Origin of the sequence: Kitasatospora sp. NPDC052868 (assembly GCF_044547105.1) — a bacterium.
GTDB lineage: Bacteria > Actinomycetota > Actinomycetes > Streptomycetales > Streptomycetaceae > Kitasatospora.
This window is the reverse complement of sequence record NZ_JBITZW010000010.1, coordinates 56272-112094: the sequence shown is the minus strand read 5'-3', so window position 1 is coordinate 112094 and position 55823 is coordinate 56272. Positions and strand designations below refer to the sequence as shown.

51 protein-coding genes and 1 pseudogene (2 of these 52 only partly in view) are annotated in these 55823 nt (G+C 71.8%); 16 read left to right on the top strand and 36 right to left on the bottom strand.

Annotation, left to right across the window (positions count from 1 at the left end; translation table 11 throughout):
* Together ACIGZJ_RS18945 and ACIGZJ_RS18940 are read left to right on the top strand one after the other, a co-directional pair.
* On the top strand, nucleotides 1-543 hold the 3' portion of the coding sequence (locus ACIGZJ_RS18945; protein WP_387942049.1) for a helix-turn-helix domain-containing protein. It extends 321 nt beyond the left edge of the window; the window shows 543 of its 864 coding nt (coding positions 322-864); its start codon lies off the left edge, out of view; it ends in the stop codon at nucleotides 541-543.
* Nucleotides 540-749, top strand: a complete 210-nt coding sequence (locus tag ACIGZJ_RS18940; protein WP_396458262.1) for a DUF397 domain-containing protein — start codon at nucleotides 540-542, stop codon at nucleotides 747-749. The genes ACIGZJ_RS18945 and ACIGZJ_RS18940 overlap by 4 nt, the downstream gene beginning before the upstream one ends.
* A 141-nt stretch (nucleotides 750-890) precedes the next feature.
* On the opposite strand, the gene ACIGZJ_RS18935 is transcribed toward ACIGZJ_RS18940, so the two are convergent.
* Nucleotides 891-2006, bottom strand: coding sequence for an ADP-ribosylglycohydrolase family protein (locus ACIGZJ_RS18935; protein WP_396458261.1), 1116 nt, complete (start codon nucleotides 2004-2006; stop codon nucleotides 891-893).
* A gap of 187 nt (nucleotides 2007-2193) precedes the next feature.
* Between ACIGZJ_RS18935 and ACIGZJ_RS18930 the strand changes: the two genes are divergently transcribed.
* Nucleotides 2194-3306, top strand: coding sequence for a tyrosine-protein phosphatase (locus ACIGZJ_RS18930; RefSeq protein ID WP_396458260.1), 1113 nt, complete (start codon nucleotides 2194-2196; stop codon nucleotides 3304-3306).
* Between the two features lie 68 nt (nucleotides 3307-3374).
* Here the strand turns inward: ACIGZJ_RS18930 and ACIGZJ_RS18925 are convergent, their stop codons facing one another.
* On the bottom strand, nucleotides 3375-5948 hold the full coding sequence (locus ACIGZJ_RS18925) for a bifunctional FO biosynthesis protein CofGH (protein ID WP_396458259.1): 2574 nt from the start codon (nucleotides 5946-5948) through the stop codon (nucleotides 3375-3377).
* Nucleotides 5949-6141: 193 nt separating this feature from the next.
* On the opposite strand from ACIGZJ_RS18925, the gene ACIGZJ_RS18920 reads away from it, so the two are divergent.
* Genes ACIGZJ_RS18920 through ACIGZJ_RS18910 form a run of 3 tightly spaced genes read left to right on the top strand, consistent with a single transcriptional unit; the run spans nucleotide 6142 to nucleotide 9435 of the window.
* Nucleotides 6142-7371 (top strand): outer membrane lipoprotein carrier protein LolA, encoded by a 1230-nt coding sequence (locus ACIGZJ_RS18920; protein WP_396458258.1) that lies wholly within the window; start codon nucleotides 6142-6144, stop codon nucleotides 7369-7371.
* On the top strand, nucleotides 7371-8507 hold the full coding sequence (locus ACIGZJ_RS18915; RefSeq protein WP_396458257.1) for an ABC transporter ATP-binding protein: 1137 nt from the start codon (nucleotides 7371-7373) through the stop codon (nucleotides 8505-8507). Before ACIGZJ_RS18920 ends, ACIGZJ_RS18915 begins: the two co-directional genes overlap by 1 nt.
* Nucleotides 8494-9435 carry an ABC transporter permease gene (locus ACIGZJ_RS18910; RefSeq protein WP_396458256.1) on the top strand — a complete coding sequence of 314 codons (942 nt, stop codon included), beginning with the start codon at nucleotides 8494-8496 and terminating at the stop codon, nucleotides 9433-9435. Before ACIGZJ_RS18915 ends, ACIGZJ_RS18910 begins: the two co-directional genes overlap by 14 nt.
* Before the next feature lie 85 nt (nucleotides 9436-9520).
* On the opposite strand, the gene rarD is transcribed toward ACIGZJ_RS18910, so the two are convergent.
* Both rarD and ACIGZJ_RS18900 read right to left on the bottom strand, forming a co-directional pair.
* Nucleotides 9521-10510: an EamA family transporter RarD gene (rarD, locus tag ACIGZJ_RS18905; protein ID WP_396458255.1), complete on the bottom strand. Its 990-nt coding sequence runs from the start codon at nucleotides 10508-10510 to the stop codon at nucleotides 9521-9523.
* A 147-nt stretch (nucleotides 10511-10657) separates the two neighbouring features.
* Nucleotides 10658-11509: an SDR family oxidoreductase gene (locus ACIGZJ_RS18900; RefSeq protein ID WP_396458421.1), complete on the bottom strand. Its 852-nt coding sequence runs from the start codon at nucleotides 11507-11509 to the stop codon at nucleotides 10658-10660.
* 101 nt (nucleotides 11510-11610) lie between these two features.
* Between ACIGZJ_RS18900 and ACIGZJ_RS18895 the strand changes: the two genes are divergently transcribed.
* Nucleotides 11611-12024: a winged helix-turn-helix transcriptional regulator gene (locus tag ACIGZJ_RS18895; RefSeq protein ID WP_396458254.1), complete on the top strand. Its 414-nt coding sequence runs from the start codon at nucleotides 11611-11613 to the stop codon at nucleotides 12022-12024.
* Between the two features lie 46 nt (nucleotides 12025-12070).
* Here the strand turns inward: ACIGZJ_RS18895 and ACIGZJ_RS18890 are convergent, their stop codons facing one another.
* Nucleotides 12071-12841, bottom strand: a complete 771-nt coding sequence (locus tag ACIGZJ_RS18890; protein ID WP_396458253.1) for a TetR/AcrR family transcriptional regulator C-terminal domain-containing protein — start codon at nucleotides 12839-12841, stop codon at nucleotides 12071-12073.
* Nucleotides 12842-12960: 119 nt separating this feature from the next.
* On the opposite strand from ACIGZJ_RS18890, the gene ACIGZJ_RS18885 reads away from it, so the two are divergent.
* Nucleotides 12961-13164: a DUF6011 domain-containing protein gene (locus ACIGZJ_RS18885; protein WP_392928426.1), complete on the top strand. Its 204-nt coding sequence runs from the start codon at nucleotides 12961-12963 to the stop codon at nucleotides 13162-13164.
* A gap of 27 nt (nucleotides 13165-13191) precedes the next feature.
* Here the strand turns inward: ACIGZJ_RS18885 and ACIGZJ_RS18880 are convergent, their stop codons facing one another.
* Entirely contained in the window at nucleotides 13192-15162 is a 1971-nt protein-coding gene (locus tag ACIGZJ_RS18880) for a hypothetical protein (RefSeq protein WP_396458252.1), read from the bottom strand.
* Nucleotides 15163-15483: 321 nt separating this feature from the next.
* Here ACIGZJ_RS18880 and ACIGZJ_RS18875 point away from each other — a divergent pair, with 321 nt between their 5' ends.
* The 3 genes from ACIGZJ_RS18875 to ACIGZJ_RS18865 all read left to right on the top strand — a co-directional run bounded on the left by ACIGZJ_RS18875 (nucleotide 15484) and on the right by ACIGZJ_RS18865 (nucleotide 17558).
* Entirely contained in the window at nucleotides 15484-16404 is a 921-nt protein-coding gene (locus ACIGZJ_RS18875) for a DUF4157 domain-containing protein (RefSeq protein WP_396458251.1), read from the top strand.
* On the top strand, nucleotides 16299-17009 hold the full coding sequence (locus ACIGZJ_RS18870; protein WP_396458432.1) for a hypothetical protein: 711 nt from the start codon (nucleotides 16299-16301) through the stop codon (nucleotides 17007-17009). Before ACIGZJ_RS18875 ends, ACIGZJ_RS18870 begins: the two co-directional genes overlap by 106 nt.
* Before the next feature lie 168 nt (nucleotides 17010-17177).
* Nucleotides 17178-17558 carry a VOC family protein gene (locus ACIGZJ_RS18865; RefSeq protein ID WP_396458250.1) on the top strand — a complete coding sequence of 127 codons (381 nt, stop codon included), beginning with the start codon at nucleotides 17178-17180 and terminating at the stop codon, nucleotides 17556-17558.
* A gap of 70 nt (nucleotides 17559-17628) precedes the next feature.
* On the opposite strand, the gene ACIGZJ_RS18860 is transcribed toward ACIGZJ_RS18865, so the two are convergent.
* The 20 genes and pseudogenes from ACIGZJ_RS18860 to ACIGZJ_RS18765 all read right to left on the bottom strand — a co-directional run bounded on the left by ACIGZJ_RS18860 (nucleotide 17629) and on the right by ACIGZJ_RS18765 (nucleotide 41700).
* Nucleotides 17629-18684 carry a 2-oxoacid:ferredoxin oxidoreductase subunit beta gene (locus ACIGZJ_RS18860; protein WP_396458249.1) on the bottom strand — a complete coding sequence of 352 codons (1056 nt, stop codon included), beginning with the start codon at nucleotides 18682-18684 and terminating at the stop codon, nucleotides 17629-17631.
* Complete coding sequence (locus tag ACIGZJ_RS18855) at nucleotides 18677-20659, bottom strand: 2-oxoacid:acceptor oxidoreductase subunit alpha (protein WP_396458248.1); 1983 nt, start codon at nucleotides 20657-20659, stop codon at nucleotides 18677-18679. The genes ACIGZJ_RS18860 and ACIGZJ_RS18855 overlap by 8 nt, the downstream gene beginning before the upstream one ends.
* Nucleotides 20660-20961: 302 nt before the next feature.
* Nucleotides 20962-21624 carry a response regulator gene (locus ACIGZJ_RS18850; RefSeq protein WP_396458247.1) on the bottom strand — a complete coding sequence of 221 codons (663 nt, stop codon included), beginning with the start codon at nucleotides 21622-21624 and terminating at the stop codon, nucleotides 20962-20964.
* Nucleotides 21625-21757: 133 nt separating this feature from the next.
* On the bottom strand, nucleotides 21758-22768 hold the full coding sequence (locus ACIGZJ_RS18845) for a polyprenyl synthetase family protein (RefSeq protein ID WP_396458246.1): 1011 nt from the start codon (nucleotides 22766-22768) through the stop codon (nucleotides 21758-21760).
* Nucleotides 22769-23042: 274 nt separating this feature from the next.
* Nucleotides 23043-24680, bottom strand: a complete 1638-nt coding sequence (gene nuoN / locus ACIGZJ_RS18840) for an NADH-quinone oxidoreductase subunit NuoN (protein WP_396458245.1) — start codon at nucleotides 24678-24680, stop codon at nucleotides 23043-23045.
* Entirely contained in the window at nucleotides 24677-26296 is a 1620-nt protein-coding gene (locus ACIGZJ_RS18835) for an NADH-quinone oxidoreductase subunit M (protein WP_392928410.1), read from the bottom strand. The genes nuoN and ACIGZJ_RS18835 overlap by 4 nt, the downstream gene beginning before the upstream one ends.
* Nucleotides 26297-26333: 37 nt before the next feature.
* Entirely contained in the window at nucleotides 26334-28247 is a 1914-nt protein-coding gene (gene nuoL / locus ACIGZJ_RS18830; protein ID WP_396458244.1) for an NADH-quinone oxidoreductase subunit L, read from the bottom strand.
* Nucleotides 28248-28261: 14 nt separating this feature from the next.
* Nucleotides 28262-28561 carry an NADH-quinone oxidoreductase subunit NuoK gene (nuoK, locus tag ACIGZJ_RS18825; RefSeq protein WP_209412994.1) on the bottom strand — a complete coding sequence of 100 codons (300 nt, stop codon included), beginning with the start codon at nucleotides 28559-28561 and terminating at the stop codon, nucleotides 28262-28264.
* Complete coding sequence (locus tag ACIGZJ_RS18820; protein ID WP_396458420.1) at nucleotides 28558-29448, bottom strand: NADH-quinone oxidoreductase subunit J; 891 nt, start codon at nucleotides 29446-29448, stop codon at nucleotides 28558-28560. Before ACIGZJ_RS18820 ends, nuoK begins: the two co-directional genes overlap by 4 nt.
* Nucleotides 29449-29453: 5 nt before the next feature.
* Entirely contained in the window at nucleotides 29454-30056 is a 603-nt protein-coding gene (nuoI, locus tag ACIGZJ_RS18815) for an NADH-quinone oxidoreductase subunit NuoI (protein ID WP_392928407.1), read from the bottom strand.
* 6 nt (nucleotides 30057-30062) lie between these two features.
* Nucleotides 30063-31391, bottom strand: a complete 1329-nt coding sequence (gene nuoH / locus ACIGZJ_RS18810; protein WP_392928404.1) for an NADH-quinone oxidoreductase subunit NuoH — start codon at nucleotides 31389-31391, stop codon at nucleotides 30063-30065.
* 158 nt (nucleotides 31392-31549) lie between these two features.
* Nucleotides 31550-34006: pseudogene (locus tag ACIGZJ_RS18805) on the bottom strand (NADH-quinone oxidoreductase subunit G); the annotation flags it as partial.
* Nucleotides 34003-35364: an NADH-quinone oxidoreductase subunit NuoF gene (nuoF, locus tag ACIGZJ_RS18800; RefSeq protein ID WP_396458243.1), complete on the bottom strand. Its 1362-nt coding sequence runs from the start codon at nucleotides 35362-35364 to the stop codon at nucleotides 34003-34005. The gene nuoF and the pseudogene ACIGZJ_RS18805, both read right to left, overlap by 4 nt.
* The gene (nuoE, locus tag ACIGZJ_RS18795) at nucleotides 35364-36104 is read right to left on the bottom strand and encodes an NADH-quinone oxidoreductase subunit NuoE (protein ID WP_387942099.1); all 741 of its coding nucleotides are present in this window, start codon (nucleotides 36102-36104) and stop codon (nucleotides 35364-35366) included. Before nuoE ends, nuoF begins: the two co-directional genes overlap by 1 nt.
* Nucleotides 36101-37447: an NADH-quinone oxidoreductase subunit D gene (locus ACIGZJ_RS18790; RefSeq protein ID WP_392928397.1), complete on the bottom strand. Its 1347-nt coding sequence runs from the start codon at nucleotides 37445-37447 to the stop codon at nucleotides 36101-36103. The genes nuoE and ACIGZJ_RS18790 overlap by 4 nt, the downstream gene beginning before the upstream one ends.
* Entirely contained in the window at nucleotides 37447-38220 is a 774-nt protein-coding gene (locus ACIGZJ_RS18785; RefSeq protein WP_396458242.1) for an NADH-quinone oxidoreductase subunit C, read from the bottom strand. The genes ACIGZJ_RS18790 and ACIGZJ_RS18785 overlap by 1 nt, the downstream gene beginning before the upstream one ends.
* The gene (locus tag ACIGZJ_RS18780; protein WP_392928392.1) at nucleotides 38217-38771 is read right to left on the bottom strand and encodes a NuoB/complex I 20 kDa subunit family protein; all 555 of its coding nucleotides are present in this window, start codon (nucleotides 38769-38771) and stop codon (nucleotides 38217-38219) included. Before ACIGZJ_RS18780 ends, ACIGZJ_RS18785 begins: the two co-directional genes overlap by 4 nt.
* 87 nt (nucleotides 38772-38858) lie before the next feature.
* Complete coding sequence (locus ACIGZJ_RS18775; RefSeq protein WP_014137597.1) at nucleotides 38859-39218, bottom strand: NADH-quinone oxidoreductase subunit A; 360 nt, start codon at nucleotides 39216-39218, stop codon at nucleotides 38859-38861.
* Nucleotides 39219-39889: 671 nt separating this feature from the next.
* The gene (locus tag ACIGZJ_RS18770; RefSeq protein WP_396458241.1) at nucleotides 39890-40642 is read right to left on the bottom strand and encodes a response regulator; all 753 of its coding nucleotides are present in this window, start codon (nucleotides 40640-40642) and stop codon (nucleotides 39890-39892) included.
* Nucleotides 40639-41700, bottom strand: a complete 1062-nt coding sequence (locus ACIGZJ_RS18765; protein WP_396458240.1) for a sensor histidine kinase — start codon at nucleotides 41698-41700, stop codon at nucleotides 40639-40641. Before ACIGZJ_RS18765 ends, ACIGZJ_RS18770 begins: the two co-directional genes overlap by 4 nt.
* 194 nt (nucleotides 41701-41894) lie before the next feature.
* Between ACIGZJ_RS18765 and ACIGZJ_RS18760 the strand changes: the two genes are divergently transcribed.
* A complete protein-coding gene (locus ACIGZJ_RS18760; protein ID WP_396458239.1) occupies nucleotides 41895-42464 on the top strand; it encodes a hypothetical protein in 570 nt (189 codons plus the stop codon).
* Between the two features lie 9 nt (nucleotides 42465-42473).
* On the opposite strand, the gene ACIGZJ_RS18755 is transcribed toward ACIGZJ_RS18760, so the two are convergent.
* Nucleotides 42474-43478 carry a DMT family transporter gene (locus tag ACIGZJ_RS18755; RefSeq protein ID WP_396458238.1) on the bottom strand — a complete coding sequence of 335 codons (1005 nt, stop codon included), beginning with the start codon at nucleotides 43476-43478 and terminating at the stop codon, nucleotides 42474-42476.
* A 237-nt stretch (nucleotides 43479-43715) separates the two neighbouring features.
* A complete protein-coding gene (locus tag ACIGZJ_RS18750) occupies nucleotides 43716-44414 on the bottom strand; it encodes a CatB-related O-acetyltransferase (protein WP_396458237.1) in 699 nt (232 codons plus the stop codon).
* A gap of 174 nt (nucleotides 44415-44588) precedes the next feature.
* Here ACIGZJ_RS18750 and ACIGZJ_RS18745 point away from each other — a divergent pair, with 174 nt between their 5' ends.
* The 4 genes from ACIGZJ_RS18745 to ACIGZJ_RS18730 all read left to right on the top strand — a co-directional run bounded on the left by ACIGZJ_RS18745 (nucleotide 44589) and on the right by ACIGZJ_RS18730 (nucleotide 47485).
* On the top strand, nucleotides 44589-45236 hold the full coding sequence (locus ACIGZJ_RS18745; protein ID WP_396458236.1) for a TetR/AcrR family transcriptional regulator: 648 nt from the start codon (nucleotides 44589-44591) through the stop codon (nucleotides 45234-45236).
* 223 nt (nucleotides 45237-45459) lie between these two features.
* Nucleotides 45460-46125 (top strand): peptidylprolyl isomerase, encoded by a 666-nt coding sequence (locus ACIGZJ_RS18740; protein ID WP_392928378.1) that lies wholly within the window; start codon nucleotides 45460-45462, stop codon nucleotides 46123-46125.
* A gap of 274 nt (nucleotides 46126-46399) precedes the next feature.
* Nucleotides 46400-46765 (top strand): MazG-like family protein, encoded by a 366-nt coding sequence (locus ACIGZJ_RS18735; protein ID WP_396458235.1) that lies wholly within the window; start codon nucleotides 46400-46402, stop codon nucleotides 46763-46765.
* A 201-nt stretch (nucleotides 46766-46966) separates the two neighbouring features.
* The gene (locus ACIGZJ_RS18730) at nucleotides 46967-47485 is read left to right on the top strand and encodes a hypothetical protein (RefSeq protein WP_396458234.1); all 519 of its coding nucleotides are present in this window, start codon (nucleotides 46967-46969) and stop codon (nucleotides 47483-47485) included.
* A gap of 345 nt (nucleotides 47486-47830) precedes the next feature.
* Here the strand turns inward: ACIGZJ_RS18730 and ACIGZJ_RS18725 are convergent, their stop codons facing one another.
* The 8 genes from ACIGZJ_RS18725 to mqnC all read right to left on the bottom strand — a co-directional run.
* A complete protein-coding gene (locus ACIGZJ_RS18725) occupies nucleotides 47831-48541 on the bottom strand; it encodes a serine hydrolase (protein WP_396458233.1) in 711 nt (236 codons plus the stop codon).
* A gap of 340 nt (nucleotides 48542-48881) precedes the next feature.
* On the bottom strand, nucleotides 48882-49802 hold the full coding sequence (locus ACIGZJ_RS18720) for a hypothetical protein (protein WP_396458232.1): 921 nt from the start codon (nucleotides 49800-49802) through the stop codon (nucleotides 48882-48884).
* Nucleotides 49799-50320 carry a SigE family RNA polymerase sigma factor gene (locus tag ACIGZJ_RS18715; RefSeq protein WP_396458419.1) on the bottom strand — a complete coding sequence of 174 codons (522 nt, stop codon included), beginning with the start codon at nucleotides 50318-50320 and terminating at the stop codon, nucleotides 49799-49801. Before ACIGZJ_RS18715 ends, ACIGZJ_RS18720 begins: the two co-directional genes overlap by 4 nt.
* A 574-nt stretch (nucleotides 50321-50894) precedes the next feature.
* The gene (locus ACIGZJ_RS18710) at nucleotides 50895-52178 is read right to left on the bottom strand and encodes a geranylgeranyl reductase family protein (RefSeq protein WP_396458418.1); all 1284 of its coding nucleotides are present in this window, start codon (nucleotides 52176-52178) and stop codon (nucleotides 50895-50897) included.
* A 94-nt stretch (nucleotides 52179-52272) separates the two neighbouring features.
* Entirely contained in the window at nucleotides 52273-52965 is a 693-nt protein-coding gene (locus ACIGZJ_RS18705; RefSeq protein WP_392928367.1) for a demethylmenaquinone methyltransferase, read from the bottom strand.
* Nucleotides 52966-53164: 199 nt separating this feature from the next.
* Nucleotides 53165-53752: a hypothetical protein gene (locus tag ACIGZJ_RS18700; protein WP_396458231.1), complete on the bottom strand. Its 588-nt coding sequence runs from the start codon at nucleotides 53750-53752 to the stop codon at nucleotides 53165-53167.
* Between the two features lie 238 nt (nucleotides 53753-53990).
* A complete protein-coding gene (locus ACIGZJ_RS18695; protein WP_396458230.1) occupies nucleotides 53991-54692 on the bottom strand; it encodes an imidazolonepropionase-like domain-containing protein in 702 nt (233 codons plus the stop codon).
* 31 nt (nucleotides 54693-54723) lie between these two features.
* A protein-coding gene (gene mqnC / locus ACIGZJ_RS18690) for a cyclic dehypoxanthinyl futalosine synthase (protein ID WP_396458229.1) crosses the window boundary here: on the bottom strand, nucleotides 54724-55823 show its 3' portion. 124 nt of this gene lie beyond the right edge of the window; only the last 1100 of its 1224 coding nucleotides appear in the window; its start codon lies off the right edge, out of view; the stop codon is at nucleotides 54724-54726.

Sequence of the window (55823 nt, the reverse complement as noted above, 5' to 3'; positions counted from 1 at the left end):
GAGGCCTCCTCGATCCGGGCGTACGAGTCCTCCTTCGTCCCGGGTCTGCTCCAGACCGAGCAGTACGCGCACGCCGTGGTGGTGGGCACCCAGCCGGACACCGACGCGCTCTCCGTCCAGCGCCGGGTCCAGGTGCGGATGAAGCGCCAGGACCGCGTCCACGGCGAGAACCAGCTGGGCAGCCTCTGGACCGTCATAGACGAGGCGGTGCTGCGCCGCGAGGTAGGCAGCCGGGAGGTGATGGCCGATCAGCTCAAGCACATGCTGGAGCTGAGCCAGCGGCCGAACATCACCATCCAGGTGATCCCGTTCTCGCACGGCGCCCACCCCGGAATGACCGGGACATTCTCCCTGCTGGAGTTCCCCGAGTCAGCCGATTCCACGGTTGTCTACTTCGAAGGGGTGACGAGCGATCTCTACCTGGAGAAGGAGGCCGACGTGCGCCGCTATACCAGTCTCTACGACCACCTGCGGGCAGCGGCCCTGGGGGTCGCGGAGAGCCGGTCACTGATAGCGACGATTGAAGAGGGATACCACGAATGAGCACCACCTTCGAGAACGGGACGGTCTGGCGCAAGAGCAGTCACAGCGGCGGCAACGGCGCCTGTGTGGAGATCACCGCGCCGGATTCGGGCGCAGTGGCGGTGCGGGACTCCAAGGACCCGCAGGGCCCACGGCTGCACTTCTCCTCCGAAGCCTGGAACGCGTTCGCCGCCGCCGCCGGATCCGGTGCGTTCGGCGGGTTCTGATCCCGGCCGGTTCCACCCGGGCCGCCCGATCTCGGCCCAGTTGCCCGTAGCGGGGTCCACCGCCCTCCCGGCGGCAGGCCCCGCTACGGGCAACTGCGTGTCCGGGTCCGGGAGTCCCTGCTCCTGCTCGGCGGCCGGGCGTCAGCGCAGCACCGGGTACCGCGTGGACCAGGCAAGGCCCTCCGGGGTTTCCAGGCTGTGCAGTTCGGGCCCGTGCATCAGCTCCAGGACGAAGTCGTCGGCCAGCTCCAGGATCGCCCCGCGCCCCTCCAGGCCGGCCACCAGGCCGGGCGGCAGCGCGGTGTCCCCGTGCAGTACCCCGAGCAGGTTGCCGCAGATCGCGCCGGTGGAGTCGCTGTCCCCGGAGTGGTTCACCGCCAGCAGCAGCCCCGAGCGCACGTCGTGGGCGACCAGCGCGCAGTAGACCCCGATCGCCAGCGCCTCCTCGGCGACCCAGCCCTCCCCCAGCGCCTCGACCCGCTCGGCCGACGGCTCCCCGGCCCGGACCGCGTCCAGCGCCCCGCGCAGCGCGGCGGTGGTCTCCTCGTGCGCCGGCCGTTCGGAGAGCAGCGCCAGCGCCAGGTGGACGCCCTCCTCCAGGGTGCCGCCGCGGGCCGCGGTCTGGACGATCACCGCGAGCGCCCCGGCCGAGAGGTACCCGCTGGGGTGGCCGTGGGTCAGCACCGAGCACTCCACCGCCAGCTGGAACACCAGGCCCGGCTCCCAGGTGGTGAGCAGCCCGAACGGCGCCGCCCGCATCACCGTGCCGCAGCCCTTGGAATGCGGGTTCTTGGGCGCCTCCAGAGTGCCCAGCCGGTCCGCCTCCGGACCGGAGAGGCCGGACAGACAGGCCTGGCCCGGGGCGCGCTGCGCGTACAGCCACTCCTCGCGGCCGAGCCAGCCGAGGTCGGCCCGCCGCTCGTCCGGACCCCAGTCGCGCTGGGTGGCGGCCCAGCGCAGATAGGCGAGGTGGATGTCGGTGGGCGGGTGCCAACTGCCGGTGTCCCGGCGGATGTGGGCGCGGATCAGGCCGTCCAGCGTGAACAGCACCATCTGGGTGTCGTCGGTGACCGCACCGAGCCGGCCGTACGCGGGGACGTAGCCGGTGACGCCGTGCGGCCCGTGCAGCGCCCGGATCTTCTCCAGCGACTCGAACTCGACGCCGGCGCCGAGTGCATCGCCGATCGCACCGCCGAGCAGACAGCCCCGCACCCGGCTGCGGAAGTCCTGCTGCTGGGCGCGTGACCACAGTGGCATCACGACGGGGCGCCTTTCGTCCGGGGATCAGGCCGCGCGACGCTCGGCCGGTCGCGCGCCATCGCACTGTATTCGAATGCCCGAACAAGTCGAGGGGTTCCCTCGCTCACCAGCACTTCAACAAATTGTTGCTGCGGCGCCACCCGGCGGACACGAACCGCCACCCGGGGCTCCCTAGCGTCCGGCCATGACCATCTCCCACACCCGTCTGACCACCGCGCTGGCCCTCACCGGCGCACTCGTCCTCGGCACCCCGGCGCTCGCCCTCGCCGCCCCGGCCGCCCCCGCGGCCACCGCCGCGGCGAAGCAGTCCGCGCACGCCATCCCGTTCACCGCCGCCACCGCCACCCAGCAGGCCGACGGCAGCTTCACCCTCGCCTGGACCGCGCCCGGCGCCCTGGGGGTCACCGTCTACGCCGGCACCGACCCGGAGGACATCCGCCACCGCAAGCCGGTCGCCCGGGGCACCGGCAGTGCCACCGTGACCGTCACCGGCCTGGCCGCCGCCGACCGCTGGTACTTCGAGCTCGTCCCGGACCGCGGCGAGTCGCTCGTCGTCGCCGACCGCTCTCTGCACCTGGCGTCCGCCCCCAACTTCCGCGACGCCGGCGGCTACCGCACCACCGACGGCCACTGGGTGCGGATGGGCGTGGTCTACCGCTCCGGCGACCTCTCCAAGCTCACCGACGAGGACCTCGCCAAGCTGCGCCGCCTCGGCATCCGGACCGTCTTCGACCTGCGGACGCCCGGCGAGCAGAAGACCGCTCCGGACCGCGTCCCGGCCGGCGCCGCCGTCGTCGACGCCAACGTGCTGGGCGTCTCCGACACCGGCGCCTTCAACGTCACCACCCCGCAGGCCGCCGTCCAGGCGATGGTCGACGCCGAGCGCACCATGGTCTCCGCCGGCAGCGCCAAGAGCGCCTACCACGCACTGCTGAACTCCGTGGTGGAGCGCGACGACGAGAACATCCTGTTCCACTGCACCGCCGGCAAGGACCGCACCGGCTGGGCCTCCGCCGCGCTGCTCACCGCGCTGGGCGTGCCTCGCGAGAGCGTCGAGGCCGACTACCTGGCCAGCAACACCTACCGGGCCGCCGAGATCGCCGCCACCCTGGCCAAGCTGCCCCCGGCCTACCAGGCCGTCTACAAGCCGCTGTTGGACGTCCGCCCGGAGTACCTGAACGCCGGCTTCGACGAGGTCCAGCGGAGCTTCGGCTCCTTCGACGCCTACCTGAAGTCCGGCCTCGGCCTGGACAGGCGCGACCTGCGCGACCTGCGCAGCCAGCTGCTGGTCGGCTAGGCCCTGCCGATGGGCGGTCCGCTCCCCGACGGGGCGCGGACCGCCCGACGACCGGGCGGGCGGCCGGGTCAGTCCGCCAGCGGCAGCAGCTCCGGCAGGTGCCCGTCCGAGGCGAGCACCGCGGCCAGGCGCTCGGCGGACACCTCGCCGTAGGTGGTGGTGCGCTGGCGGTGCGGGCGGCCGGCCGCCTCGGCGATCGCCTGGAGGTCGCGCACCGACTTGTAGCTCCCGTACGCCGACCCGGCCATCCGCGAGATGGTCTCCTCCATCAGCGTGCCGCCCAGGTCGTTGGCGCCGGAGCGGAGCATCTCGCCCGCGCCCTCGGCGCCCAGCTTCACCCAGCTGGTCTGGATGTTGGGGATGTGCGGGTGCAGCAGGAGTCGCGCCATCGCGACCACCGCCCGGTTGTCCCGGGCGGTCGGGCCGGGCCGGGCGATCCCCGCCAGGTAGACCGGCGCGTTGGTGTGGATGAACGGCAGCGTCACGAACTCGGTGAACCCGCCGGTGCGCTGCTGGATCTCCGCGAGCAGCCGCAGGTGCGCCAGCCAGTGCGCCGGGGTGTCCACGTGCCCGTACATCATCGTGGAGGAGGAGCGGATGCCCAGCTCGTGCGCGGTGGTGACGACCTCCACCCAGGTCGCGGCGGGCAGCTTGCCCTTGGTCAGCACCCAGCGGACGTCGTCGTCCAGGATCTCGGCCGCCGTCCCCGGGATGGTGTCCAGGCCCGCCTCCCGGGCCTGCTGGAGCCAGTCGCGGATGGACAACCCGGTACGGGTCGCGCCGTTGACCACCTCCATCGGCGAGAAGGCGTGCACATGGATGCCGGGCACCCGCTCCTTCACCGCGCGGGCGATGTCGAAGTAGGCGTGGCCGGGCAGGTCCGGGTGGATGCCGCCCTGCATGCAGACCTCGGTGGCGCCGACCTCCCAGGCCTGCGCGGCCCGGTCGGCGACCTGCTCCAGCGAGAGGGTGTAGGCGTCCGCGTCGGTGCGGCGCTGGGCGAAGGCGCAGAACCGGCAGCCGGTGTAGCAGACGTTGGTGAAGTTGATGTTCCGGGTGACGCAGTAGGTGACGTCCTCGCCGACCGCGTCGCGCCGGACGTCGTCGGCGATCCGGCAGAGGGCGTCCAGCGCCGGGCCGTCCGCGTGGAAGAGCGCGAGCGCCTGGTCGTCCGTCAGCCTGGTCGGGTCCTCGGCGGCCACCGCGAGGGCCCCGCGCAGATCGCCCGCCAACCGCTCAGGGGCGCCCTTGGCGAGGACCTGCTCGCGCAGCACCTCCCAGTCCCCGTAGACGTCCTCGAAGTCGGCCCGGCGGTCCCCGGTGCGGCCCTCGGTGTCGATGGTGGCGTGCAGGTCGGTCCGCCCGTACGAGGCGGGCAGGTCCTCCGGCTCCTGCCACGGGCGGCCGGTGACCACGGCGTCCGGGCGGGCCAGGCCGGTCTGCGGATCGCTGAGCGCCCGGACGTGCGGCAGCACCCGAGGGTCCAGCCAGGGCTCGCCGTGCCGGACGTACTCCGGATAGACCGCGAGGCGCTCGCGCAGCTCGAAGCCGGCCGCCGCCGACCGCTCGGCCAGCCGCTCGATCTGCGGCCAGGGGCGCTCCGGGTTCACATGGTCGGGCGTCAGCGGCGAGACGCCGCCCCAGTCGTCGACACCGGCGCCGATCAGCCGCTCGTACTCGCCGTCGACCAGGTTCGGCGGGGCCTGCAGACAGGCCGTCGGGCCCATGATGTGCCGGGCCACCGCGACCGTCGCGACCAGCTCGTCCAACTCGGCGTCCGGCATGCCGCGCATCGCCGTGTCCGGCTTGGCGCGGAAGTTCTGCAGGATCAGCTCCTGGATGCCGTGGTAGGCCCGGGAGACCTTGCGCAGGGCGAACAGCGACTCGGCGCGCTCCTGGTACGTCTCGCCGATACCGATCAGCAGCCCGCTGGTGAAGGGGACGGAGCTGCGCCCGGCGTCCTCCAGCACCCGCAGCCGGACGGCCGGCTCCTTGTCGGGCGAACCGTGGTGCGGGCCGCCGGGCTCGCTCCACAGCCGGGTGGCGGTGGTCTCCAGCATCATGCCCATCGAGGCGGAGACCGGCTTGAGCCGCTGGAAGTCCGTCCAGCTCAGCACCCCGGGGTTGAGGTGCGGCAGCAGCCCGGTCTCCTCCAGGATGCGGATGGACATCGCCCGGACGTAGGCGATGGTGTCGTCGTAGCCGTGCGCGTCCAGCCACTCGCGGGCCTCGGGCCAGCGGTCCTCGGGCTTGTCGCCGAGCGTGATCAGGGCCTCCTTGCAGCCCAGTTCGGCGCCCCGGCGGGCCACCTCCAGCACCTCGTCCGGCGACATGAACATCCCGTGGCCGGCCCGGCGCAGCTTGCCGGGGACGGTGACGAAGGTGCAGTAGTGGCACTTGTCGCGGCAGAGCCGGGTGAGCGGGATGAACACGCTCTTGGAGTAGGTGATGACGCCGGGCCGGCCGGCCTGCGCCAGACCCGCGTCACGCACCCGGGCGGCGCTCGAACAGAGATCCCCCAGGTCCGTCCCTCTGGCCTGGAGCAGGACCGCCGCCTCGGTCACGTCCAGCGCGACACCGTCCCGGGCACGGCGCAGGGCGCGCCGCATCGCGTTCGCGGTCGGGGTGTTCATAGCGTCCATGGCGCGACCCTACGCCAGTTCTCGTACGTCCGGAGGAGGGAACCCTGAGGAGGTATCAGGGTCGGATGCGACGGGAGACCGACCCCGATCTGGCCCTGCAGGGCGATGACTCCGGCGGCCCGCGGCCGTGTAATAGAGGGGTACAGGCAGTCGGTCAGGGGTATTCGGTCACGGTTACGGAGGGGTTGGACGTATGACGGACGACACGGCGACTCAGGAGCACCAGGGCGGCGTGCCCTACCGGTCCGGGCGGCGCACCGCGGTGCGGGTGGCAGTGCCGCTGGTGGTGGCGGGCACGATCGCCGCCGGCATCGGACTGGTACCGGCGCTGGCGGACGACTCGCCGCCGAACCTGCCCTCGCTGACGGCGGAGCAGGTGGTGGCGAAGGCCCTCGGCTCGCAGGCGCAGACGCTCTCCGGCACGGTCACGGTCTCCGCGGACCTCGGCGTCCCGGGCCAGCTCTTCTCCGCCGCGGGCGGCGGGATCGGCTCCGGCGGCTCGGGCGGCTCCTCCTCGGCCGCGCCGGAGGCCAAGCTGGCCGGCCTGCTCGGCGGTGACCACACCCTGCGGGTGGCGGTGGACGGCCCGGACCGGCAGCGGATCGGCCTGATCGAGAACCTGTCCGAGTACGAGCTGGTGCACAACGGCGACCAGGTCTGGGCGTGGGACAGCGCCACCAACGAGGCCGTGCACCTGACGGCTCCGCAGGGCGCACGGTCCGGCGGCCACCAGGGCGGCGCCCCGCTGACCGGGGTCCCGGCCACGCCGGCCGAGGCGGCCCGGCAGTTCCTCGCGGCGGGCGCGGGCACCACCGCCGTCACCGTCGACGGCACGGCGAACGTGGCCGGGCAGAAGGCGTACCAGCTGAGTGTGAAGCCGACCCAGTCCGGCTCGACCATCGGCGAGGTGCGGATCGCGGTGGCCGCCGACAACGGCGTGCCGCTCGCCGTGGTGGTCAAGGGGACGGACGGCTCCACCGTGCTGGACGTCCACTTCAAGGACGTCTCGTTCGCCAGGCCGGCCGCCAAGTCCTTCGAGTTCTCGGCCCCCAAGGGCGCCAGGGTGACGGAGCAGAAGGCGGACGGGCGGGGCGAGGGCCACCAGGCCCCCGGCGCGACCGCGGAGAAGGGCGACCTGAACGTCGTCGGCGAGGGCTGGACGACGGTGCTGAGCACCCGGCTGCCGAGCGGTGACGCCACCGCTCCGGCCGACTCCGGCAAGCCGGGCCGGCACGGCGACAAGGGCCGGGGCAACGGCGGCGGCCAGAGCGTGCAGGGCCTGGTGAAGTCCCTCGGCAAGCCCGTCAAGGGCGGCACGCTGATCACCACCAAGGTGCTGAACGTGCTGGTCACGGATGACGGCCGGGTGTTCGCCGGTGCGGTGACGCTGCCGGTGCTGCAGAGTGCGGCCGGGGTGAAGTAATGACCCAGGCTCCCGTAACGGGGGACGTTACGGAGCCGGCCGGGGGGCGGGGCGCCGAGGTGCGCCCGGCCCCCGCGGCCGTTCCCGCCGTCGATCTCCCCGGTGCTTCCTCCGGCGCTCCGTCCGGTGCCCCTGCCGTCGCTCCTGCCGTCGGCTTCTCCGAATCCGACAGTGTGATCAGCGCCAGGGGTCTGACCAAGCGCTTCCGGGGCGGCCAGCTGGCCGTGGACGGGCTGAACCTGACGGTGCCCCGGGGCAGCGTCTTCGGCTTCCTCGGCCCGAACGGCTCCGGCAAGACCACCACCATCCGGATGCTGATGGGTCTGATCGCCCCCACCTCCGGCGTGGCCACGGTGCTCGGCGAGTCGATGCCGCAGTCCGTCGCCACCGTGCTGCCCCGGGTCGGCGCGCTGATCGAGGGCCCGGCCCTGTACGGCTTCCTCTCCGGCCGGGACAACCTGGCGCGCTTCGACGCGGCGGATCCGACGGCCGACCCGCGCACCCGGCGCCAACGGGTCACCGAGGCGCTGGACCGGGTCGGACTGACCGCCGCCGCGGGCAAGAAGGCGCGGGCGTACTCGCTGGGGATGAAGCAGCGGCTCGGGCTGGCCTCGGCGCTGCTCCAGCCGCGCGAACTGCTGGTACTGGACGAGCCGACCAACGGCCTCGACCCGCAGGGCATGCGGGAGATCCGGGCGCTGATCCGGGAGGTCGCGGCGGAGGGGACGACGGTGTTCCTCTCCTCCCACCTGCTGGACGAGATCGAGCAGGTCTGCACCCACGCGGCGGTGATGTCGCGCGGGCGCCTGATCGTCCAGGGCACCGTCGCCGAACTGGCCGCCCGGGCGCAGGGCCGGCTGGTGGTCCGGACGCCCGACGTGGCGCAGGCCGCCGAACTGCTGACGGCCTTCGGGGTGGCCGAGGTGGCCGCCGGCGAGGGCCGGGTGGACGGCGTGCTGGGCGTGCCCGCCGAGGGTGCGGCGGGCGCAGAGGCGGCGACCGACGAGATGCTGCCCAAGCTGTGCGCGGCGCTGGTCGAGGCCGGGGTGCGGGTGCGCGGCTTCGGGGTCGAGCGCGGGACGTTGGAGGACGCCTTCGTGGCGCTGACCGGGGAGGGCTTCGATGTCGCGGGCTGAGGTTGCCGGGGCTGAGGTTGCCGGGACGGGGGTTTCCGGGGTCGGGGGCGCAGGGGTGGCCGCCGGGCCGGTGATCGGGCCGGTGATCGGGCGGCGGCCGCAGACCGCGGCCGGGTTCCTGGCGCTGTTCCGCAGCGAGCTGGTGCTGACCTTCCGCCGGGTGCGCACCATCGTGCTGCTGGCGATCCTCGCGGTGCTGCCGATCCTGATCGGCGTCGTCGTCAAGATCGAGACGGACGGGCCGCGCGGCGGCGAGGGCCCCGCCTTCATCGCACAGGTGACGCAGAACGGCCTGTTCCTGGTCTTCACCGCGCTGGCGGTGGCGCTACCGGTCTTCCTGCCCATGACGGTCGGTGTGGTCGCCGGGGACTCCGTCGCGGGCGAGGCGGCCGGCGGGACGCTGCGCTACCTGCTGGTCGCGCCGGCCGGACGGACCAGGCTGCTGGCCGCCAAGTTCACCGCGGGCCTGGTGTTCTGCCTGGCGGCCACGGCGACGGTCGCGCTGGCGGCGCTCGCCACGGGCGCGGCGCTGTTCCCGCTCGGCGAGGTCACGCTGATCTCCGGTGACACCATCGGCCTCGGCTCCGCGCTGCTGCGGGCGGTGCTGGTCGCCGCGGTGGTGGCGGCCTCGCTGGCCGGACTGGTGGCGATCGGGCTGTTCATCTCGACGCTGACCGGCAGCGGCATCGCGGCGATGGCCGCCACCGTCGGCCTGGTGATCACCGTGCAGATCCTGGACAGCTTCCCGCAGCTGCACGCGATCCAGCCGTTCCTCTTCACCCATCACTGGCTGACCTTCGGGGACTTGCTGCGCGCGCCGATGTACTGGGACGGCGTACTGAAGAACCTCGGCCTGCAGGCCGCCTATGTCGCGGTGTTCGGCTCGGCCGCATGGTCGCGGTTCACCAGCCGGGACATCACGGCGTAGGGCGGTGCCCGGCAGCGGGCCCCCGTCGACGGCTGTCGGCGGGGGCCCGCGGGGTTTCTGGTCTGCGGGGGCGTGTGGGCCTCCGTCAGCGGGTGGCCACCGGGGCGGTGGCGGGTACGGCGTCGTGGACCGCCGCCGCCCGCGCCAGGAGGGCCGCCCGCTCGGCACGGTCCGCCCGCACCCGGCGCAGCGCGTCCCAGGTGAGCACCGCGAGCGCCGCCCACACCAGCGCGAAGCCGGCCCAGCGGGCGGGCGGCATGGACTCGTGGAAGACCGCGATGCCGATCAGGAACTGGAACACCGGCGCCAGGTACTGCAGCAGCCCGAGCATGGTCAGCGGTACCCGGATCGCGGCGGCGCCGAAGAAGAGCAGCGGTATCGCGGTGATCACCCCGCTGACCAGCAGCAGCCCCGAGTGCCCCCAGCCGTACTCGCCGGGCACGGTGTGCCCGAAGGTGCCGCGGCCGACGACCTCCAGGTAGACCAGGTACCCGAGCGCGAACGGGAACATGAAGGCGCTCTCCACCGCCAGGCTCTCCAGCCCGCTGAGTCCGACCTTCTTCTTCAGCAGCCCGTAGGTGGCGAAGGAGAGCGCCAGGGTGAGCGCGATCCAGGGCAGCCGCCCGTACCCGATGGTCAGCACCGCCACGGCGAGGACGCCGATACCGACGGCCGTCCACTGCACGGCCCGCAGCCGCTCCTTGAGCACCAGCACGCCGAAGGCGATGGTCACCAGCGGGTTGATGAAGTAGCCGAGGCTGGTCTCCACGACGTGCCCGGCGTTGACGCCCCAGATGTAGACGCCCCAGTTGACCGAGATCACGGCGGCCGCCGCAGCCGACATGGCGAGTCGGCGGGGCTGGCGCAGCAGCGGGCGTATCCAGCCCCAGTGCCGCTGGGCGAGGAGGAGGAGCACCACGGCGACCAGGGACCAGACCATCCGGTTGGCCAGGATGTCGTCCGCGGCCCCGGGCTCCAGCAGCGGCCAGAAGAGCGGGAAGAGCCCCCATATCCCGTAGGCGGCGACGCCGAACCAGAGGCCTCGACCGGCGTCCTGCTGGGTTGTCTCTGCCATCGACGGCCTGCCCTCCGCGCGCACGTGTGTCGAGCCGACGGTAGCGGGCCCAAGGGCAGGCTGTCATCTACGTATCCGCCTTTTGGTCATGACATGACGCGCGCCGGCTCCGACCCTGGGACGGTGCCGGCGCGCGCCGGTTGGGCCCTAGGCGCCCAGGGCCGCGCGGACGCTCTCCGCAAGCGGCGTGGTCGGGCGGCCGATCAGCCGGGCCAGGTCGCCGGGGGTGCCGGCCAGCTCGCCGCGGGCGATACCGGCGTCCACGTCGACCAGGATCTCGGCGAAGCCCTCCGGCAGGCCCGCGCCCACCAGCACCTCGCGGTGCTCGGCCGGGGTCACGTCACGGTGCTCCACCGACTTGCCCGAGACCTCGGCCAGCTCGGCGGCCAGCTCGGCGAGGCTCCAGGCGGCGTCACCGCTCAGCTCGTAGACCCGGTTCTCGTGGCCCTCGCCGAGCAGCACCGCGACGGCGGCGTCCGCGTAGTCCCGACGCGGGGCGCTGGCCACCCGGCCCTGCCCCGCGCTGCCGATCACGGCGCCGCGCGCCGCGGTGCCGGCCGCGTCACCGAGGTAGTTCTCGGTGTACCAGCCGTTGCGCAGCAGGGCGAAGGGCACACCGGACTCCCGGATGGCCGCCTCGGTCTCCTTGTGCTCGTCCGCCAGCCGGAAGGTGGCCGCGCCCGGCGCACTGGTGTAGGCGAGCAGCGCGACGCCGGCTGCGCGCGCCGCGTCCACCACGGCGCGGTGCTGCGGGATCCGGCGGCCGACCTCGCTGCCCGAGATCAGCAGCACCCGGTCCCCGGCCGCGAAGGCGTCGGCCAGGCTCTCCGGGCGGTCGTAGTCGACCACCCGGACGCTCACCCCGCGGTCGGTGAGGTCGGCGGCCTTCCCGGCGGAACGCACGGCCACCGCCACCTCGCTCGCGGGGACCTTGGCCAGCAGGCCCTCGACGACCAGGCGGCCGAGCTGTCCGGTGGCACCGGTGACGACGTACATGATGTTGCTCCCTGGGTTGGCTTCGCTGCTTCGTTGACCTCGCAACTAACCCTAGGGACTGCACTAACCTTTCGAAAGTACGCACTTCAAAGTACGGTACTGGTATGAAGGTAATGACCTCGGCAGCCGGCCAGGCGGCCACCCCTCTCACCGAGCTGCCCCCGCCCGACGTCTACGACCGGATGTGCCCGTCGCGTGGCGTCCTGGAGCACGTCACCACGCGCTGGGGCGTCCTGGTCCTGGCGGCGCTGGAGGAGCGCGGCTACCGCTTCAGCGAACTGCGCCGCCGGGTGTCGGGCGTGAGCGAGAAGATGCTCGCCCAGACCCTGCAGACGCTCGAACGCGACGGCTTCGTCCTGCGCGAGGCCCACCCGGTGATCCCGCCCCGCGTCGACTACAGCCTCACGCCGCTCGGCCGGGAGGCCGCCCAGCTGGTCGCCGCCCTGGCGCACTGGTCCGAGTCCCGCGTGCCCGCCGTTCTGACGGCCCGCGCGGAGTACGACACCCGACCGCGCTGAGCGGGGCCGGAACAGGGGCCGGAAGGGCCGGAATAGACCGACCGGTCTACAGATTCCCCTCGACCAGCGCCGCCAGCCCGTCCAGCACCCGGGCGAGCCCGAAGACGTAGGCGTGGTCAGGGCTGTACGCGCCACCGTGGGCCTCCCCGGCGGCGGCGCCCACGCGGGCGGCGGTCGGGTAGCGGTCGGCGTCGAAGACCCGGGCGAGCAGCTCCGCGTTGGCGGCCCACCACTGCTCGTCGCTCATCGCGCTGTCCTGCTCGGCGGCCCGCTCGTCGGCGGCCATCCGGGCACAGGTCTGGACGAAGCCGAGCAGGTGGGTGAGAGCCGCGTCGAGGTCCACGTCGGACAGGCCCGCGCCCTCCAGGGCCCGCAGCTCGTACTCGTACTTCGCCATCAGCCCCGGACCGAGCGGCGGACGACTGGTGGACACGCTCGCCACCCAGGGGTGGGCGCGGTAGAGGGCGCGGTTGTCGTCGGCGACGGCGGTGGCCCGGGCGCGCCAGCCGTCGTCCGCGGGCGCGGTCCGGGGCATCCGGGCGTAGACGGTGTCCAGCATCAGGTCGAGCAGCTCGGCCTTGCCCGGCACGTACGTGTAGAGCGCCATCGCCGAGAGCCCGAGCTCCTGGGCCACCCGGCGCATGGTGACGGCGTCCACGCCCTCGGCGTCGGCCAGCGCGATCGCGGAGGCGGCGATCTCCTCCGTCGAACGCGCCTGGCGCGGCCCGCGCCGGCCCGGCTTCTCGGCCGCCGTCAGCCCCCAGAGCAGGGCGAGGGTGCGCGCGGGGTCTCCTGCGCTACTGCGGTCGGTGGCCATGCGCGAATCCTTTCACGGCGAGGGCCTGGCCCCGGGCCCCCGGGCCTGCCCGGTCAGGCCCCGTCCGGCCGGGAGCCGTGACGGTGGGCGCGGGCGTCCGACTAGCTAGGGTTCGGGCCATGACCAGCCCCGGACCGACTCCCCTGCCCGGCACTCCGCCCGAACAGGAGCTGCTGCGCCCCCACGTCACCTGTCGGCGCTGCCACCGCCCGCTCCACGATCCCGAGTCCCGTCTGCTCCGGCTCGGCCCCGGCTGCCGCGACACCTCCGAGCGCGTCCCCCGCCACCACGTCGAGCAGGATCCGCTGCCGGGCATGGGCTAGGGTCCCGGTCCGCCTCCGGGCGGCTGGTCAGCGCCTGCCGAAGAGCCGCCTGAGGAGACCCGGGCGGGTGGCGGCGGGCTCGGGGGCCGGTGCGGCCACCGGGTCCGGTGCGCGGCCGAGGTCGGCGGCCCGCTCGCGACCGCCATCCGCCCCGGCCTGCCCGGCCCGCTCGGCCTGCTCGGCCCGCTCGGCCTGCTCGGCAGCGAGGTCCCGTTCGTCGCGCTCGATCAGGGACGCCGCCAGTCCGAGGGCGTCCTCGTCCAGCCACGGGCAGGCGAGCACCAGCGTGCAGACCGACCGCAGGATGGTCACGTCCCGGTGCCGGGCCGCCCCGGCGGTGTAGTTCAGCCGCTCCAGCAGCCGGGCGCCGACATCGGCCCGGGTCTCCGGCTGGGTCCAGGCGATCGCGACCAGTGCGAAGCCGGCCGCCTCGACCACCCAGTCCTCGGAGCCGAGCAGCAGGTCGAGCAGCACCCGGCGGCGGTCCGAGCCGTCCCAGGGCTGGTCGGTGCGGTGATGGGCGATACCGAGACAGGCGAAGGCCTGGACGGCGCGGACCCACAGTTCGGGCTGGTGGGCCAGCAGCGCCCGCCCGAGTTCGTCCTCGCGCGGCGCGGGCGGGTGGGCCAGCACCCCGAGCAGGTCGTCCAGCGGCACCTGGGCGAGCCGGACCGCGTGGTCGTAGGCGGCCGGCAGACCGGGCCAGGCGACCTCGGCGGTGTCCCGGACCAGCTCGGCGGATGCCGCCGACGGCGGGGCGACCGCCGGGCGCGGCACGGCTCCGTCGTAGTCCCAGATCCGGATGCCGACCTCGCGCAGCGGCACCCGGGGGTCGGGTTCGGGGATCGCCCCGTACTCGATGGTGGCCAGGGGCAGCGCGAGGAGGAGTGCCGTCCGCGAACTGGGCGGTTCCAGATCGGAGGCGGTGAGGGCGATCCGGCTGTCCCGGGTCGTATCCGACGACGCCAGGAACTGGTGGAGGACGTTGACCGACGCCTCGGTCGCCCCGGGCACGATGCCCAGCCAGGGCTGGTGACGGCTGAGCCGGGACAGCAGTTCGGCCGCGTACTCGTGCTCGGGGTGGGCCCGGTGATGGTCCACCAGGGCCAGCAGCTGAGCCGTTCCCCCGTCGACGGCGTGCCGCAGGCCGTGCAGGGCCGGGGCGGCCTTGGGGTGCTCGGGCTCGGCGGCGAGGATGCGCTCCAGCCAGGGCACGCCCTCGGCGGGCCGCCCGGTCGCCCCGTACAACTCGGCGACGTCGACGGCCAGATAGCTGTTGGAGGGGTCGCGGGCCAGCTCGGCCTCCCAGATCACCAGGGCCCGGCCGGGCTCCCCGTGGGCGCGCAGGGCGTTGCCGAGCATGACGGCGGGGAGGTAGTCGGGCGAGAGCCGGTGGGCGCGCTCGGCGAGCTCGACGGCGCGGGAGGTGTCGCCGAGGCGCCTGGTCAGCCCGGAAGCCAGGGCGAGCAGCAGCGGGTGCTCGGGGTGACGGTCCGCCACGGCCCGCACGAAGGCCTCGAACGGCTCGACGGCCGGGCGCAGTTCCTCGTCCAGCGGGTCCGCGAGGGAGCCCGAGGCCCGGGCCGCGGCCTGGGCCACCGCGTCGGCGGTGACCAACCCCGGCAGGTCCTCCCTGGTCAGCCAGGCGGCGTGCGCCCAGGGTTGGGCGGGCTCGAACTGGATCGCCGAGGCCAGCAGCCCCACCGCGGTGTCCCAGTCGCCCGCGACGGCCTCGACATGGGCCCGGCAGACGAGGGTGCCCAGGTAGACCTGCTCGCCGAGCGGGAAGAACTCCCGCGCCGCCACCGGACCACCCGCGCGGGCGCAGAACTCGGCCAGCGCCTCGTGCAGTTCGGGCAGCTGCGGGTCGACGGCCATGGCATCCGCCAGGTGGTCGGCGGCGTGCGGGAGGTCCCCGGAGTCGATGGCCAGCCGGGCCATCGCCACCTCGCCCTCCGCCGCCAGCCGCTGATCGTCGTGGCTCTCCGCGTGCTCCATAAGCCGTGGCCCCCTCTGCCCTGTTCCGACGCGTGCGCGCGGACGAGGCTATCCGGCTGCGGCCGACGCCGGATGATCACCCCACCCTGCCACGCTACGCCAACAGACCGTCACTTCACGTGACATCGGCCGGTTCGTCGACCCCTCGGGCGGGTACCACCGGAGGGCTGATCGCAGCCGGAAAACGCCGGTATCCAGGCCAGGAGAAGCCGATGGACCACGCGAACCTCCTCCGGCGACGGGCCGACAGCAGGCCCGCGGTCGAGCCGCCGGAATCCCTCCCCGGAGCAGGGCCCACCCACGTCGGCGGCGGCGACGGCCGTGCTCGATCAGGCGGGACGGCCGCTCGCCCCGTCGGACCACGCGTTCTTCGAACCGCGCCTGGGCATCGACCTCTCCGGGGTGCGGCTGCACACCGGACCGACGGCCGACGCGGCGGTGAACGCCGTCCAGGCCAAGGCCTTCACCGTGGGCGAGCACATCGTCCTGGGCAGTCGGCACTGGTCCCCGGGCGCCGCCGCGGACCGCAGGCTGCTGGCACACGAACTCGTCCACGTCGCGCAGCACCGGCGCACCCGGCGCCGGGCCGACCCTCCGGCGCCAGCCCGCGACGACGGAGGACCTGGGGCGTCGGATCCTGGAGAACGAGCGGAAGCCGGCCGACCAGAGCCTCCCCCTGGAGGAGCTGCGCCGGCTCAACGCGGAGCGCGACGAGCTTCTGGAGCGGTACCGCGCGGTGGCCCGGGGAGGCTCCCCCGCCGCACACCCGGCCGCACCCGCAGCCGTGCCGACAGGGGCTGCGGCAACCGCTGCGCGGCCGGCCGCGCAGCCCGCGGGCGAGCAGGTCGTCCCGGTGGGGGTGACGTACGAGGTCCTCCAGCCCCTGGCGTACGCGCAGCCGTCCGGGGCAGGCCAGGACTCCGACCTGCCACCGTGGGTTGCGCCCTACCTCGCGGGTGCGTCGACCGCGGCCGGCCAGGGGCCCTGCGGTATGTGGACCCGCTGCCCGGGAACGTCGCTCCGGGCACCTCGAACGTCTTCACCAGTTCGTCGGACCGGGGCGCGGAGAGCTGCGGCCGCGGCTCGGCCAGGCCGGTGACTTCGCGGAGGGGGCCGAGGCCTTCGAACAGTTCAAGGTGCGGGCGGTCGACTACGGCCAGCTGTCGCGGCTGTCCGCGAAGCTGCGGGCCGGCGGCGTCAGCGCGCTCACCCAGGAGGAGGCCGCACTCCTGCAAACGGTGACCCGGATCCACGCGAGGGTGCACGGGGCCACCCCGTCCAGCCCGCTGCTGTCGCTCACCGAGCTGGAGCCCGCAGCCGGCGTGAAGGTGCTGCCTCCGGTGGCGACCCAGCGCCTCTACGTGGTCCGGGTGCGGATCGACCCGAACGACGTCATCCGCGTCAACGAGATCCTCAGGCGGACCGGTCAGATCGGGCTCGCGGCCGAGCAGGAGGTGGTGGTCGCGCTGGATCTGGCCGCGGGCTCCGGCGCCCGCGGTCCCGAGATCCTGTCGATCACCGCCAACCAGGCCAAGGGCGCACCACTGGCCGGTGCGGCCGGCACGGCCCTGCGTTTCGTGGGGCGCGCCCTGGTGGTGGTCGGCGCCGGGCTGGCGGTCCGGGAGGTGGTGACGGCGGAGGGGGCGAACCGCCGGGAGACCCAGGGCCGCGCCGCGGGGAGCTTCGTGGGGGCCACCGCCCTGGGAGCGTTCGGCGCGGGACTGTGCGTCGGCCTGGGGATCGCGACCGGCGGCATCGCCCTGGCGCTGTGCGGCCTGGGCTTCGGCCTGGCGGGCGCGCTGGGCGGCGGCGCCCTCGGCGGCCGGATCGGCCGCGCCTTCGACTAGGCCCTGTCCGACAACAAGGCCGGTCCGGCCCCGGGTCCGGACCGGGGCTGGTCCACAGGGCTGGTCCACAGGGCTGGTCCGCAGGGCTGGGGACAACTCTTGCGCGATTCTCCGTACTATGTATAGTGTACTGCGTACGGGATAATTGCCGACGAGAGGCACCTCTTTATGCAGATCACCGCGTCCGCCGTTGCGCTCACCGTCGAGGACGTCGACGCGTCCTCCGCGTTCCTTCGGAAGCACTTCGGATTCACCGAGCAGATGGCCGCCGACGGATTCGCCTCACTCGGTCGCGAGGATGCCGGGATGAACGTCATCTACCTGCGGCGCGGCCTTGAGGTCCTGCCCGAGGGGTTCCGGGACCAGCACGCCTCCGGGCTGATGCTGGCCTTCACCGTGCAGGACCTGGCCGGCGAGGAGGCCCGGCTGCAGGGCGAAGGGGTCGAGATCACCATGCCGCTGCGCGAGGAGCCGTGGGGTGAGCGGCTGTTCCAGGTCACCGACCCGAACGGGGTGGTGATCGAGCTGGTCGAGTGGGTCCAGCAGTAGGGGCACGCGACGGCGCCCCCGGTCGGAGAACCATCCGACCGGGGGCGCCGTGCTGGAGCCCGCCCGAGGCTCAGTCGACCGTCCAGGTGTCGCCGCCGGCGAGCAGCGTCGCGAGGTCCCCCGGCCCGCGCTGGGCGGCGGCGGTGGCCAGCTGGTTCGCCATCAGCTCGTCGTACACCGGGCGCCGCACACTGCGCAGCACGCCGATCGGCGTGTGGTGGAGGGTGTCCGCGTCGGCGATCCGGGACAGCGCGAAGGCCGTCGTCGGACTGTCGGCGTGGGCGTCGTGGACCAGGACGGCGCTCTCGTTCTCCGCCGTGACCGCGGCGACCGACAGCCCGCCGTCGGCGCCGCGGAAGACGCCCTGCGAGCGATCGGCGCCGAAGCGGATCGGCTGTCCGTGTTCGAGCCGGATCAGCGCCTCGTCTCGCGTCCCCGCCTCCTTGAGCACCTCGAACGCGCCGTCGTTGAAGATGTTGCAGTTCTGGTAGATCTCCACCAGCGCCGTGCCCTCGTGCTCGGCGGCCGCCCGCAGCACCGCCTGCAGGTGCTGGCGGTCCGAGTCGATCGAGCGGGCGACGAACGAGGCCTCCGCCCCGATCGCCAGCGAGAGCGGGTTGAACGGGGCGTCCAGCGAACCCATCGGCGTGGACTTGGTGATCTTTCCGACTTCACTGGTGGGGGAATACTGCCCCTTGGTAAGTCCGTAGATGCGATTGTTGAACAAGAGGATCTTCAGATTCACATTGCGCCGCAGCGCATGAATCAGATGATTCCCACCGATCGACAGCGCATCGCCGTCACCCGTCACCACCCAGACGCTGAGATCCTGCCGCGCCGAGGCCAGCCCGGTGGCGATCGCCGGCGCCCGGCCGTGGATCGAGTGCACCCCATAGGTGTTCATGTAGTACGGGAAACGCGAGGAACACCCGATACCGGAGACGAAGACGGTGTTCTCCCGTCTGATCCCCAGTTCCGGCATGAACGCCTGCACCGCGGCCAGGATCGCGTAGTCCCCGCAGCCGGGGCACCAGCGGACCTCCTGGTCGGTCTTGAAGTCCTTGCCGCTCTGCGGCGCCTCGGCCTTCGGCACCAGCTTCAGCGAGGGGAACCGGTCGTCAGTCATCGTTCTCGTCGCCTTCCAGGTTGCCGATTGCCGCCCACAGCACGTCCGCCAACTGCGCCGCCTTGAAGGGCAGTCCGCGTACCTGGTTGTAGGACTGCGCGTCCACCAGGTACTTGGCGCGCAGCAGCAGGGCCAGCTGCCCGAGGTTCATCTCGGGGACGATCACCTTGTCGTAACTCCTCAGCACCGCACCCAGGTTGGCCGGGAAGGGGTTGAGGTTGCGCAGGTGCGTCTGGGCCACCCGGCCGCCGTCCGCCCGGACCCGGCGGACCGCCGCGGTGATCGGGCCGTACGTCGAGCCCCAGCCGAGCACCAGCACCCTGGCCTCGCCGCTGGGGTCGTCGACCTCCAGGGCGGGCACCGCGATGCCGTCCACCTTGGCCTGCCGGGTGCGGACCATGAAGTCGTGGTTGGCCGGGTCGTAGCTGATGTTGCCCGTGCCGTCCTGCTTCTCGATGCCGCCGATCCGGTGCTCCAGACCGGGCGTGCCGGGCACCGCCCACGGGCGGGCCAGCGTCTTGGGGTCGCGCTGGTACGGCCAGAAGGAGCCGTCCTCGCGGTTCGGACCAGTGGCGAAGTCCGGCTTGATCTCCGGGAGTTCCTCGACGGCGGGGATGCGCCACGGCTCGGAGCCGTTGGCCAGGTAGCCGTCCGAGAGCAGGAACACCGGGGTGCGGTAGGTGACCGCGATCCGGGCCGCCTCCAGCGCCGCGTCGAAGCACTCGGCCGGGGTCGCGGGGGCCACGATCGGCACCGGCGCCTCGCCGTTGCGCCCGAACATCGCCTGCAGCAGGTCCGCCTGCTCGGTCTTGGTCGGCAGGCCGGTGGACGGGCCGCCGCGCTGGATGTCCACCACCAGCAGCGGCAGTTCGAGCGAGACGGCCAGGCCGATGGTCTCGCTCTTCAGCGCCACGCCCGGGCCCGAGGTGGTCGTCACCCCGAGCGCCCCGCCGAAGGCCGCACCGAGCGCCGCACCGATACCGGCGATCTCGTCCTCGGCCTGGAAGGTGCGCACGCCGAAGTTCTTGTGCCGGCTCAGCTCGTGCAGGATGTCCGAGGCCGGGGTGATCGGGTACGAGCCGAGGTAGAGCGGCAGCCCGGAGCGGTCGGAGGCGGCGATCAGGCCGTAGGACAGCGCGAGGTTGCCGGAGATGTTGCGGTAGCGGCCCGGGGGCAGCTTGGCCGGCGGCACCTCGTAGGAGACCGCGAAGGTCTCGGTGGTCTCGCCGAAGTTCCAACCCGCCCGGAAGGCGGTGATGTTCGCCTCGGCGATCTGCGGCTTGCGGGCGAACTTGCTGCGCAGGAAGGACTCGGTGCCGTGGGTGGGCCGGTGGTACATCCAGGAGAGCAGGCCCAGCGCGAACATGTTCTTGGCCCGCTCGGCGTCCTTGCGGGCCAGGCCGCTCTCCTTGAGCGCCTCCAGGGTCAGCGTGGTGAGCGGCACCTTGTGCAGGTGGTAGGTCTCGAGCGAGCCGTCGGCGAGCGGGTCGGCCGGGTAGCCGACCTTGGCCAGCGCGCGCTTGGTGAACTCGTCGGTGTTGACGATGATCTCGGCGCCGCGCGGCAGGTCGGGCAGGTTGGCCTTGAGGGCGGCCGGGTTCATCGCCACCAGGACGTTGGGCGCGTCCCCCGGGGTCAGGATGTCGTGGTCGGCGAAGTGCAGTTGGAAGGACGAGACGCCCGGCAGGGTGCCGGCAGGGGCACGGATCTCGGCCGGGAAGTTGGGCAGGGTGGAGAGGTCGTTGCCGAAGGACGCCGTCTCCGAGGTGAAGCGGTCACCGGTGAGCTGCATGCCGTCCCCGGAGTCACCGGCGAAGCGGATGATCACCCGGTCCAGTCTGCGGATCGGCTTGGCGCGCCTTGGCTGCGAAGTGGGCGGCACGGTGGGACCGGAGCGGCCCTCACCGGGCCCGGAGCGGCCTTCGTCGCCGTCCGAGCCGTCCACTGCCTCTGACTGATCGACCTGACTGGTCACTGCCGCGGACCTCCTCGTGGGAACCAGCCGCGGGCGTGAGCCGTGTGCCCCGTCCGCCTGGTGCACCTCTCGCATCCTATGCGGGTAAGGATTGCCTGGGACGGAACTGCCCCATGCGGCGGGAAATCACCTCCGTATGTCGGTAGAAGGCGAAAAACCCCCGGGTTCATTCCGCCCGGGGGTGCTCGCAGTGGCCGGTCGATCGGGAACGGCCGACCGGCCACGAATGATCGACCGACCGCGAATGACCGGGCCGCCCGTGGCGGCCGATCGGCGCGCGTCGATCGCGCCGGCTGCTCCGGCTAGGAATTCAAATAGGTGAGCACCGCCAGCACCCGGCGGTGGTCCTCGGGGCTCTGGGCCAGGCCGAGCTTGAGGAAGATGTTGCTGACGTGCTTCTCCACCGCGCCGTCCGAGACGACCAGCTGCTTGGCCACCGCCGCGTTGGTGCGGCCCTCGGCCATCAGGCCCAGCACCTCGCGCTCGCGCGGGGTCAGCCCGGCCAGGACGTCGCCCTTGCGGCTGCGGCTGAGCAGCTGCTGGACCACCTCCGGGTCCAGTGCCGTCCCGCCCTGGGCGACCCGGACCACCGCGTCGACGAACTCGCGCACCTCGGCGACCCGGTCCTTCAGCAGGTAGCCGACACCGCGGGTGGATCCGGCCAGCAGCTCGGAGGCGTACCGCTCCTCGACGTACTGCGAGAGCACCAGCACGCCCAGCTCCGGGTAGAGGCCGCGGAGCGTGACGCAGGCGCGCACGCCCTCGTCGGTGTGGGTCGGGGGCATCCGGACGTCGGCCACCACCACGTCGGGGAGCGCGTCGGCGGCGGAGAGCTCGTGGACGGCCTTCAGCAGCGCCTCGCCGTCCCCGACGCCTGCGACGACCTCCAGGCCCCGGTCGGTCAGCAGCCTGGTCAGGCCCTCCCGCAGCAGTACGGAGTCCTCGGCGATGACGACGCGAAGCATGGTGACCTTCCGGTGGGCAGAGCTGACGGGCTCAGTCTTCCCTACTCGCGCACCGGTCGGGCGGCAAAGCCGGACACCGGGGCCCGGCCACCCGAGCACCGGTCACGGAAGATCACCGGGCCGTCACCGGCGATCACATGGTGCGGATCGCCACCGCGTCGCACAGCCCCTGCAGTGCGGCCTTGGCCGGGCCCTCGGGCAGCGGGTCGAGCAACGCGCGGGCCTCCTCGGCGTGCCGGAGGGTCTCCCGGCGGGCGTGCTCCAGCGCCGGGTGCCGGCGCAGCAGGCGCAGCGCCTCGGCGTGCAGCCCGTCATCGGTGAGGTCGAGGGTGAGCAGCTCGCGCAGCCGGTGGTCGGCGGGGTCGGACTCGTCCGCCGGCATCTGCTGGAGCAGCAGGATCGGCAGGGTCGGGACGCCCTCGCGCAGGTCGGTGCCGGGGGTCTTGCCGGACTCGTGGCCGTCGCTGGCGATGTCGAGGACGTCGTCGGCCAGCTGGAAGGCCATGCCGATCCGCTCGCCGTACGCGGCGAGGATGTCGGTCACCCAGGACTCGGCGCCGGCCATCAGCGCACCGATCCGGCAGGAGACCGCGATCAGCGAGCCGGTCTTGCCGGACAGCACGTCGAGGTAGTGGTGCAGCGCGTCGTCGTCCGGGCCGGGGCCGGCGGTCTCCAGGATCTGGCCGGTGACCAGCCGTTCGAACGCGTCGGCCTGGAGCCGGACGGCCTCCGGGCCGAGGTCGGCGAGCACCTGGGAGGCGCGGGAGAAGAGGAAGTCGCCGGTGAGGATGGCGACCGAGTTGTCCCAGCGCGAGTTGGCGCTCGGGGCGCCGCGGCGCACGGGGGCCTCGTCCATGACGTCGTCGTGGTAGAGCGTGGCGAGGTGGGTCAGCTCGACGACGACGGCCGCGGGCACCACACCGGGGGCGTAGGGGTCGCCGAACTGGGCGGCGAGCATCACCAGCAGGGGGCGGAAGCGCTTGCCGCCGGCCTCGATGAGGTGGCTGGCGGTCACGGTGATGAACGGGACGTCGCTCTTCACGGCCTCGTTGAGGGCGGCCTCGACCGCGTCCATCCCGGCCTGGACATCGCGGGTCAGATCGCGGTCCTGCACGCTGAGCCCAAAGGGTCCCACGACGGTCACGAAGACCACTCCTCTGTCCCTGGTCGATCTAGCGGCCTGGTCCCTGAGTGCCGCCGCTGGCCATACAGGCAGGGTATCCGGTCACGAGTGGATCACTGCACGGGCGTGCGGATCCTGTCATGGTCGGGCCGGATCGGCTGGTCAGGGCTGGCCCTGGAGACGGCTCGTCCGGGCCACGCGAATAAGGGCGCGGCCCGGACGGGACGGCGGTGACGGGCACTCGGGGGTCCGCCGGTCCCCGGGGGTTGGCGGGGGTCCTCCGGTCCCCGACGGTTCAGCGGACGAAGAGCGAGGCCTTCGACGCCAGGTCGAGGAAGTACTGCGGGAGCAGCCCCAGGCCGAGGGTGACCAGGACTCCGATGCCGATCGCCGTCGCCGTGAAGGCGCTGGGGATCGCGACCGTCGGGCCGCCCGGCTGCGGGTCGGAGAAGAACATCAGCACGATGACCCGGATGTAGAAGAAGGCGGCCACCGCGGAGCTGAGCACACCCACGATCACCAGCGGGGTGGCGCCACCGGCCGCCGCGGCCTGGAAGACCGCGAACTTCCCGGTGAAGCCGGAGGTGAGCGGGATGCCCGCGAAGGCCAGCAGGAACAGCGCGAAGACCGCCGCGACCAGCGGGGAGCGCCGGCCGAGGCCGGCCCAGCTGGAGAGGTGGGTGGCCTCGCCCTTGGAGTCCCGCACCAGGGTGACCACGGCGAAGGCACCGAGCGTCACGAACGAGTACGCCAGCAGGTAGAACAGCACCGAGCTCAGGCCCTGCTTGCTGGTGGCGATCACCCCGGTCAGGATGAAGCCGGCGTGCGCGATGGAGGAGTAGGCGAGCAGCCGCTTCACGTCCTGCTGGGTGACGGCGAGGACGGCGCCGACCACCATGGTGAGGATCGCCACCCCCCACATCACCGGTCGCCAGTCCAGCCGCAGGCCGGGGAAGGCCACGTAGAACAGCCGCAGGAACGCGCCGAAGGCCGCCACCTTGGTGGCCGCCGCCATGAAGCCGGTCACCGGAGTGGGGGCGCCCTGGTACACGTCCGGGGTCCAGGAGTGGAACGGCACCGCGCCGACCTTGAAGAGCAGGCCGACGGAGAGCAGTGCCAGGCCGACGAGCAGCAGCGCGTCGTTCTGGGTGGTGCTCAGCAGGGCCGGCGTGGCCAGGGCCTTGCCGGAGATGACGTCCGAGATCTCACCGAGCCGGACGCTGCCCGCGTAGCCGTACAGCAGGGCGGTGCCGAACAGGAAGAACGCCGAGGCGAAGGCACCGAGCAGGAAGTACTTGACCGCCGCCTCCTGGGAGAGCAGCCGGCGGCGGCGGGCCAGCGCGCAGAGCAGGTAGAGCGGGAGGGAGAAGACCTCCAGCGCGACGAACATGGTCAGCAGGTCGTTGGCCGCGGGGAAGAGGAGCATCCCGCCGACCGCGAACATGGTGAGCGGGAAGACCTCGCTGGTCGCGAAGCCGGCCCGGACCGCGGCGCGCTCCTGCTCGCCGCCGGGGGTGGCGGAGGCCTGGGCGGCGAAGGCGTCGGCCGGCTCACCGCCCGCCTTGGGCTCCAACCTGCGCTCCGCGTAGGTGAGCACGGCCACCACGGAGGCCAGCAGGATGACGCCCTGGAGGAACAGCGCGGGCCCGTCGAGCGCGACCGAGCCCATGGCCAGCAGGTCGACCTTGGTGGAGCCGTAGCCCTCGGAGGCCAGCACCACCACGGCGATGAACGCCCCGATCAAACCGGTCAGGGCCAGCGTCACCTGGGCCCAGTGCCGGTGCCGGCGAGGCAGGAAGGCCTCCAGCAGGATGCCGGCCACGGCGGCGCCGAACACCACCAGCATCGGGGAGAGCTGCCCGTACTCGACGTGCGGCGCCGGAATGCTGGAGGTGTTGCCCCCTGCGGCGGCGAGCCATCCGGTGGTGCTCACTTGTGGTCACCTCCTGAGGTGGCGGCGACCGGGTGGGCCGGTGCCGGGTCGGTCTCGTGGATCTGCGAGAGCGTCGCGTCCACCGAGGGGTTGACGATGTCGGTGAGCGGCTTCGGGTAGACGCCGAGCAGGACGGTCAGCGCCACCAGCGGGGCGACGACGGCGAGCTCGCGCACCTTGAGGTCCGGCATGTCGCGGACCCCCTCCTTGACCGGGCCGGTCATGGTGCGCTGGTAGAGCACCAGGGCGTACAGCGCGGCCAGCACGATGCCGAAGGTGGCGACGATGCCGAGCGCCGGGTAGCGGGTGAACGTGCCCACCAGCACCAGGAACTCGCTGACGAAGGGTGCCAGTCCGGGCAGCGACAGGGTGGCCAGACCGCCGATCAGGAACGTCCCGGCGAGGACCGGTGCCACCTTCTGCACGCCGCCGTAGTCGGCGATCAGGCGCGAGCCGCGGCGGGAGATCAGGAAGCCGGCCACCAGCATCCACGCGGCGGTGGAGATGCCGTGGTTGACCATGTAGAGGGTGGCTCCGCTCTGACCCTGGCTGGTCAGCGCGAAGATGCCCATGATGATGAACCCGAAGTGCGAGATCGAGGCGTAGGCGACCAGCCGCTTGATGTCCTTCTGGCCGATGGCCAGCAGGGCGCCGTAGAGGATGCCGATCACCGAGAGCACCATGATCGCCGGACCGAAGGTCTTGGAGGCCTCCGGGAAGAGGCCCAGGCAGAACCGGAGCATCGCGAAGGTGCCGACCTTGTCCACCACGGCGGTGATCAGGACGGCCGTTCCGGCGGTGGACTCGCCCATCGCGTTCGGCAGCCAGGTGTGCAGCGGCCAGAGCGGGGCCTTCACCGCGAAGGCGAAGAAGAAGCCGAGGAACAGCGCCTTCTCGGCGGTGCCGCTGAGCACCAGCCGGCCGTCGGCGATCGCGCCGGTCAGGGTGGGCAGGTCGAAGGTGCCGAAGCCCTGGTCCTGCGCGATCACGTACAGGCCGATCACGGCGGCCAGCATGACCAGCCCGCCGAGCAGGTTGTACAGCAGGAACTTGACCGCCGCGTAGGACCGCTGACGGGAGGACTCCGGGCCGCCGGCCCGGTCCCCGAAGCCGCCGATCAGGAAGTACATCGGGATCAGCATGGCTTCGAAGAAGACGTAGAAGAGGAAGACGTCGGTGGCGTAGAAGGAGACGATCACCATCGCCTCCACCGCCAGGATCAGGGCGAAGAAGCCCTGGGTGCGGCGCCTGTTCTCGAACGTCCCGTCCGGCGCGGCGGGCCCCGGGTCGGCGTCGTGCCAGGAGGCGAGCATGACGACCGGCACCAGCACGGCGGTGAGCAGGGCGAGGACGGCGCCGATGCCGTCCACCCCGAGCGAGAAGGTGATGCCGAAGGAGCGGATCCAGCTGTAGGACTCGGTCAGCTGGTAGCGCGCGCCGTCCGGGTCGAAGCGGGCGGTCACCACGGCGGCCAGCGCCAGGGTGACGGCCGAGACGCCCAGGGCGACCACCTTGGTGGTGCGGCGCCGGGCCTCGGTGGACCCGGCGGGCAGCGCGGCGGTGAGCACCGCGCCGGCCGCCGGGACGGCGCAGGTCGCGGTCAGCAGGGCGCTCATGCGACACCTCCCTGACGGTCTGTGTTTTTCCTGTCCATCAGACGGACCTCATCAGGAGAGTCGTGGCGACCAGCACCAGCGTGCCGCCGAACATGGAGAGCGCGTACGAGCGGACGTAGCCGTTCTGGATCCGGCGCACCCGGCTGGAGATGCCTCCGATGGCCGCGGCCAGTCCGTTGACCAGGCCGTCCAGGCCCCGGCTGTCGAAGTAGACCAGCGCCGCAGTGAGCGCCGAGCCGGGGCGGACCAGGACGGCGTGGTTGAAGTCGTCCTGGAGGAGGTCCCGGCGGGCCGCGCGGGTGAGCGGGGAGCCGACCGGCGCCACCACGGGGACGGCGGAACGGCCGTACATCAGGTACGCGAGCGCGACGCCGGCCAGCATGCAGACCGTGGCGAGCACGGTGACCACCAGCGGGGAGAGCGGCGAGTGGCCCTCGGAGTGACCGGTGACCGGCTCCAGCCAGTCGACGAAGGAGCTGTTCAGGACGAACAGTCCGCCGGCGAACACCGAGCCGAAGGCCAGCACGATCATCGGGATGGTCATGCTCTTCGGCGACTCGTGCGGGTGCGGGTCGTGGCCCTCGGCGTCCGGCTGCCAGCGCTTCTCGCCGAAGAAGGTCAGGATCATCACCCGGGTCATGTAGAACGCGGTGACGGCGGCGCCGACCAGGGTGCAGAGACCGAGGATCCAACCCTCGGTGCCGCCCTTGGCGAAGGCCGCCTCGATGATCTTGTCCTTGGAGAAGAAGCCGGACAGCCCGGGGAAGCCGATGATGGCCAGGTAGCCGAGCCCGAAGGTGACGAAGGTGATCGGCATGTACTTGCGCAGGCCGCCGAAGTGACGCATGTTCACCTCGTCGTTCATGCCGTGCATGACCGATCCGGCGCCGAGGAACAGGCCGGCCTTGAAGAAGCCGTGCGTCACCAGGTGCATGATCGCGAAGGCGTAGCCGATCGGGCCGAGGCCCGCCGCCAGGATCATGTAGCCGATCTGCGACATGGTCGAGCCGGCCAGCGCCTTCTTGATGTCGTCCTTGGCGCAACCGACGATCGCACCGAACAGCAGCGTCACCGCACCGACCACCACCACGGCGGTCTGCGCGTCCGGCGCCAGGTTGAAGATCGCACCGGAGCGGGTGATCAGGTAGACGCCGGCGGTCACCATGGTGGCCGCGTGGATCAGGGCCGAGACCGGGGTCGGGCCCTCCATGGCATCCCCGAGCCAGGACTGCAGCGGCACCTGGGCGGACTTGCCGCAGGCCGCCAGCAGCAGCATCAGGGCGATCGCGGTCAGCTTGCCCTCGCTCGCCTGGCCCGCGGCCCCGGCCGTCCCCTCCGAGCCGAGGATCGGCTCGAAGGCGAAGGAGCCGAACTCCACGAACATCAGCATGATCGCGATGGAGAGGCCCATGTCGCCGACCCGGTTGACGATGAACGCCTTCTTGGCGGCCGTCGCGGCACTCGGCTTGTGCTGCCAGAACCCGATCAGCAGGTACGAGGCGAGGCCCACGCCCTCCCAGCCAACGTACAGCAGGAGGTAGTTGTCGGCCAGCACCAGCAGCAGCATGGCCGCCAGGAACAGGTTCAGGTACGCGAAGAAGCGGCGCCGGCGCTCGTCGTGCGCCATGTAGCCCATCGAGTAGATGTGGATCAGGGTGCCGACGCCGGAGATCAGCAGGACGAAGGTGACGGACAGCTGGTCGAGCTGGAACGCCACGTCGGCCTGGAAACCGTTCACCGGGATCCAGCTGAACAGGTGCTCGGTGACGGCCCGCTGGTCGGCGTCACGGCCCAGCATGTCGAAGAAGAGTGTCAGGCCGAAGCCGAAGGACAGCGCGGCGAGCGCGGTGGCCAGCCAGTGGCCGTACCGGTCGAAGACGCGGCCGCCGAGCAGCAGCAGGGCGGCGCCGGCCAGCGGGGCCGCCACGAGCAGCGGAATGAGAGAGTTCACCGAAGGCCCTCCGCCTACAGCTTCATCAGGTTGCTGTCATCGACCGAAGCCGAGTGCCTGGTCCGGAAGATGGACACGATGATGGCGAGGCCGACCACGACCTCGGCCGCCGCGACCACCATGGTGAAGAACGCGATGATCTGGCCGTCCAGGTTGCCGTGCAGCCGGGAGAAGGTGACCAGGGCCAGGTTCGAGGCGTTGAGCATCAGCTCGACGCACATGAACAGCACGATCGCATTGCGCCGGATCAGCACGCCGGAGGCGCCGATGGTGAACAACAGAGCGGAGAGATAAAGGTAGTTGACCGGATTCACTCCGCCCCCTCCTCATGGTTGGCAGGCCCGGCGGTGCCGTTCGGCACCGGCTCCAGCGACTTGCGCGGCCCGGTGACCGGCGGCCGCTCGGACGGCGGCCGACCCAGCCAGTCGGCGGTGGTGGACTCCAGCTCGGCCATCCGCTGGAGCATCTCCTGGCTGACGTCGCGGATCTGGCCGCGCTCGCGCAGGGTCTCCATCACCGAGTCCTCGGCGATCGTGCCGTCCGGCAGCAGGCCGGGGATGTCCACCGCGTTGTGCCGGGCGTACACGCCGGGGGCGGGCAGCGGCGGCAGCTGGATGTTGTCCATGACGCGCTGGGCGGCCAGCTCGCGCTGGGTCTTCGGGGCCTTCACGTGCTCGCGGTGGGTGAGCACCATGGCGCCGATCGCCGCGGTGATCAGCAGCGCGCCGGTGACCTCGAAGGCCCAGACGTACTTCGTGAAGATCAGCCGGGCCAGGCCCTGGACGTTGCCCTCGGCATTGGCTTCGGCCAGCCCCGAGAAGGTGTCCAGCCTGGCGTTGGCGATCCCCGCGATCAGCAGCACGCCGAACCCGAGCCCGCACAGCAGGGCGGCGAACCGCTGCCCCTTCAGCTGTTCCTTCAGCGAGTCGGCGCTGGTGACGCCGACCAGCATCACCACGAACAGGAACAGCATCATGATCGCGCCGGTGTAGACGACGATCTGCACCACGCCCAGGAACACCGCGCCCTCGGCCATGTAGCAGACCGCCAGGGCGAGCATGGTGGCGGCCAGGCAGAGCGCGCTGTGCACGGCCTTGCGCATCAGCAGCATGCCGAGCGCGCCGCCCACGGCGATCACCGCGAGCACCCAGAACTGGACGGCCTCCCCGGTCGAGGTGGTTCCGGTGGCCGCAAGGGTCATGGCGGTCACTTCTGCACCTCCGGCTCCCGGTCGGAACGCTCCTGCTGCACGGTGTCCGGCGCGGCCGCGGTGATCTCGCCCCGGTAGTACGCGCCCTCGTCGGCGCCCGGGTAGTAGGCGTGCGGGGAGTCGACCATGCCCTCGGAGAGGCCGACCAGCAGCTGCTCCTTGGTGAAGATCAGGTCCCGGCGCGAGGAGTCCGCCAGCTCGTACTCGTTGGTCATGGTCAGCGCGCGGGTCGGGCAGGCCTCGATGCAGAGCCCGCACAGAATGCAGCGGGCGTAGTTGATCTGGTAGACCGCGCCGTACCGCTCTCCGGGCGAGTAGCGCTCCTCGTCCCGGTTGTCGGCACCCTCCACGTAGATCGCGTCGGCCGGGCAGGCCCAGGCGCACAGCTCGCAGCCGACGCACTTCTCCAGGCCGTCCGGGTGGCGGTTCAGCTGGTGGCGGCCGTGGAAGCGCGGGGCGGTGGGCTTCTTCTGCTCCGGGTACTGCTCGGTCAGCCGCTTCTTGAACATGGCCTTGAAGGTCACGCCGAAGCCGGCGGCCGGGCCGAGAATCGATGGCCTTTCAGTTGAATCAGGCGCAGTCGGCTCGTCGGACGACATCTCGGTTCAGCTCCCTTCGGAATGGTCGGCCCCGTTGAGGGCGTCCTGGAGTTGCTTCGGGGCGCGGCTGCGCCGGCGCGGAACGGGCGGGAGCTGCTGGCCGGGCAGCGGCGGCACCGGGTAGCCGCCCGCCATCGGGTCGAACTCCCCGCCGGGTGCGGCCTCCTCCGGCTCGGGCTTGCGCCGCAGGAAGTCCCGCAGCAGGGCGAGCAGCAGGATCGCGGCGACCGGTGCACCGACGTACAGCACCACCTCGCCGAAGTCGTAGCCCTCGTTGCGCAGGGCGCGGACACTGGCCACCATCACCAGCCAGACCAGCGAGACCGGGATCAGGACCTTCCAGCCGAGCTTCATGAACTGGTCGTAGCGCAGCCGGGGCAGGGTGCCGCGGAGCCAGATGAAGAAGAACAGCAGGAGCTGGATCTTCAGGATGATCCAGAGCATCGGCCACCAGCCGTGGTTGGCCCCCTCCCAGAAGGTGGAGACCGGCCAGGGGGCCCGCCAGCCGCCCAGGAAGAGCGTGGAGGCGACGGCCGAGACGGTGACCATGTTGACGTACTCGGCCAGCATGAACATCGCGAACTTCAGCGAGGAGTACTCGGTGTTGAAGCCGCCGACCAGCTCGCCCTCGGCCTCCGGGAGGTCGAACGGCGCCCGGTTGGTCTCGCCGACCATCGCGATGATGTAGACGATGAAGGACACCGGCAGCAGCACCGCGAACCAGGTGGGCTGCTGCGAGGAGACGATCTCCGAGGTGGACATCGAGCCCGAGTAGATGAACACCGCCGCGAAGGACAGGCCCATCGCGATCTCGTAGCTGATCATCTGCGCGGACGAGCGCAGCCCGCCGAGCAGCGGGTACGTCGAGCCGGAGGACCAGCCGGCCAGCACGATGCCGTAGATGCCGACCGAGGCGGTGGCCAGGATGTACAGCAGCGCCACCGGGAAGTCGGTGAGCTGCAGCGGCGTCCGGGTGCCGAAGATGGACACCTCGTCACCGGCCGGGCCGAACGGGATCACCGCGAAGGCCATGAACGCGGGGATGGCGCAGACGATCGGGGCCAGGATGTAGACCGCCTTGTCGGCGCCCTTGACCACCAGGTCTTCCTTGAGCGCCAGCTTCACGCCGTCGGCGAGCGACTGCAGCAGGCCCCACGGGCCGTGCCGGTTGGGCCCGATGCGCAGTTGCATCCAGGCCACCACCTTGCGCTCCCAGACGATCGCGATCAGCACCGTGCCGACCAGGAAGGCGAAGCAGAAGACCGCCTTGAGCAGCACCAGCCACCAGGGGTCGCGGCCGAAGAAGCCCAGGGTCTCGTACGCGGCGAGGTTCACTGCTCCCCCTCGGTGCTCGTGGCGGCCGTCTTCGCCGCGGCGTCGACGGTGGTGGTGCCGGTGGGCGCGGCGGCGGTGGCCGGGTCCGTGCTCCGGGCGGCCGGGTCGGTGGTGGCCTGGTCGGCGGTGTCCTGGTCTGCGGCGATGCTGTCGGCGGCGATGGTGACCAGGTGGCCGACCGTGGTGCCGAGCGCCCGGTACGCGCCGCCCGGGGTGGAGTTCAGCGGGATCCAGACCGTGCGGTCGGGGATGTCCTCGGCGATCTCCAGCGGCAGGGTGAGCGAGCCGGCCGGGCCGGTCAGTCGCAGCGCCGCGGTGGCACCGGACTCCTCGGGGCCGCTCTCGCCGGCGCCGATCTCCTTCGCGGTGACCGGGGAGATCCGGGCGACCGCCGGGTGCCGGGTACCGGCCAGGTGCGGATCGCCCTGCTGGAGCGAGCCCTCGTCCAGCAGGAGGCGCCAACCCGCCAGGACCGCCTGGCCGGTGGCCGGCCGGGGCAGCAGCCCGGGGTGGGCGGCGGGGTCGGCGGAGCGGTCCCCGGTCCACGGTGTGAAGCCGTCCAGCTCCAGCCGGGCGGACCGGACGTCGGACAGGCCGAGCCGGTGGCCCAGCGCGTCCGCCAGCATGTTCAGCACCCACAGGTCCGGGTGGAGGTGGCGTCCCATCTGCTGGTCGGGCTTGAGCGCGGCCTCGAACATCCGCACCCGGCCCTCCCAGTCCAGGAACGTCCCGGCCTTCTCGGCCACCGCCGCGACCGGCAGCACCACATCGGCCTGCGCGGTGACGGCGGACGGGCGCAGCTCCAGGGAGACCACGAAGCCGACCCCGGCCAGCGCCTCCTCGGCGAGCACCGGATCCGGTAGGTCGTCCGGGTCGACACCGCCGACCAGCAGGGCGTCCAGGTCCCCCGCGGCGGCGGCCGCCAGGATCTGGTCGGTGTCCCGGCCGAGCCGGGCCGGGAGCTCGGCCACCCCCCAGGCCGCGGCGGCCTCGGCCCGGGCGGCCGGCACGGAGACCGGGCGGCCGCCGGGCAGCAGCCCGGGCAGCGTGCCGGCCTCGACGGCGCCGCGCTCACCGGCCCGGCGCGGGATCCAGGCGAGCCGGGCGCCGGTGGCGTGTGCGAGGCGCAGCGCGGCGGTCAGCGCACCGGGGGCGGCGGCCAGCCGCTCGCCGGCCAGGATCACGGCGCCGGGGGTGCGCAGCAGCTCGGCGGCGCGGCCCGCGTCGTCGTTCAGCGGCTCGTCGGAGGCGAGGGCGGCGAGCCACTCGGCCTCGGTGCCGGGGGCGGCCGGCAGCAGCGCACCGTGCAGCTTGGCCAGGCCCCGGGAGCCGTACGCGGCGATCGAGAACACCTTGAGGCCGCGGGCCCGGTTGGCCTTGCGCAGCCGCAGGAAGGCGATCGGCGACTCCTCCTCGGGCTCGAAGCCCGCGAGCAGCACGGCCGGTGCCTCCTCCAGCTCGTCGTAGGTGACGCCCTCGCCGTCGAGGTCGACGCCCCGGCCAGCGACGGCCGCGGCCAGGAAGTCCGCCTCCTCGCCGCTGTGCGGGCGGGACCGGAAGTCCACGTCGTTGGTGCCGAGCACCACCCGGGCGAACTTGGCGTACGCGTAGGCGTCCTCGACGGTGACCCGGCCTCCGGTGAGCACCCCGGTGCGGGCGCCGCGCAGGCCCTCGGCGGCCTTCGCCAGCGCCTCCGGCCAGGAGGCGGGCACGAGTTCACCGTTCTCGCGGACCAGCGGGGTGGTGATCCGGTCGCGCTGCTGCGCGTACCGGAAGGCGAACCGGCCCTTGTCGCAGTTCCACTCCTCGTTCACCGCCGGGTCCTCGCCCGCCAGTCGGCGCAGCACCTTGCCGCGCCGGTGGTCGGTGCGCTGCGCGCAGCCCGCGGAGCAGTGCTCGCAGACGCTCGGCGAGGAGACCAGGTCGAACGGGCGGGAGCGGAAACGATAAGCCGCCGAGGTGAGCGCGCCGACCGGGCAGATCTGGATGGTGTTGCCGGAGAAGTAGGAGTCGAGCGGCTCCGCGTCCCCGATGCCGACCTGCTGCAGGGCTCCGCGCTCGATCAGGTCGATGAACGGGTCCCCGGCGATCTGCTGCGAGAACCGGGTACAGCGGGCGCAGAGCACACAGCGCTCGCGGTCCAGCAGCACCTGGGTGCTCAGCGGGATCGGCTTCTCGTACGTCCGCTTCATCCCCTCGAAGCGGGAGTCGACGTCGCCGGTGGACATCGCCTGGTTCTGCAGCGGGCACTCGCCGCCCTTGTCGCAGACCGGGCAGTCCAGCGGGTGGTTGATCAGCAGCAGCTCCATCACGCCGCGCTGCGCCTTCTCGGCGACCGGCGAGCTGACCTGCGTCCGGACCACCATGCCCTCGGCGACCGGGATGGTGCACGAGGCGACGGGCTTGCGCTGACCCTCGATCTCGACGATGCACTGCCGGCAGGCGCCGGCCGGGTCGAGCAGCGGGTGGTCGCAGAAGCGCGGGATCTGGGTGCCGATCTGCTCGGCGGCCCGGATCACCAACGTCCCCTTGGGGACCTGCACTTCGACGCCGTCGATGGTGAGCGTGACCAGTTCGACCGCTGCCTTGGAGGTGGATGGCTCTGTGATCGTCACGCGTGCACCTCCCTTTCGGTGGCGGACTGGTGGCCGGGGCGGGGGCCGTCGGCCCAGACGGTGGAGGCGGCCGGGTCGAACGGGCAGCGCCGCTCGGCGAGGTGCTGCTCGTACTCGGCCCGGAAGTGCTGGAGTGAGGAGACGATCGGGCTCGCCGCGCCGTCGCCCAGGGCGCAGAAGGACTTGCCGTTGATGTTGTCGGCGATGTCGAGGAGCTTCTCCAGGTCCCCGTCGACGCCCTCACCGGACTCGATCCGCTTCAGCAGCTGGACCAGCCAGTACGTCCCCTCGCGGCAGGGGGTGCACTTGCCGCAGGACTCGTGGGCGTAGAACTCCGTCCAACGGGTGACGGCCCGCACCACGCAGGTGGTCTCGTCGAAGATCTGCAGGGCCTTGGTGCCGAGCATCGAGCCGGCCGCGCCGACGCCCTCGTAGTCCAGCGGGACGTCGAGGTGCTCGTCGGTGAACATCGGGGTGGAGGAGCCGCCCGGGGTCCAGAACTTGAGCCGGTGACCGGACCGGATGCCGCCGCTGATGTCGAGCAGCTGGCGCAGGGTGATGCCGAGCGGGGCCTCGTACTGGCCGGGGTTGGTGACGTGGCCGGAGAGCGAGTAGAGCGTGAAACCGGGGGACTTCTCGGTGCCCAGGCCCTTGAACCACTCCTTGCCCCGGGCCAGGATCGGCGGTACCGAGGCGATCGACTCGACGTTGTTGACGACCGTCGGGCAGGCGTAGAGCCCGGCGATGGCCGGGAACGGCGGCCGGAGCCGCGGCTGGCCGCGACGGCCCTCCAGCGAGTCCAGCAGCGCCGTCTCCTCACCGCAGATGTAGGCGCCGGCGCCCGCGTGCACGGTGATGTCGAGGTCGATGCCGGAGCCCAGGATGTCCCTGCCGAGCAGCCCGGCCTGGTAGGCCTCGGCGACGGCCGCCTGCAGCCGGCGCAGCACCGGGACGACCTCGCCGCGCAGGTAGATGAAGGCGTGGTTGCAGCGGATCGCGTACGAGGCGATGATCATGCCCTCGATCAGCGAGTGCGGGTTGGCGAACAGCAGCGGGATGTCCTTGCAGGTACCCGGCTCGGACTCGTCCGCGTTGACCACCAGGTAGTGCGGCTTCCCGTCGTTCTGCGGGATGAACTGCCACTTCATGCCGGTGGGGAAGCCCGCCCCGCCGCGACCGCGCAGGCCGGCGTCCTTGACCAGGGCGATCACGTCGTCCGGCGGCATGGCGAGGGCGGCCGTCAGGCCCTCGTACCCGGCGTGGCGCCGGTAGGTGGCGAGCGTCCAGGGCCGGCTGTCGTCCCAGGAGGCGGAGAGCACGGGGGTGAGCAGCTTCTCGGCCGGCTCGGCGGAGGTCATCACGCTTCGGTCCCTTCGTGACGGGGCGAGACGACCTTGGTGCCGCCGGTGCCGGGCAGGGCCTCGCCCTTGGCCAGGCGCAGGCCCGCGAGCGAGGGCGCACCGCCCACACCGGACTCGTCCACCGCACCGGGGCGCTCGTCGGGGAAGCCGGCCAGGATGCGGGCGGACTCCTTGAAGCTGCAGAGCCGGGCGCCACGGGTGGGCCTGACCTCCTGGCCCGCCCGCAGGTCGTCGACCAGCCGCTTGGCGCTCTCGGGGGTCTGGTCGTCGAAGAACTCCCAGTTGACCATCACCACGGGGGCGTAGTCGCAGGCCGCGTTGCACTCGATGTGCTCGATCGAGATCTCGCCGTCCTCGGTGGTCTCGTTGTTGCGGATCCCGAGGTGCTGCTGGAGCTCGTCGAAGATCTGGTCCCCGCCGAGCACCGCGCAGAGCGTGTTGGTGCACACCCCGACGTGGTACTTCCCGGCGGGTCGGCGCCGGTACATGGTGTAGAAGGTGGCCACCGCGGTGACCTCGGCGGTGGTGAGGTCCAACTGCTCGGCGCAGAACCGGATGCCGGTCGGACTGACGAAGCCCTCCTCGGCCTGCACCAGGTGCAGCAGCGGCAGCAGCGCGGACCGGGCCACCGGGTAGCGGCCGATCAGCTCCCGGGCGTCGGCGGCGAGGCGGGTGTGCACCTCCTCGGGGTACGGCCTGGCCGGCAGCGCCGGCATCCCCAACTGGACGTCTGTCACCGGTCCACGCCTCCCATCACCGGGTCGATCCCGGCCACCGCGACGATCACGTCGGCCACCTGGCCGCCCTCGCACATCGCCGCCATCGTCTGCAGATTGGTGAACGACGGATCCCGGAAGTGGACCCGGTACGGGCGCGTCCCGCCGTCGCTGACCACGTGCACGCCGAGCTCGCCCTTGGGCGACTCGACCGCCGCGTACGCCTGCCCGACCGGGACCCGGAAGCCCTCGGTGACCAGCTTGAAGTGGTGGATCAGGGCCTCCATCGAGGTGCCCATGATCTTGCGGATGTGGTCGAGCGAGTTGCCCATCCCATCCGGGCCGACGGCCAGTTGGGCCGGCCAGGCGATCTTCTTGTCCGCCACCATGACCGGGCCCGGACGCAGCCGGTCCAGGCACTGCTCGACGATCCGCAGCGACTGCCGCATCTCCTCCAGCCGGATCAGGAAGCGGGCGTAGGAGTCGGCTCCGTCGGCGATCGCCACCTCGAAGTCGTAGTCCTCGTAGCCGCAGTACGGGTCCGTCTTGCGCAGGTCGTGCGGCAGGCCGGTGGCCCGCAGGATCGGGCCGGTCGCGCCGAGGGCCAGGCAGCCGGGCAGGTCCAGGAAGCCGACGTCGACCAGGCGGGCCTTGAACACCGGGTTGCCGGTGGCGAGCTTGTCGTACTCGTGCATCCGCGAGCGGAGCGTCTTCACCGCCTCACGGATCTGGTCGACGGCGCCGGGCGGCAGGTCCTGGGCCAGGCCGCCGGGGCGGACGTACGCGTGGTTCATCCGCAGGCCGGTGACCAGCTCGAAGACGTCCAGGATCAGTTCGCGGTCCCGGAAGCCGTAGATCATCAGGGTGGTGGAGCCGATCTCCATACCGCCGGTGGCCAGGCAGACCAGGTGCGAGGAGATCCGGTTGAGCTCCATCATCAGGACCCGGATGACGCTCGCGCGATCGGGCACGTCGTCGGTGATCCCGAGCAGCTTCTCGACCGCCAGGCAGTAGGCGGTCTCGTTGAACAGCGGGGTCAGGTAGTCCATCCGGGTCACGAAGGTGGTGCCCTGGACCCAGCTGCGGAACTCCATGTTCTTCTCGATACCGGTGTGGAGGTAGCCGATACCGCAGCGGGCCTCCGTCACCGTCTCGCCGTCGATCTCCAGGATCAGGCGCAGCACACCGTGGGTGGACGGGTGCTGGGGGCCCATGTTGACGATGATGCGTTCGTCGTCGGCGCGGCCGACGGCCTCGACCACCTCGCCCCAGTCGCCTCCGGTGACCGTGAAGACCCGGCCCTCGGTGGTCTCGCGGGGCTGCGCCTCTTCGTAGTGCGCCGCCTGCTCGTGTTGAGTGGTCATCAGCTGTACGACCTCCGCTGGTCGGGCGCCGGGATCTGGGCGCCCTTGTACTCGACGGGGATGCCACCGAGCGGGTAGTCCTTGCGCTGCGGGTGACCCAGCCAGTCGTCCGGCATCATGATCCGGGTGAGGGCCGGGTGGCCCTCGAAGACCAGGCCGAAGAAGTCGTAGGCCTCGCGCTCGTGCCAGTCGTTGGTCGGATAGACGCTCACCACGGACGGGATGCGTGGGTCGGCGTCCGGAGCGGTGACCTCCAGCCGCAGCAACCGGCCGTGGGTGATCGAGCGCAGGTGGTAGACCGCGTGGAGCTCACGGCCCTTGTCGCCCGGGTAGTGCACGCCGCTCACGCCGAGGCAGAGCTCGAAGCGGAGCGCCGGGTCGTCGCGCAGGGTGCGGGCGGTCCTCAGCAGGTGCTCGCGGGCGATGTGGAAGGTGAGTTCGGAGCGGTCGACGACGGTCTTCTCGATGACGTCCGACGGGGCGAGCCCCTGCTCCTCCAGCGCCCCCTCCAGCTCGTCCGCCACCTCGTCGAACCAGCCGCCGTAGGGGCGTTCGCTGGCGGACGGCAGGGCGATCGGGGCGGCGAGGCCGCCGAACCCGGAGGTGTCGCCGCTGCCCTGGGCACCGAACATGCCCTGGCGTCGGCCGACCACCTCGACCGGGATCTCCCGGCGCGAGGCGGGGACGCTCTCGGCGGTCGGCTCATTCTTGGCGGTCGGCTCGTTCTCGGCGTTCGGGGTGTTCTTGGCGTTCGGGGTGTTCTCCGAGGTCATCGCAGCTGCCCCCGAATCTCGCTGACCGGGGTGGCCTGGAGTGCCAGGGCCTCGCCCAACTCCTCGGCCCGGCGCTTGTTCACGCCCAGCGGCTCGTGCTGGATCTTGTCGTGCAGCTTCAGGATGGCGTCCATCAGCATCTCCGGGCGGGGCGGACAGCCGGGCAGGTAGATGTCCACCGGAACGATGTGGTCGACGCCCTGCACGATCGCGTAGTTGTTGAACATTCCGCCCGACGAGGCGCAGACGCCCATCGAGATGACCCACTTCGGGTTGGGCATCTGGTCGTACACCTGGCGCAGCACCGGGGCCATCTTCTGGCTCACCCGCCCTGCCACGATCATCAGGTCGGCCTGCCGGGGGGAGCCCCGGAACACCTCCATGCCGAACCGGGCCAGGTCGTAGCGACCGGCTCCGGTGGTCATCATCTCGATCGCGCAGCAGGCCAGTCCGAAGGTGGCCGGGAAGAGCGACGCCTTGCGTACCCAGCCGGCGGCCGTCTCCACACTCGTGAGCAGAAAGCCGCTCGGCAGCTTCTCCTCGATTCCCATCAGATCCCTCTCAATGCCCTCAAGTGGCTCAAGTCCTGTGGTTTGTCCGCCCGTTCGGGCTTGTCCGCCCGTTCACAAGGTCAGCGGTCAGTCCCACTCCAGACCGCCACGCCGCCAGACGTAGGCGTATGCGACGAAGACCGTGGCGATGAACAGGAGCATCTCGACCAGCCCGAAGATCCCCAGGGCGTCGAAGCTGACCGCCCACGGGTAGAGGAAGACGATCTCGATGTCGAAGACGATGAAGAGCATCGCCGTCAGGTAGTACTTGATCGGGAACCGACCGCCGCCCACGGGCTGCGGGGTCGGCTCGATGCCACACTCGTACGCCTCCAACTTGGCCCGGTTGTATCGCTTGGGGCCGGTCAGTGAGGCCATCACGACGGAGCCGACCGCGAACGCCGCCGCGATGGCACCGAGTACGAGGATCGGCGCGTAGGCATTCATAGCCCCCGCTCCCTCCGTCCAGTCGTCCTTGACTGCAGATCGGAACCGACGGGTCACGCTGTGGTGGACCCGTGTTCCAGTTCCCGAGATCCACCTCATGTGAGGCAGTTCACAAAGCCTGGAACGAGCGCATCCTATGCCCGTCGGCTTGTGATCTGCGACACGCAGTTCACCGTGATCTTTGTGATCTACGACACCTCTTGAATGGTGATGAAAGTGAGCATGCCCAGAGTTGTCAACGCAAAGAAGTCAAATGATCACAACCAGTCGCATTTACCTGCGAAGCAGCTGGTCAGCGGCCTGCTCCTATATCAACTATGCTCCGCCCACGGCAAATTTCCGGGCGTCATGTTGACGTGTTAATGGGCCTCACTCGCAGGGGTGGCGAGCCACCGAACGTCCGCTTGACCCTTCGTTCACAAGCGCGCGAACAGGGAGCGGTGAGGGCTGAGGGCGGTTAGACGGAGGGGTTGAGGGCGCGAGGAGTGGCGGGGTGGAGGGCGCGGAGGGGGTGGCGAGCGCGAAGGGTGGCGAGCGAGGGGCGGTGAGGCCGGCGCCGGCAGGGGCGAGGGCTTGCCGGGGCGGCGGATCCAGGGCCTGGCGGAGGGTGTCCAGGGCAGGCCGACCCGCGGGCGGGCCGACGGAGGCGGGCCGCCCGATGGAGACCGGTCTCAGATGCTGCTCTCCCAGGCCCAGGCCGCAATGCCGACCCGGTTCCGTGCGCCGATCTTCCGCTGGATCGTGGCCAGGTGGTTCTTCACCGTGCCGGCCGCGATGAAAAGCTCAGCCGCGATCTCGGCGTTGGTCGCACCGCTGGCCACGAGCTTGGCGATCTCGGTCTCACGCCCGGTGAGATCTTCGAAGGGACCCCCCGACAGTTGTCCGCCCGGGCCTCCCTGTGCGCCCTCCATCGCCAGCTCCTTCTTCCTTTCCCGCGCCCCTTGCCGCCCCCACCGGCCCTGCCTTTCCTGGCTTTCCCGCCCCTCGTTCTCCTCCCGTCGGCCCTGATTCGGCTGCGACAGCTGCCGCAGCAGGCGGACGGTGACCTGCGGACTGATCAGGGCGTCCCCCGCGACCGCCGCTCGAACCGCTTCTGCCAGCAGGGTCGGGCCCGACCTCTTCAGCAGAAACCCGGCCGCTCCGGAGCGAATCGCCGTGTGCACGTACTCGTCCAGGTCGAAGGTGGTCACCACAACCACCCGGAACTCACCGCCGAGCCGCCGGGTCAGCTCCAGCCCGTCGACCCGCGGCATCCGGATGTCCGCAAGGATCACGTCAGGGCGCAATCGTTCGGCCAGTTCAAGCGCCTCCTGACCGTCCGCGGCCTCACCCACGACCTCGATGTCGGGCTGGGCGTCCAGGATGATCCCGTACGCGCTGCGGATCGTCTCGTCGTCGTCTGCCAACAGGACTCGGATGCTCATCGACCCTCCAAGGGCATGGTTGCCTTTGTACGCCAGCCGTCACCATCTCGCGCCGCGGTGAGCGTCCCGCCCAACGCCTCCACCCTGGCCGCCAGCCCGGCCAGTCCGCTGCCGCCCCTGCGGGGGCTGGGCGGCTGCGAGCCACCACCGTCATCGCGCACCACGACCTCCAGGCCCCTGCCCTCGCGTCGCACCCGGACATCGACGGATCGGGCGGATGGTGCGTGACGGCGGACGTTGGTCAGCGCCTCGACCACGATCCGATACGCCGTCGCCGCCACCTCCCTCGGGATGGCCGGCCCGTCCGGCACCGCGTCGAGCCGTACCTCGGTACCGCCCGAGGAGGCGAACCGCTCGGTGAGCTCTGCGAGTTCGGCCAGGCCTGGCTGCGGGCTTCGCTCAAGTGCGTTCTCCTCCTCACTGCGCAGCAGGTGAACGGTCCGGTCCAGCGAGGCCAACGCCTGCTGCCCGGCCTGCTCTATCCGCTCGAACAGGGCCGCCGCCCGGACCGGATCGGAGGCGGCCAGCACCATGCCGGCCTGCGCCTGGGCGACCATGCCGCTGACATCGTGTGCCACGAAGTCGTGCAGGTCGTGGGCGAGTTCCAGACGCTGGGTCCGTCGGGCAGCAGCCACCGAGCTCCGCCGGGTGTCGTCAAGCCTCCGCAGATACAGGCCGGCAAGGACGGCGGGAAGTGCGAGCGCCGAACCGAACCCGAAGAGCGTCAGCGCATCCGTCGGGCCGACGATCGCCTCGAACCGGGAGGGCCAGAGCGCCACCGCACCACCGACCGCCCAGGTCGATGCCGCACACCGCCACCCCTCCTCGCTGCGCAACGCGAGCACCACCAACACCAGGAGGGAGGCCAGTTCGGCCAGCCCGACCAGCCCGGGCCACCGGTCTGACTCCGCCCACCGGCCCGCGGCCCAGACACCGGCGGTGACCGCTGCGGACACGGCCCCAGCCACACCCGCAACGGCCGCCACTCCGACCCGTGCCCGCACCGCCCAACCGAGCAGCATGACCGCCGGAACGGCCAGCGCAAGAAACTGACTCATCGTCGACTCCCTTCCCCCGAGTGCCGTCAGCCTACGGATCTCCAAAGTCGGCCGCCTCTGCCGATCGGCACATTCCTCGCGCCTTTCTGAGCAGCCAGAACAGTCCGATCGGCATCTGCCGCCGACCCCGCCCTGCGGTCACGCTTGAGTCATCGATCGGCCACCGGGGCCGCTCGGGAGGGGAGTTCACCAACATGATCGACACCGCGATCGACACCAAGCCGTCCGTCCGCCCGACCTCTGTCGCCGACGACGTGCCGCCCGCCCCGCGCTGGATCGAGCGCGCCGCCAAGGCCGCCGTCTGGACGACGGTCCCCTCCGGCCTCTGGCGCATCGCGTTCGGCCTCGGGATCCCGGTCGGGGCCAGCGGCGAGATGGCCAAGTTCGCCGGGGACCAGCACCCCGGTTGGGGAGCCGTCTACGCGGTGGTCCTCAGCGCACTCGCCGAGACCTTGGCCTTCCTGACGGTCGGCCTGGTCCGCCCCTGGGGCCGGGTCACACCCCGCTGGCTCCCCCTGATCGGCGGCCGGCGCGTCCGCCCGCTGGCCGCCGTCGTCCCGGCCGCTCTCGGGTCGGCCATCCTGACCTACCTCAGCGTCGCCTCCGTCTGTGGCGGCTGGGCAAGTGCCATGAGCAGCCCCGATTCCCCCCACGGCTTCGCCGGCCTGGTGATGACCGTCTGCTATCTCCCGCTCATAGCCTGGGGCCCACTGGTCGCCGCGGTCACCGCCGACTACGCACGCCGCACTCTGCGCCGCCGGTAGCCTCTCCCGTCACGCCGACGCCGGCGCCGCGGCTGGAGCCGGCTCCGGGCTCGGCTCCGGGGTGGTCGTCGACACCGGGCCGGCGTCGGGCTCCCGGTCGGCTTCGGGCTCCGAGCCGACCGCACGCTGCGCGGCCGGGGCGCTCGTACGGCGGCCCCACTCGGTGGCGATGAGGACAAGTACGGCGCCGAACAGGGCCAGCGGGCCGAGGTGGTCGCCGGCCAGGGTGATGCCGAAGACGGCGGCCCAGAGGGGTTCGGTCCCGAGCAGCAGACTGACCCGGGATGGCGAGGTGGTACGCACCGCCCACATCTGAACGAAGAAGGCGAACAAGGTGCAGAGCAGAGTCAGGTGGAGCAGCCAGGCCCACTGCGACGGCCCGTACGAGGCCGCCAGGGTCCACGGGGCGGGGCCGGCGAAGGGCGTCACCAGAGCGAAGACCGCGGTCGCCGTGGCGAGTTGCACCCAGGTGGCAGCCAGCGAGTCCGTACCCCGGATCGCGGGGATCCGGGACATGGTGAGCACATGGACGGTCCGCACCAGGGCAGCGCCGAGCATCAGCAGGTCACCGAGCGAAGGCGCCTTCAACCCGCCTCCCCCGGTAAGCAGCGCAATACCGAGCACCGACAGGCCTGCCGCTGCCAGAAAGGCACGCGGTGGCGATGTCCGACCAAGGGCACTCTCAGCGAGAGGAGTGAACACCATCGTGAGGCTGATGATCAGACCGGCATTGGTGGCCGAGGTGTGCACCGCGCCATATGTCTCCAGCAGGAAGATCCCGCTGAGGACCAGGCCCAGCAGCGCGCCGCCCAGCCACTCCCTGCGCCCCATCCCCCGCAGGGCACTCCATGCGAACACTCCGAGTACCGGCAGCACCAGCGCGAACCGCAGCACCAGCATTGCCACGACCGTCCCCGGCTCGGCGACCCGTTGCACCGCCAGAAAGCTCGACCCCCACACCACTGCGACCAGCAACACCGGCACATCACGAACAAAAGCGGAGGAGGTGCGCATGCGTAGGCCCTTCCGAAGCGGACGGAATCGACAGACGAGATTCCCGTACGGCATCGGACGGATCCCTGTGCAGAGCGTGAGGCCCGCCATCCTCGCGCATCCCGGCCCGGTCCATCAACGGCTTTGCGTCTCCGCCCGCACGGCCCGCGCACACACCTCGCCCGCACGACCTGGACCCGGACCAGGACCAGGACCAGGACCAGGACCAGGACCAGGACCACCGTAGGACCGGAGCGCTCACCGCCTCGGCATGATCTCCACTCCCCGATCCGACCGGTCGCCGACCAGGCCGTTGGCCTCGGCGATGGTCTCGATGTCGGCGGGGGTGCCGGCCATGATGTCCCGCACGTGAGCGGTGACGAGTTCGACGGGCCAGTCCCACCAGGCGGCACGCAGCAGGCGGGCGACGTCGACCTCCGCAAAGCGGCGTCGGATCGTACGGGCGGGGTTGCCGCCGACAACGGTGTACGGCTCGACATCGGCGGTAACCACGGCGCCGGCGGCGATGATCGCGCCATCGCCGATCCGCACTCCGGGGAGAACGGTGGCACCGTAGCCGAACCAGACGTCGTTGCCGATGACGGTGTCACCTCGACTGGGGAGGCCGGTGACGATGTCGAGGGTCCGCTCCGTCCAGCTGCCGCCGAACATCGTGAACGGGAAGGTGGAGACCCCCAGATCGGGGTGCGCGGCACCGGCCATGAGGAAGCGGGTACCGGTAGCGATCGCGCAGTACCTGCCGATCACCAACCGTTCGGGCCCATAGGCGTAGAGGACATTGCGCTCCTCGAAGGCGGTGGCAGCGTCGGGGTCGTCGAAATAGGTGTACTCGCCGACCTCGATACGCGGGTCGGTGACCAGCGAGCGCAGCAGGACAACCCGGTCATGTCCGGCGAGGGGGTGCACCACAGTGGGGTCGGGGATCGCGGCAGTCATGGGACTCCTCTCACGGCCTCGAACACTCAAGGCCCTCGGGCTCTTGGACGCCCGGTCCTTCGGACGCCAAGCCCTCCGGCACCCGAACTCTCGAAATGCGACTCCAGTCGCATTAAGATCGAGGATGGCACGCCCCCAGTGCCACGGCAAGCCTTAATGCGACTGGAGTCGACTTTGAGTGAGAGCAGCCCCATCGACCCCCTCCCGCCCGCCGCCCAGGCGCCCGCCTCCCGGACGGCCGCCACGCGCCCCGGCGGTCGCAGCGCCCGCGTCCGCGCTGACGTCGTGACCGCCACGCTCGCCGAGGTCACCGAGAACGGCTACGACGGGCTGACCATCGAGGCCGTCGCCGCCCGCTCCGGCGTACACAAGGCGACGCTGTACCGACGCTGGGGCGGCGTGGACGGACTGGTCGCCGACGCCCTCACCGCCTCGGCCGACGCACCCTGGGAGGCGCCGAACACCGGGGACTTCGGCGAGGACCTCCGTCGGATCACCCACGAGGTGTACGCCGTCTTCACCGACCCCCGGCTGGGCCCCACCCCCACCGCACTGATCTCCGCCGCCCAGCGCTCGGACGTCGGCGCGGCCGCCCTACGCGAGTTCTTCGCCGCCCGTCACCGCCAGGCCGCCGGCGTCGCCGAACGAGCCACGGCCCGAGGCGAGCTTCCCGCCGGCACCGACGGAGCCGAGGTCGTCCGGGCGGCAACCGCCCCGCTCTACTACCGACTGTTCGTCACCGGCGAGGCGCTCGACGCCCGCACCGCCGAGCGGGCCGCCGACGCCGCCGCCCTCGCCGCCCGGGCCGGCCTGTTCACATGACCCCCCACCAGAATCGCCGACCACCACCAGCCCCTGAACAGCAGGCCGAAACCCCGAACCCGCCAGCAGAACCGACGCCCCGGCCTGCCTGCCCGCCCCAGCCCCAGCCCCAGGCCACCCAATCGCCCCAAGAACCGCCCGGCGTCTACCGAAGCACCCCCCGTCCGTGGATGATGTCGCCATGACAACATCGCCGACCACCATCCTCCGGAAGGCTCGTCAAGTGAAGCGCAAACACTGGGCGTTGCTCACCGCCGCCACTGTCCTCCCGCTGGCCGTGACCACCGGCACCGCCGCCGCGGAGACCCCGCCGGCCGCACCGGCAGCCACCACCTGCACGTACACGCCGGCAGTACCCGCAGACAACTTCAAGGGCATCCCGGTCTTCAACGCCAAGAAGGCCGCCAAGCCCTACAGCGCCACGCTGAAGACCACCCAGGGTTCGATCACCTTCGAGGCCCTGACGGACAAGGCACCCTGCACCACCTTCTCGTTCCGCTTCCTCGCCGAACACGACTACTTCGACCGCAGCCACTGCCACCGCCTCACCACCCAGCGGATCTACGTCCTGCAGTGCGGCGACCCCACCGGTACCGGCAGCGGCGGCCCCGGCTACTCCTTCCCGGACGAGAACCTGACCGGCGCCGTCTACCCCGCCGGCACCGTGGCCATGGCCAACGCCGGGCCGAACACCAACGGCAGCCAGTTCTTCTTCGTCTGGAAGGACACCAAGCTCTCCCCGGCCTACACCCCGTTCGGCCGGATCACCGCGGGCCTGGACGTCCTCCAGAAGATCGCCGCCGGCGGCGAGGACGACCAGAACAACCCGGGCGACGGTTTCCCGACCCTCCCGGTGAACATCCGCAACGTGAAGATCAGCAACCGCTAGACCGCAGCCACCAGCACCACAGCGCCGCAGCGCCGCAGCAGCGGAGCTGCGGCCGAGCCGGGTCGGCTCCCCGAACCAGCTTCGGGGAGCCGACCCAACGGATCCGACCCAGCGACAGCCGGTCCGCCCCGACCAACCGCCACCGGGGCTGAGACCTCCACCGGGGCTGAGACCGAGGCCGGGGCTGAGACCGCGGCCAAGGCTCAGACCGGGGCGGCCCGTCCGACTCCCGTAGCGTGGTCGGCGTCAGCGGAGCCGTACGGGAGCGGGGCAGATGGACAGCAGGATCTGGGAGAGCGTCGACCACCTGGTCGCCTGGTTGGACGAGGAGAGCCTGCTCTCCTCACAGGAGGAGCGCCTGCTGCGCATCCTCAAGCTCTCCGAGGAGGTCGGCGAGGTCGGCGCCGCTGTCATCGGCGCCACCGGTCAGAATCCCCGCAAGGGCGTCACCCACAGCTGGGAGGACGTCCAGCACGAACTCTGCGACGTGGTCTTCTCGGCCCTGGTGGCCCTGCGCACCCTCACCCCGGACGCGGCGCGCGTCTTCGCCGAGCGCCTCGCCTACGTCGAGCAGCGCTCGGCGGCCAGTCGCCGGGAGCCCCAGGACCGCCCGGAGCCCGAGGGCGACCAGGAAGCCTGAAGGCAGGCCTCCGCCGCGCCGACGCCCGGCGCGGGGGCTCACGGAACTCCCCACCCCCGAACGGTGTCCAGGTAGGCGAGGGGGCGGACGGCCTCCCGGGAGGGGGAACACCAGGTGTCCGACACCAGCGGGCGGATCGGCGAGGCCGGGCCCAGGCCCGGGTCCGGGCCCGGGCCTCGGGGGCGGAAGGTGGGGCGGCTGGTGACGGCCTGGACTCTGTCGCTGTGCGGAGTGTTCACCGTGGCCGTCGCCGGTTGGGGCGTGGTCGCGGTGATGCGGGACCACGTTCCGCGCGAGACCGACGTCAGCCGGGCTGAGCGGCTGGCGCAGTTGCACGCCGGGCAGCACCCGGGCAAGGGCCGCTACTACATCCCGGAGGCCGCCCACTACGGCCGGGCACCCGACGGGACTCCGGTCGGCTACCTCCACTACCGCCTCGGCGGTGGTGACGACGTGAACCTGGACGACTTCCTCCACGTCTACGACCTCCCGCAGCCGGGCGCCCCGGTCCCCCTCCCCGCCGACCTGAGGGCGGCCCTGCCCGGCGAGGAGCCCGCCGAGGCCGCACAGCTGCCCCAACCGACCGACAGCACCGCCACAAGCAGCAGCACCGGAACCAGCAGCAGCACCGCCACCACCAGACGACAGATCTACGTGGCGCCCGCGAACACCGGCCTGGCCGGCGCCGCGGACGTCTACGTACGGGCCACCGCGAGCTGAGCCGCTCCAGGCAGAGCGCCCAACGGCTGGGACCAGCAGCCAGGACCAGCAGCTGGGACCCCCGCCGGGGGACCAGCCACGCAGGCCCGCCGAAAGAGAGCCCCCAGGCCCGAGCTCCCAGCGTCGGCCGGTGCCGCGGCGTGCCTTCGGGGACGCCGCGGCGCCGGCGTGCGGGGCGGCCCCCGGCCACCGTCCACGCCCCACGGGCATGGCCTGACGCCGTGACGCCCTTTGCGGCGTTTGGGTGGTTACGCACTGGACGCGGCGATCGGGCGCGGACCTGCGGGCCGGAACGCCTCCCGGATCCGCGCCGGAACCGGGGGCGCCCATCGGACGAGAGGGGGCTCAGGACGTTCGCACCAGCGCCTCGACCGCGGTCGCCGCGGTCTGTTCGACGAGTGCGATGCCGGCCTCCCGCGTGGGCTGACCGTCGGTGAGTACGACGACGAGCAGACTGTGTCCCGCGCGCTCGACGACGCCCACGCTGTTGACGACCCACCGCTGAGGCGCCCCGTCCGGGAGCCAGCCGTTCTTGAGCACGGGCGGGTCGCCGGGCGCTCCCGCTGCGCCGACGCCCCAGTTCTGTCCGTCGGTGACGGCGCTCATGAGAGTGCGCAGGTACGACCGGGACGCGGCGTTCAAGGGGGAGTCCTGGGTGAACACGGCTTTCAGGAGGGAGATCTGGTCACCGGCCGTGGTCCGGGTCAGTCCCCAGGGTCCCGTTTGGCCGGCGTGCGCCGGGGTGAGTCCGAGTCGGGCATTGGCCGCGTCCAGGCCTTGGCGTCTTCCTATGTCGGTCCAGAGCTTCTGCGCCGCGTCGTTGTCGCTGACGCGGATCATGTCGGAGGCCAGTTGTCGCTGAGCAGAGCTGAGCCGGCCTCCGCGGTCCTGCGTCTGCAGCAGCAGGGCGGCCAGAATGTTGACTTTGATGATGCTCGCGGAGGTGAAGGTCTCGGTGGACGAACCGTAGGCGGCCGAGCGGCCCGAGGTGAGGTCCTCGACGGCGAGAGCGTACCGGCCGTGGTGCACCCCGAGCCCGTCGAGCGCGAGGCGCACAGCCTGTTCCGGCGTTGTCGTACGTGTGGCGGCAAGTTGCTCGGGAAGCGTGCCCGGCACTGACGGGGTCGACGCCGCTGACGGGGTTGACGTCGGCAGCGGGCCGGAAGGGGCGCCTTCGGCGGGACTCGAGGTCGGGACCACGACGTGGGCCACCATGGCGACGCCCACGAGTACGGGTATGACGAAGGCTGTCCGATGCTTCATGCGGGCACTCGCTCTCCGACATCCGGGCATGCGGACATCGCCTATCGGCCGGTAAGGGCGTGCAGGGGTCTCCGGGCGCGCCGCGGTGCGCGCCCGGTCCGGTGTCGTTGGCCTCAGTGGCGGCCGGTGCGGCTCACTTGCCGCAGGATCCGAAGATCTTCCCGTTCTCGTCGATCTCGATCGAGAAGTCCTGGTGGCCGCCGAGGTTCACGGTCCATCCGTGGGTGAGAGTTCCGGACGAGGGGTTGTCGGCGAGCCAGAACGGGGGGGTGGTGAAGGAGCAGGTGCCGGCGGCCGGGCCCTGGCCGGAGCGAAGGTTCGCGGTCACGAACTGTTCCCCGAGCCCCGCCACTGCTGTGGAGTCTCCGGACCTGGTGGCCGCCACCAGCCCGCCGTAGAAGCCGGAAACCGTGGGGTCGCCGCCCTTGCTGTCTCCGACGACCGGCCTGCAGGTCAGGTCGGTCACCTTCCCCGTGGCCCCGTCGAAGGTCAGCGAAGGGGCCCGATCGAGCCGTGCAACCCCCTGGTACAGCAGGACCTCGCCCGCCGCCAGCACGCCGTCGACCGAGGCGCCGCAGGTCACACCGCTGGAGTCGGCGCCCCAGATCCGTTGGTACGTGGACTCGTTGGCGAACAGAGCTGCTACCGCCACCGGGTCCACCTGGGAGCGGGTGGCCGGGTTCTGGTAGCGCAGGGCAGCGAGGAACAGGGCGTTCGTCGTCCGGTCCGGGTCGGCCGGGGAGACCGGTTTCGATGCCGAAGCCGAAGCCGTGGGCGATGGCGGCTCGGTGGGCGGGGGTGAAGGCGGCAGCTCGACACTCGGCGCGGTCGATGCCTGGACGGGCACCGAGACGCGGTCATGATCGGCTCGGGACAGGAAGCCGGCGCCCAGGGCCACGATCGCCACGGCCGCCGCCGCACCTGCCTGCAGGCGCCGGCGGCGCTGCCGTACCGACCCGATGAGGCCGTCGACGTCGTAGCCGCCCGGCGGCTCCTGCCGTGAACGGTCGAGCATGGCAGCGGCCAGCTCCTGCTCCAGGTCGTAGTCCTTCATGCCGCCCCTCCTGAACGTGACTGCACTGCCTGGGCATCGACGGTCGACCGGAGTTTCGACAGGCCCCGGGCCACCTGGGACCGGACCGAGCCGGCCGAGATGTTCATCAGGTGGCCTATCTCCACGTCGTCGAGATCTTCGAAGTACCGCAGCACCAGTACGGTGCGCATGCCGATCGGCAGGGACTGCAGCTCGCGCATCAAGGCGTCGCGGACCACGAGACCTCTGTACGGATCGACGTGTCCGTCCCCGACGCCGTCGTCCAGGGGCACTTCCGCATGTCCGCGCAGTTTGCGCCAGCGGTCGTTGGCGAGGTTCACCAGGATCCTGCGCGCATAGGCCTCCGGCGCGTCGGCGGAGCGGACCCGGCGCCAGTGCCGACAGACCTGCTCCAGCGTGGACTGCACCAGATCGTCCGCCACATGACGCTCGCCGGTGAGCAGCAGTGCGGTCCTGAAGAGGGCGGACGACCGGGCGTGCACAAATGCCGTGAAGGCAGGGACGTCAGCGGTTCGCATGGTCACCCGGCTGCTGTCTGTTGAGCATCCTCGCCCCTCCCGAAGCCCCCTTGGCTCCCCCGCCCAACCTGACGGAGCCCGGTTCGCGACTGCTGCACGCGATCTTCGGTCGTGATGCAAGCGTTATTTGCGGCGGGCTCCCGCGCCCGCAGTCGGGGGCGGTGCGGCGGGAGCGGTGCGGCGGGGGCGGCGGGGGCGATGCCGGTCTAGCACCACATGATCACCGGGGCCCGTTCCTCCTGGTCGGTCGAGCAACCAGTGCTGGTCGGCCTGGCTCCCGCAGTCCCGCGGCATGACCACCGAGCTGCGCCCCCGGTTGTAGGTGTCCGCGCACTGGCCGGGGATGGAGCCGATCCTCCAGGACTGCACCGCCGGGTAGCAGAACACACCGCGAGCCCACGCCACTGCCTCGCCGATCTCCTCGCCGGAGATCTGCTCCGGTAGCTCGCGGCGCAGCATGTTCGCGGTCCCGATGTAGTCGGGGTCCGGGTCACGGACCTTCGCGAGGAGCTACCAGGCCCTCGCCACCATCGCCTGCCTCAAGCCATGGCTGCCATGACTTTGCGGACACGCCTCAGGCGTTCGGGGCGGCCTTCGCCAGGCCGTTGATGATGCGGTCCATCGCGTCGCCGCCCTGGGGGTCGGTCAGGTTGGCCAGCATCTTCAGGACGAACTTCATCAGGATCGGGTGGGTGAGGCCGCGCTGGGTGGCGAGCTGCATCACCTTCGGGTTGCCGATGAGCTTCACGAAGCCGCGGCCGAGGGTGTAGTAACCGCCGTAGACGTCCTTGAGGATCCGCGGGTACGCCTGGAGGGCGCGCTCGCGGCCCGCCTCGGTCACGCGGGCGTTGGCCTGGACGATGACCCCGGCGGCGATCTGCCCGGATTCCATCGCGTAGGCGATGCCCTCGCCGTTGAACGGGTTGACCATCCCGGCCGCGTCGCCGACCAGCAGCAGGCCGCGGGTGTAGTGCGGCTGCCGGTTGAAGGCCATCGGCAGGGCGGCGCCGCGGATCGGGTCGGTCATGTTCTCCGGCGTGTAGCCCCACTCCTCCGGCATGCTGGCGCACCAGGCCTTGAGCACCTCGCGCCAGTCCAGCTCGCCGAAGGCGGGTGAGGAGTTCAGAATGCCGAGGCCGACGTTGGACGTGCCGTCGCCCATCCCGAAGATCCAGCCGTAGCCGGGCAGCAGCTTCCGCTGGCCGTCCCGGGTGTCCCACAGCTCCAGCCAGGACTCCAGGTAGTCGTCGTCGTGGCGCGGCGAGGTGAAGTACGTCCGGTAGGCGACGCCCATCGGGCGGTCCTCGCGGCGGTGCAGGCCCATGGCGAGCGAGAGCCGCGTCGAGTTGCCGTCGGCGGCGACGACCAGCGGTGCCCGGAAGACGACCGGGCGCTTCTCCTCGCCGAGCTTGGCGGTGACGCCGACGATCCGGCCGGTGCGGTCGTCCAGGACCGGACCGCTGACGTTGCAGCGCTCGTACAGCCGGGCGCCGGCCTTCTCGGCCTGCCGGGCCAACAGCTCGTCGAAGTCGGCGCGCTTGCGGACCAGCCCGTAGTCGGGGAAGGCCGACAGCTCCGGCCAGTCCAGCTCCAGCCGGACGCCGCCGCCGATGATCCGCAGGCCCTTGTTGTGCAGCCAGCCGTTCTCCAGCGACACGTCGATGCCCATGTCGACCAGCTGCTTGGTGGCACGCGGGGTCAGACCGTCGCCGCAGACCTTCTCACGCGGGAAGGCCGTCTTCTCCAGCAGCAGCACGTCCAGGCCGGCCTGCGCGAGGTAGTACGCGGTGGTGGCACCCGCCGGGCCCGCGCCGACCACGATGACGTCGGCGGTGCTCTCCACAACCCCTGCGCTCAGGTCAACTGCGGTCTCGGACACGGTGGGCACACTCCTGCTGCGGGTCGGCTGGGCTTGGACGAGTCTACGAGCTGCTGACGGCCGGCCGGCCCGCTCAGACCTTGTACGCGCGGTGCAGCGCGACGATCCCGCCGGTGAGGTTCCGCCAGGCGGCCTTGCCCCAACCGGCATCCTGCAACTTCGCGGCCAGCCCGGGCTGGTCCGGCCAGGCGCGGATGGACTCGGCGAGGTAGACGTAGGCGTCCGGGTTGCTGCTGACGGCGGTGGCCACCGGCGGCAGCGCGCGCATCAGGTACTCGGTGTAGACGGTCCGGAACGGCGTCCAGGTCGGGGTGGAGAACTCGCAGATCACGAGCTTGCCGCCGGGCTTGGTGACCCGGTACATCTCGCGCAGCGCGGCCTCGGTGTCGTGCACGTTGCGCAGCGCGAAGGAGATCGTCACCGCGTCGAAGGTGCCGTCGGCGAACGGCAGCCTGGTGGCGTCGCCCGCGGTGAGCGGCAGCTCGGGGTGGCGGCGCTTGCCCTCGGTGAGCATGCCCACCGAGAAGTCGCACGGGACGACCTTGGCGCCGGCGTCGACGAAGGGCAGCGAGGACGTACCGGTGCCGGCCCCGAGGTCGAGCACGAGGTCTCCCGGTCCGGCGGCCACCGCCTCGGCCACCGCCCGGCGCCAGGCGCGGGCCTGGCCCAGGGAGATCACGTCGTTGGTGCGGTCGTACTTCGCCGCGACGTCGTCGAACATGGCGGCGACTTCGTGCGGCTGCTTGTCCAGAGAGGCTCGGGTCACGACCCCATTGTTCACCCTGGGGACGACAGCACGGGCAAGGGGGCACGCCGTCCGTCGCACGAGACCCTCACCTGCCCACCCGCCGGGGCTCCGGAACGCCCGACCAGAGCACCGGAACACCCGCCACGGCCCCCGCCAGGACAGGACGACGACCCGGCGCCGCCAAAGCGTCAGTGCAGACCCCGGCGCCGCCGAAGCGTCAGTGCAGACCCCGGCGACCGCCCGAGCGGCGCCGGCGGCGCGAGCGCTTGCCCTGCGTTATCGCGGGCATCCCGTCGGGCAGGGCGCCCGCGGCGAGCGCGACGGTGGTGGCGAAGCGGCTCTGACCGCTGCGGATGGCCACCGCCCGGCGGTGCCGGAGGATCCGCAGCATGCAGACGGCGAAGAACAGCAGGGCCACCGGCACGCTGAACCGGGCCAGCCCGACTCCGACCGGCTGCGGGTAGGTGTCGCCGCAGATCCGTACCGCGCCCACGTCGTCGGCGGCGTGTTCCAGGCAGATCGCGTCGCCGAGCTTGGCGCCGTCCGCCAGCGGCAGCGCGGCGGCGGTGTGCGGCTGCCCGGCGGCCCGGTAGCTGACGGCGCTGTAGGAGCCGCCGCCGGTGGGCAGCTGGGTGACGACGCCCTCGACTCTCACCGGGTGGGCGCCGATCCGGTCCGCCTGGTCGGCTTGGCGCCAACCGAGCAGGCACATGCCGACGGCCAGCACGGCGCTGAGCACAGCGGCGAGGTACCAACCACGGCCCAACCGCGGGGAGCGCGGCGGGGGGACGGTCGCGGATCGCATGGTTCCTGTCCTGGCTTGCCTTCGGGGCCTGGGACAGGGCCCCGACACCCGCCGGGGGGACGGGTGATGTGTGGTGAGGGTACGGAGTGAGCTGTCCGGGATCGTATCCGCTGGCGGGCCCTCAGGTCACGGCGAAGGGTGAATCAGGCGATATGGCCGCCAGCGGAGTTCGGCGGCACACGAAGGAAGTCCGGTACGTCGAACGGGAATCCGGCTACCAACGGGTAGGCGATCGGATTCAGCGCCGCCGGTACAGCAGGCGGCCGGCCAGCACGGTGGCGAGGCAGCCGCCGGGGCGCGGGACGCCGTCATCGGCGCCGAACACCGCGAAGTCGGCCCGCCCACCGACCGTCAGCCGCCCGTACACCGCCGCGGCGAGCGGCAGCACGGCAAGCGGGTCAAGCGGCCCCTCGCCCCCCACAGACCCACCGGCGACCCCGGCCCCCGCGACTCCCCCGGCTCCCCCAGCCACCGGACCCCCCAGCGCGGCCAGCCCCGAACGCGCCACCGCCATCCGCACCGCATCGTGCTCGAACGGACCGGCCACCGCCGTCACCCCGAAGCCGAGCATCCGCTGCAGTCCGCGCCGGGCGCTCGCGCCGTACCGCGCCGGATCGGCCCCACCCGCACCACCCGCCGGGCCATCCGCCGCACCCACAAGGCCCCCGGGCACCGGCTCGCTGCCAACCCCCTCCCGCGGGTCCGGGTGGTAGGCGCACTCCAGCAGCCAGCGCCCGTACGGGTTGCACAGCCCGGGCGTGAGCACGGCGTCCCCCCAGTCCCGCACCCGGGCCTGCGGATACGCGTCCGCCGCCGTCCCGAACGGGCCGAGCGCGGCGATCCGCTCGCCCTGCACCACCACCGCCCCGTCGGAGATCGGCGGGGCGGTGGGATCGGCCGGATCGGGCAGCACGAGGGCGGCCCGGTGCAGGGTCAGCACGGCGCAGGCGGGGTCGGCACGGCGGGAGGCGTCAGGCGTTGTCGAGGATCTTCAGCTCCGGGTGCGCCGTCCCGCCCTCGATCGCGGTGGAGGCGATGTGCGAGGCGACCCGCGGGTCCACCGGGTCGTTCGCCGGGTCGTCAAGCACCCGCAGGTGCTGGTACGTGGTCGAGCGCTGGGCCGGCACGCGGTCGGCGGCCCGGATCAGGTGGATCAGCTCGGTGAGGTTGGAGCGGTGCTTGGCACCGGCCGCCGAGACGACGTTCTCCTCCAGCATGACCGAGCCCAGGTCGTCCGCGCCGTAGTGCAGCGACAGCTGGCCGGCCTCCTTGCCGGTGGTCAGCCAGGATCCCTGGATGTGGGCGACGTTGTCGAGGAACAGGCGGGCGATGGCGATCATCCGCAGGTACTCGAAGACGGTGGCCTGGGTCGAGCCCTTCAGGTGGTTGTTCTGCGGCTGGTAGGTGTACGGGATGAAGGCCCGGAAGCCGCCGGTGCGGTCCTGCACCTCGCGGATCATCCGCAGGTGCTCGATCCGCTCGGCGTTGGTCTCGCCGGTGCCCATCAGCATGGTGGAGGTGGACTCCACGCCCAGGCCGTGCGCGGCCTCCATGATCTCCAGCCAGCGCTCACCGGACTCCTTGAGCGGCGCGATCGCCTTGCGCGGCCGCTCCGGCAGCAACTCGGCACCGGCGCCCGCGAAGGAGTCCAGGCCCGCCTTGTGGATCCGGGTGATGGCCTCCTCGATGGAGACCTTGGAGATCCGCGCCATGTGCTCGACCTCGGAGGCGCCCAGCGAGTGGATCACCAGCTGCGGGAAGTCCGCCTTGATCGCCGAGAACGCGCGCTCGTAGTACTCCACGCCGTAGTCCGGGTGGTGGCCGCCCTGGAACATGATCTGGGTGCCGCCCAGCTCGACCGTCTCCGCGCAGCGGCGCAGGATCTCGTCGAGGTCGCGGGACCAGCCCTTGTCGCTCTTCGGCGCCACGTAGAACGCGCAGAACTTGCACGCCGTCACACAGACGTTGGTGTAGTTGATGTTGCGCTCGATGATGTACGTCGCGATGTGCTCGGTACCGGCGTAGCGGCGGCGGCGGACGGCGTCGGCCGCCGAGCCGAGCGCGTGCAGCG

What these genes read in the sequence shown, in the direction of transcription:
- ACIGZJ_RS18765 (WP_396458240.1), bottom strand. Translation starts at nt 41,700, where the DNA reads ATGAGTCAGTTTCTTGCGCTGGCCGTTCCGGCGGTCATGCTGCTCGGT.
- ACIGZJ_RS18820 (WP_396458420.1), bottom strand. Translation starts at nt 29,448, where the DNA reads ATGACCCTTGCGGCCACCGGAACCACCTCGACCGGGGAGGCCGTCCAG.
- ACIGZJ_RS18935 (WP_396458261.1), bottom strand. Translation starts at nt 2,006, where the DNA reads ATGCCACTGTGGTCACGCGCCCAGCAGCAGGACTTCCGCAGCCGGGTG.
- ACIGZJ_RS18880 (WP_396458252.1), bottom strand. Translation starts at nt 15,162, where the DNA reads ATGGAGCACGCGGAGAGCCACGACGATCAGCGGCTGGCGGCGGAGGGC.
- ACIGZJ_RS18755 (WP_396458238.1), bottom strand. Translation starts at nt 43,478, where the DNA reads ATGCGCACCTCCTCCGCTTTTGTTCGTGATGTGCCGGTGTTGCTGGTC.
- nuoF (WP_396458243.1), bottom strand. Translation starts at nt 35,364, where the DNA reads ATGACCTCCGCCGAGCCGGCCGAGAAGCTGCTCACCCCCGTGCTCTCC.
- ACIGZJ_RS18920 (WP_396458258.1), top strand. Translation starts at nt 6,142, where the DNA reads ATGACGGACGACACGGCGACTCAGGAGCACCAGGGCGGCGTGCCCTAC.
- ACIGZJ_RS18785 (WP_396458242.1), bottom strand. Translation starts at nt 38,220, where the DNA reads ATGACCTCGGAGAACACCCCGAACGCCAAGAACACCCCGAACGCCGAG.
- ACIGZJ_RS18835 (WP_392928410.1), bottom strand. Translation starts at nt 26,296, where the DNA reads ATGAGCGCCCTGCTGACCGCGACCTGCGCCGTCCCGGCGGCCGGCGCG.
- ACIGZJ_RS18735 (WP_396458235.1), top strand. Translation starts at nt 46,400, where the DNA reads ATGGACAGCAGGATCTGGGAGAGCGTCGACCACCTGGTCGCCTGGTTG.
- ACIGZJ_RS18780 (WP_392928392.1), bottom strand. Translation starts at nt 38,771, where the DNA reads ATGGGAATCGAGGAGAAGCTGCCGAGCGGCTTTCTGCTCACGAGTGTG.
- ACIGZJ_RS18790 (WP_392928397.1), bottom strand. Translation starts at nt 37,447, where the DNA reads ATGACCACTCAACACGAGCAGGCGGCGCACTACGAAGAGGCGCAGCCC.
- ACIGZJ_RS18860 (WP_396458249.1), bottom strand. Translation starts at nt 18,684, where the DNA reads ATGACTGACGACCGGTTCCCCTCGCTGAAGCTGGTGCCGAAGGCCGAG.
- ACIGZJ_RS18915 (WP_396458257.1), top strand. Translation starts at nt 7,371, where the DNA reads ATGACCCAGGCTCCCGTAACGGGGGACGTTACGGAGCCGGCCGGGGGG.
- ACIGZJ_RS18720 (WP_396458232.1), bottom strand. Translation starts at nt 49,802, where the DNA reads ATGAAGGACTACGACCTGGAGCAGGAGCTGGCCGCTGCCATGCTCGAC.
- rarD (WP_396458255.1), bottom strand. Translation starts at nt 10,510, where the DNA reads ATGGCAGAGACAACCCAGCAGGACGCCGGTCGAGGCCTCTGGTTCGGC.
- ACIGZJ_RS18770 (WP_396458241.1), bottom strand. Translation starts at nt 40,642, where the DNA reads ATGAGCATCCGAGTCCTGTTGGCAGACGACGACGAGACGATCCGCAGC.
- nuoI (WP_392928407.1), bottom strand. Translation starts at nt 30,056, where the DNA reads ATGTCGTCCGACGAGCCGACTGCGCCTGATTCAACTGAAAGGCCATCG.
- ACIGZJ_RS18760 (WP_396458239.1), top strand. Translation starts at nt 41,895, where the DNA reads ATGATCGACACCGCGATCGACACCAAGCCGTCCGTCCGCCCGACCTCT.
- ACIGZJ_RS18865 (WP_396458250.1), top strand. Translation starts at nt 17,178, where the DNA reads ATGCAGATCACCGCGTCCGCCGTTGCGCTCACCGTCGAGGACGTCGAC.
- ACIGZJ_RS18850 (WP_396458247.1), bottom strand. Translation starts at nt 21,624, where the DNA reads ATGCTTCGCGTCGTCATCGCCGAGGACTCCGTACTGCTGCGGGAGGGC.
- ACIGZJ_RS18775 (WP_014137597.1), bottom strand. Translation starts at nt 39,218, where the DNA reads ATGAATGCCTACGCGCCGATCCTCGTACTCGGTGCCATCGCGGCGGCG.
- ACIGZJ_RS18925 (WP_396458259.1), bottom strand. Translation starts at nt 5,948, where the DNA reads ATGGACGCTATGAACACCCCGACCGCGAACGCGATGCGGCGCGCCCTG.
- ACIGZJ_RS18700 (WP_396458231.1), bottom strand. Translation starts at nt 53,752, where the DNA reads ATGCGATCCGCGACCGTCCCCCCGCCGCGCTCCCCGCGGTTGGGCCGT.
- ACIGZJ_RS18940 (WP_396458262.1), top strand. Translation starts at nt 540, where the DNA reads ATGAGCACCACCTTCGAGAACGGGACGGTCTGGCGCAAGAGCAGTCAC.
- ACIGZJ_RS18885 (WP_392928426.1), top strand. Translation starts at nt 12,961, where the DNA reads ATGACCAGCCCCGGACCGACTCCCCTGCCCGGCACTCCGCCCGAACAG.
- ACIGZJ_RS18910 (WP_396458256.1), top strand. Translation starts at nt 8,494, where the DNA reads ATGTCGCGGGCTGAGGTTGCCGGGGCTGAGGTTGCCGGGACGGGGGTT.
- ACIGZJ_RS18890 (WP_396458253.1), bottom strand. Translation starts at nt 12,841, where the DNA reads ATGGCCACCGACCGCAGTAGCGCAGGAGACCCCGCGCGCACCCTCGCC.
- ACIGZJ_RS18750 (WP_396458237.1), bottom strand. Translation starts at nt 44,414, where the DNA reads ATGACTGCCGCGATCCCCGACCCCACTGTGGTGCACCCCCTCGCCGGA.
- ACIGZJ_RS18930 (WP_396458260.1), top strand. Translation starts at nt 2,194, where the DNA reads ATGACCATCTCCCACACCCGTCTGACCACCGCGCTGGCCCTCACCGGC.
- ACIGZJ_RS18895 (WP_396458254.1), top strand. Translation starts at nt 11,611, where the DNA reads ATGAAGGTAATGACCTCGGCAGCCGGCCAGGCGGCCACCCCTCTCACC.
- ACIGZJ_RS18715 (WP_396458419.1), bottom strand. Translation starts at nt 50,320, where the DNA reads ATGCGAACCGCTGACGTCCCTGCCTTCACGGCATTTGTGCACGCCCGG.